Here is a 55,769-nt window from a genome sequence, read left to right as displayed (position 1 = left end):
GCTGAGCGGTCGCCGGCTTAGAACAAATGAATCTCTTCGGTGCGCAAAGCGCGGTATTCGCCCGGTTTTAGCGCGTGATCGAGGGTCAGTTCGCCGATGGATTCGCGGTGCAGGCGCAGGACTTTGTTGTTGAAGAAACCAAACATGCGCTTGACCTGATGGTAGCGGCCTTCAACGATGCTCAGTCGCGCCGAGCGTGGGCCGAGCAGCTCAAGCTGCGCCGGTTGCGTGGTCAGATCTTCGAAAGCGAAGTAGATGCCCTCGGCAAATTTCAGCGCGTAGCTCGGGTCGATGTGCTGTTCGGTTTCGACGTAATAGACCTTCGCCAGTTTGGTTTGCGGCTGCGTCAGGCGCCGCGACCAGGCGCCGTCATTGGTGATCAGCATCAGCCCGGTGGTATTGAAATCCAGACGTCCGGCGATGTGCAGATCGTCCTTGTGCGGTTCATCGAGCAGGTCGAGCACGGTCGCATGCTGCGGATCGCGGGTGGCACTGACGCAGCCCGGGGGTTTGTGCAGCATGAAATAGCGCGCCGGTTTGCCGCTCTGCAGCACCTCATCGTCGACTTCGACCCGACTGAATTCCAGCACCTCACTGTGCGGGTCGCTGACGACTTTTCCGTCAATCCGCACGCGCTTTTCCACCAGCAACAGGCGAACCTGCTGACGGTTGTAGCGGGGCAGATTGCTGAGGAAGCGGTCGACGCGCATGGTCAGGATTCAACGGACGAAGGGCCGCGCATCTTACGGGATCGGCCGCCGGCCTGCTTGCAGTTGCGCTTCGACCTGTGCGCAGCGCGGGCACAGGCAGGCTTGATTGCGCAGTTCGGCCGGCAGCGCTTCGAGCACCGCCGGGTCGATAGTCACGCCATAGCACCAGCATTCGCGGTCGGCGGTGCGCGGGTCGGCGAGGCTGCAATCGTTGCGCGCACCGCAGGCCGGGCAGTGGTCGGGTTTGACGTCGTTATCAGGCATAGGTCGAGTGCGGCATTTCCATGCAGGTGCGGTTGCGCCCGGTTTGCTTGGCGCGGTACATCGCATGATCGGCCCGGGACAGCAGAGTGTGCAAGGTGTCATCGCGTTGCACGGTGGTGGCGCCGATGCTCACGGTCAGATGCAGGCTGTGGCCATCGTAGGCATATTTGTGTTGTTCGACGTGCTGGCGGATCTTCTCGGCAATTTTCTGCCCGGTCTCACCGTCGGTGTCTTTCAACAGAACGATGAACTCTTCACCGCCCCAGCGGCAGACGATATCGGCGTGACGCAGGCAACTTTGCAGGTCGCGGGCGAAACCGATCAACACCTGATCGCCAGCCATGTGGCCGTAGGTGTCGTTCAAGGCTTTGAAGTGGTCGAGGTCGAGCAACAACGCGGTCAGCGGCTTGGTTTCCCGTTGGGCCTCGTGCAGCGCTTGCGCGGCGAGGATGTCGAAGCCGCGTCGGTTCGGCAGTTCGGTGAGACTGTCGAGGGTGGCGTGCGCCTGAATCTTCGCCTGGAAGCGCTTGATCACTCGATTGAGCAAGGCCAGCACGATCAACGTCACCAGCAGGCAAATCAGCAGATTGAGATACAGCGACTGGCGGATCTCGCTCAGCGCGCCGTCCTCGCGTTTATCGACGAACAGGTACCAGTTCAACTCGGGGATAAACCGCACGTTGAGAAAGTGCCCCTGGCCCTGAGTGGAATATTCGTAGCTGCCGCTGTGCGGCTTGGGCAACTGGCTGACCAGACTTTTCATGCTCTCCAGTTCGCCAAGACTCTGGCCGATGTGCGCGCCTTCCGGGCCACCCTCGGCACCGGTCAATACGAGGCGGCCGAAAGTATCGACGAAGTACACGCTGCGTTGATAGCGCTGTTGATACTTGTCGATCAGCTTGATCACCGCGTCCACGGTCAGGCCCACGCCCGCGGCACCGATGAAGCGGTTGTGGTAGTCGTAGACCTTGTAGTTGATGAAGAACGTCAGGTTGTCCTTGTTGGCCAGATCCGGGTCGACGTTAATCTCGTACGGGTCCTGCATGTCGCGCACGCGGAAGTACCAGGTGTCGCGCGGTTCATCGACTTTGACCTGCTTGAGCACGCCCTTGGCGTGGTAGTAGGTGAGCGTGGCATTGGAAACGAAGAACGCCGTGTAGGCGCCGTAATGGGTCATGACCTCATCGAGATAGCGGGTCATCTGCTCGGGATTCTGCTCGCCGTCGACCACCCAGTCGCGCATGAACGTGTCACGGGACATCATTGAGGAAATCAGGATCGGCCGGACCAGGTCTTTCTGGATTTCCGAATAGACCGTGTCGGAGGTCAGTGGCAGTTCAGTGTTGACGATGTTGTCGCGGATCGACTCGCGGGACGCGAAGTAGCTCAACAGCGAGGTGGCGAGAAAGCCGGCGCCGAGCAGGGCGACGAGGGTGAGCACCAGTGAGCGTTGCGAGTACAAGGGAGAACGAAGCGGCATGGCAGATCCGTTGGCAGTGGCCCGATGGGATGCATTCTAGTGGGATGGTCGGGAAAACACTGCGGGATTTGTGCCTGAAATGGCGGGGGATATGACGTAGCGGTGTGTCAGGAAAATCGCAGCCCCTCACCCCAGCCCTCTCCCAGGGGAGAGGGAGCTGGATTGTGGGTGATGGAAAATCTGTGATCGACTCGGTATCAGCCAATGGCAACCGATGGACAATCGCCTCACCCTGGCCCTCTCCTGGGGGAGAGGGCCAGGGTGAGGGCGAGCTTTCGGATCAGCCCCGGGATGCCAGATACGCCCGCCATCCCCCCAAATGACTGATATCCACCGCACCCTCCAACCCATACGGCTCACAGATAAACCCGCTCTCCCAGCGCCCATCCGCCAGTTGCACCTTGCCCAGTCCCAGCGGCGCCGGAATCCCGGTGAGAAACGAGCCCAATTCGCTGCCCGGCAATTCCCACACTTCCACGGCAATCGCCACGCCGGCGTCCTTGACCCGCACCATCCCCGGCCGCAATGGCGGGCCGCCGGCGAGGGCGTGCAGTCGATAGTCCGGCGAACTGAACGTGGTTTCCAGCAAGCGCCCGCCACGCTGGGTCAGTTGCCAGTTCAACGCCAGCCCTTGCAGATGCGCGCCACACACCACCAATCGAGCGCGGTCATTGCGCGCAGGGTTTGCCGGAACTGGCAGGGCGCTGTCCTGCTGGCGCTGCAAGGCATCGGCCACGCTCAACAGATACTGATCGGTAAATACCCGCCCGAACAACGTCACGCCCCACGGCAAACCGTTGCCCATGAACGCGGTCGGCACGGCGACGGCGGCGTAGTCGAGCAGGTTCATGAAGTTGGTGTAATAGCCGAGTTCGGAATTGCGCAGCACCGGCTCGGCCGCAAGCTCGGCCAGGGTCACCGGACGGCCGATAGTCGGTGTCAACACGCAGTCGAGATTTTCCAGGGCCTCGTCGCAGAGGGCCTTCAGCGCCTGCAATCGATATTGCGCGCGAAAGGTCTGCACGCCAGTCACTGCGGGAGCCTTGGCCAGCACCGCACGGATCACTGGCAGCACCGCTTCGGGATTCTGCTCCATCAGCTCACCGGCGACGCTGTAACGCTCGGCGACCCACGGCCCGTCGTAGAGCAGGCGCGCTGCTTCGAGAAACGGCGAAAGATCGAATTCGACTGCCTCGCCCCCCAAAACCTTGAGCCGTTCGATGGCCGCTGCGAACAACTGTGGCCCCTCGCTGCAACCGAAAAACTCCAGATCCTGGGCCCGTGGCACGCCGAAGCGAAACGGTCGTGGCGCGCCGAATGCCGAGCTGTCGTTCCATGCCGGGTTGGGCCGGCTGTACTCATCGCGGGGATCGTGTTTTGCCGTCAACGCCAGCAACTGACTGGCCTCGCGTGCGGTGGCGGTGAAAGTGGTCACGCAGTCCAGCGTGCGGCACGCGGGCAAGACACCGGCGGTGGAGATCAGGCCTTTGCTCGCCTTCAATCCCACCAGATTATTCAGCGCCGCCGGCACCCGCCCGGAACCGGCGGTGTCAGTGCCCAAGGCAAAACTCGCCACACCCAGCGCTACCGCCAGGGATGAACCCGCGCTGGAACCGCCGGACGGATACTCCGCCAGCACACTGTTCGGGCACGCGCCGTAGGGCGAGCGGCTGCCATTGAGGCCTGTGGCGAACTGATCGAGATTGGTCTTGCCCAGCGGGATCGCCCCCAGCGCCAACAGTTGCTCGACGATGGTCGCCGACTGCTGCGGCACATAGGCAAACGCCGGGCACGCGGCGGTGGTGGGAATGCCGGCCAGATCGATGTTGTCCTTGATCGCGAACGGCACGCCGTACAGCGGCAGGCTGTCGAGGTCACGACCGTCGAGGGCGGCCAGATACGGCTCCAGTTCATCGACGCTGAGCAGGTGGATGAACAGGTGATAGTCGGGGTTTAGCGCAGCGGCTTTTTCGCGCAATTGCAGCAGCAGTTGGCGCGGTGTGGTATCGCCATTGCGATAGGCCTGGCGCAGTGCATCGAGTTGCAGATTCATCGGTTGATCCTTATAAAAAATGGCTTCAGTCGAGTTCCAGCACCACCACCCGTTGTCCGGCGCGCACCGCCGAACCGGGTTGCACGCGGATCTCTCGCACCACGCCGGCCAGCGGCGCGAGCACAGGGATTTCCATCTTCATCGACTCGAGAATCACCAGCACATCGCCCGCCGCGACACGCTGACCAGCCTCGACCTGCACCTGCCAGAGATTGCCGGCGATGTGGCTGTCAACGCTGTGTTCACCGCTTTGCAGCGGTGCTTCTTCGCTGGCGTCAGGCACGGCTTCTTCACTGTCGAAATGCGCCTGGCCGCTGGCGATCCAGCGTTCGCGTTCAGCCTTGAACGCGCCCTGTTGCTGCGCACGGAAGGCGCTGATGCCCTCGGCTTCCTGGCTGAGAAATGCCTGATAGTCGGCGAGGTTGAGCTGGCTGTGTTCGATGTTCAGATCGAAGCGCCCAAGGGGGAAATCGCGGCGGATGCGCAGCAGTTCTTCGGCGCTGACCGGGTAGAAGCGGATCTGATCGAAGAAGCGCAGCAGCCACGGTTTGCCGTCGAACGCGGCGACTTCGCGATAGCGATTCCACATCTGCAGAGTGCGCCCGACAAACTGATAACCGCCCGGGCCTTCCATGCCGTACACGCACATATAGGCGCCGCCAATGCCCACCGAGTTCTCGGCGGTCCAGGTACGTGCCGGGTTGTACTTGGTGGTCACCAGACGATGGCGCGGATCGAGCGGCGTGGCCACCGGCGCGCCGAGGTAAACGTCGCCAAGGCCCATCACCAGATAACTCGCATCGAACACCGTGCGCTGCACTTCGTCGAGATTCGGCAGGTCGTTGATGCGCCGGATGAACTCCAGATTGCTCGGGCACCACGGCGCGTCCTTGCGCACGGTGGTCATGTATTTCTCGATCGCCAACTGACAGGCCGGGTCGTCCCACGACAGCGGCAAGTGCACGATGCGCGACGGCACTTGCAAGTCCTTGGCGGCGCACACCGCGTCCCATTCGCCGGCGATGATGCCGAGCAGATCGGCCAGCGGCAGTTGCTCGGGCTGGTAGTGCACTTGCAGCGAGCGAATGCCCGGGGTGAGGTCGATCACGCCATGCAGGGCTTGGCTTTCCAGCGCCTGCATCAGCGCGTGGGCGCGGAAGCGCAGGACCAGATCAAGCTCCGGCGCGCCGATTTCCAGCAGTAAATGAGTGTCGCCAGAAACCCGGGCAACCAGTCGCTGATCGCCTTGACCCAACTCCAACACCACAGGCGACATCAAACCCTGTGGGAGCGAGCCTGCTCGCGAAGAGGCCGTGTCAGTCAATATCGATTTGTCTTGGCCGACGCTTTCGCGAGCAGTCTCGCTCCCACAGGGAAGATCCCATTTCAGAGCAAGATCGCGGGCGTCAGCCAGAGAGACGGGAATGAACTGAATTTTATCGCCCGCCTTGAGCTGCCCCAGCTGCCACAGGTCCGCCTCGATCACCGTCACCGGGCAGACAAACCCACCCAGGCTCGGGCCATCCGGGCCGAGGATCACCGGCATGTCCCCGGTGAAATCCACCGCGCCAATCGCATACGGATTGTCATGGATGTTCGACGGGTGCAGACCCGCTTCACCGCCATCCTCACGCACCCACTCAGGCTTCGGTCCGATCAGGCGCACGCCGGTGCGGCTGGAGTTGAAATGCACTTCCCACTGGGTCACAAAGAACGTGGCGATGTAGTTTTCGCTGAAGTATTCCGGCGCGCCGTGCGGGCCGTAGATCACCCGGATCTGGCGCACGCTCGGCAGCGCAGTGATGTGCTGTTCGGCCAGTTGCTGGCCGGCGCTGCGCTCGGTCAATGCCGGTACATGCAAGACATCACCGGCCCTCAACGCGCGACCGCCATGCCCGCCAAACTGGCCGAGGGTGAAGGTACTTTTGCTGCCCAGATAATCCGGCACCTGCACGCCGCCGCGCAGGCACAGATAACTGCGCGCGCCGGCGCCGCTGATGCTGCCCAGCTGCAACGTCGCGCCGGCCGGGATCAGCAACGCGGTGTTCATTGGCACCGGTTCAGCGTCAAGGGTCAAGGCAATCGGCGCGCCGGTCACCGCGACCACCGCGTCACAATTGAAGCGCAGGATCGGCCCGCTCATGGTGATTTCCAGTGCGGCGGCGCCTTGTTCATTGCCGAGCAGACGATTGCCCAGGCGCAGCGCTCGGCTGTCCATCGGCCCCGAGGGTGGCACGCCGACGGCCCAATAGCCGAGGCGTCCGGGATAGTCCTGCACGCTGGTCTGCGTGCCGGCGCTGAGCACTTCGAAGGTGTTGGCGTGATACAGCAGATTTTCCAGACAACGGGTCCACGGCTGACCGCTGGCGAATGGAGCATCGAGCAGAATCTGGCGCAGGTAATCGCGGTTGGTTTCCACGCCATACAGCAGGCTATCGCCCAATGCCTGATGGAGTTCGGCGCGAGCCTGTTCGCGAGTCGGCGCCCACGCGATGAGCTTGGCAATCATCGGATCGAAATACGGCGGGATTTCCACGCCGGCCTCGACCCAGGTGTCGATACGCAACTCAACGCCGTTGGCGGGCGGAAATTGCACAGCGGTCAGCAGGCCCGGGCTCGGCTGGAAATCACGCCCCGGATCTTCCGCGTACAGACGTGCCTGAATCGCATGGCCCTGCGGTTCCAGGCCTTGATACAACTCGTTCAGCGGCGGCAGATCACCAGCGGCCAGCTCGATCATCCAGCGCACCAGGTCCACGTTCCACACCTGTTCGGTGACGCCGTGCTCGACCTGCAACCGCGTGTTCACTTCGAGAAAATAGAAGCGCTGGGCCTCGCTGTCGAAGACGAACTCGACGGTGCCGGCGCTGCGGTAATTCACCGCTCGCGCCAGTTTGATCGCCGCCGCGCACAGCTCATCGGCCATGTCTTCGGGCAGGTTCGGCGCCGGGGTTTCTTCGAGGACTTTCTGGTTGCGCCGCTGCACTGAACAGTCGCGCACGCCGAGAGCGATGACTTCACCGCAGCCGTCGCCGAACACCTGCACTTCCAGATGCCGCGCGCGTTCGATGTACTTCTCGATGAACACCCCGGCGTCGCTGAAGTTGTTCTGACCGAGGCGTTTCACCGCTTCGAATGATTCGCTTAATTCACTGGCGCTGCGGCACACGCGCATGCCGATGCCACCACCGCCAGCGGTGCTTTTCAGCATCACCGGGTAGCCGACCTGTTCGGCGGCGCTCAGCGCACAATCGAGGCTGTCGAGCAGGTCGGTGCCTTCGAGCATGGGTACGCCGTGCTGTTTGGCCAACGCGCGAGCAGTGTGCTTGAGGCCGAACACCCGCAATTGCTCCGGCGTCGGCCCGATGAAGGCGATGCCCTGCGCTTCGCAGGCTTCGGCGAACGCTGCGTTCTCGGAGAGAAATCCGTAGCCGGGATGAATCGCCGTGGCGCCGCTTTGTTTGGCGATCGTGAGGATTTTGTCGACCGCCAGATAGGTCGCGGACGCCGCGCCTTCGCCGAGGCTGTGCGCTTCAGCGGCCTGGGAAATATGCAGGCTGGCCGCGTCGGCTTCGGAGTACACCGCGATGCCTTTGGCCTTGAGCACATTGATCGTGCGCAGGATGCGACAGGCAATCGCGCCTCGGTTGGCGATCAGGATTTTTTCGAACATGGCATAACCCCTGAAGGGGGAGCGGGCCGTCCCGCTGTTTTTCGACAGACATCCGGGCCGTCCCGGATGGAAAAAACACACTTCACTCCAACCCACCACAACCCCCCTGTGGGAGCGAGCCTGCTCGCGAAGGCGGTGGATCAGCCACATCAATGCTGAATGACACGGCGCATTCGCGAGCAGGCTCGCTCCCACAGCGTTCAGGGTTGTCTGGTGGATTTCAGGCACTGCCCGGAACGCGCCTGGCACAGGGCAAAAAGCCAACGGCGTAAACGGCTGATGGTCAGTTCCATATCAGCAACTCCGCCGGGGTCGGGTTGTAGGCATTGCACGGGTTGTTCAACTGCGGGCAGTTGGAAATCAGCACGATGACGTCCATCTCCGCGCGCAAATCAACGTACTTGCCCGGCGCGGAAATACCGTCCTCGAAGGTCAGCCCGCCATCCGCCGTCACAGGCACGTTCATGAAGAAATTGATGTTCGGCCCGATGTCGCTCTTGCTCAATCGGCCGTCGTGGGCGCAGGCGCGCAGGTAGTTGTCACGGCAGCTGTGCATGTAGCGTTTTTCCAGGGCGTAGCGCACGGTGTTGCTCTCTTGCGCGCAGGCGCCGCCGAGGGTGTCGTGGCGCCCGCAGGTGTCGGCAACGATGGTCAGCATCGGCTGGCCGAGGTTGGAATACAGCACGCTGCCGGTGCTCAGGTAGACGCTGTTCTGCCGGCGCAAGGTGCGTTGCACGTCGTAGCGTTCCTTGGGGTTGGCGAGGCTGTAGAACAAAGTGTCGACGGCCTGATTGCCTTCCAGATCGAGGATGCGCAGGGTCTGCCCGGCCTTGACTTCCATCAGCCAGGGTTCACCGGCGGGAATGGTCGCGCGGTAGATCGCGCTGTCGGCTTGCTTGTGCGAAGTGGCGATTGCGAGTGACATGGCAGCGATCCTCAGGCGAACAAACGGTCGGTGTTGATAAAGCCGCGCTCGTTTTCCGGGCGCGAAGTGCGGCAGTGTTCGGCGACGCTGGCGTCGGCGTTCATCCAGCTCAGCTTCAAGGGTTTCGGGGCGTATTCGGGGGACGGGTCCATCGGATGTTGCAGGGCGGTGAGCACCACCAGGGTGTCCATCGGCGCGTATAGCTCGATGTAGTCGCCGGCCTTCGAATTGCCCTCGACGAAGTGGAAGCGCCCGGCCTCATCGACGTTCACGCGGCTGAACAGATTGAGGGTCATCAGCAGGTCGGACAGGCCCAGGCCCCATTTGCCGAGCTCCACCAGCAGGTTGTCGGTGCCATTGCGAAAGAAGCCGTTGCGCAGTTCCTGGTAGCGGCCCTGGCCGTATTTTTCGGCGACTTCTTGCGCGCAGAGCACGCCGCCGAGGCTGTCGCTCCAGCCGCAGGTGTCGGCGGTGATCGCGGCGAGCACGCGGCCCATGTCCGAGTACAGGCAGTGGCCGGCAGTGAGCTTGGCGGTGTGTTGGCATTTGAGGCTGTCGGGCAGGTTCAGCCGCTCGGTTTTTTCATGGGCATTGAGCAAGGTCAGGCTGACATTGGCGCCGCCGCGCAGGTCGGTCAGGCGCAGCAATTGGCCGCGCTTGAGCACGAAGGAACGGTGGCCGCCGCCCGGCAGCAGTTCTTCAGCGAAGGGTGGGAAAAGTTGGATTGAATCGGTCATGGGAGCAGTCCTCTCAAGCAGTGCGAAGGGTGCCCGCCAGCGGCAGCGGCAGGGCCTCGACGGCGGCGCGCTGGGCGCGGCGGTCGCTGTTCAACGGGATGTCGTAGGTGATGCGGGCGCCATAGGCGCCGGGGGCGTGCGGGTCGAGGCGCACCTTGTCGAACACCAGCAGGCGCGTGCCCAGGCTGAAGCCTTCCGACAGGTCGTGGGTGACCATGAACACCGTCAGTTGCGTCTCGCGCCACAGCTCCAGCAGCAGCGCGTGCATGTCTTTGCGAATGCCCGGATCGAGTGCGCCGAAGGGCTCGTCGAGCAGCAACACGCGCGGCTTCATGATCAGCGCCTGAGCGATGGCCAAGCGTTGCTGCATGCCGCCGGACAGCTGTGCCGGGTACTTGTCCAGCGCATGGCCGAGGCCGACTTTGCTCAGCAGTGCTGCCGCCTGTTCGCGCGCCTCGCGTTTGGGGTTGCCGAACAGCCGGCCAAGCAAGGGCGCGCGCGGCAATTCGAGACCGAGGGCGACGTTGTCGAGCACGCTCAGATGCGGGAACACCGAGTAGCGTTGAAAGACCACGCCACGGCTGGCATCCGGCTCGCTGGCCAAGGGCTGGCCGTCGAGCAGAATCTCCCCGCGACTGGCGGTTTCCTGGCCGAGCAACAGGCGCAGGAAGGTCGATTTGCCGCAACCGGAGGCGCCGACCAAGGTGCAGAACTCGCCTTCGTTGACGCTCAGGTTCAAGCCTTCCAGAACCACTTGATCGGCGTACTGCTGCCAGACGTTTTTTACTGTGATGAAGCTCATTTCGCCGCTCCCTCGTACCAAGGGAAAGCGCGCTGGGCCAGCTGTTTCAAGCCCCAGTCCATCAGCCAGGCGAGCAGGGTGATCCACACCACGTAGGGCAGGATCACATCCATCGCCAGGTAGCGCCGCACCAGAAAGATCCGGTAGCCGAGGCCATCGGTGGAGGCGATCGCTTCGGCGGCAATCAGGAACAGCCACGCTGAACCGAGCATCAAGCGCAGCGAGATCAGCAAGCGCGGCAACAACTGCGGCAAGACCACGCGCAGCATCAGCGTCCAGGTCGAGGCGCCGAGGGTCTGCGCCTTGATCAGCAGTTCGACCGGAATGTCACGGGCCCGCTGTTCCAGATCCCGAGCCAGCGCCGGGGTGATGCCAATCACGATCAGCATGACTTTCGATAACTCGCCCAGGCCGAAGACGATGAACAGAATCGGCAGGATCGCCAGCGGTGGCACCATCGACAGCACCGTCAGCAACGGCGACAACGGCGCGCCGAACAGCGGCAGGGTGCCCGCCGCTATACCGAGGCAAAGACCCGCCAGCGCCGCGATGCCGAGGCCGATGGCCAAACGGCGCAGACTCGACGCGGTGTCTTGCCACAACAGATATTCACCGGTGCGGCTGTCGGCGTTGAAGGCCAGGCGTTTTACCGCGTCGCTCATCTGCACGGCGCTGGGCAGCAGTTTGTCGTTGGGGTTGTCCGCCAGGCGCTCGGCCGAGCCTGTGAAGTAGGCGAACAGCACCAGCGCGAACGGCAGGATCACCAGCAACAGGCGGCTCCGGCGATCAGGGTGGCGATTGATCAGGCGCATGGCCAAATCCTCCGTGGCTTACAGCTTGGCGTCGGCGGCCATCTGCACGTAGGTCGGATCGAAACGCAGCTTGAGATTGGCGGTGTCGCCGCTGGTCACGCCGTTGGCGAAGGACATGCCCACCGCGCTCGGGTCCTTCGCGCCTTCGCCGAGCAGGCCGTGCTCGAAGGAGAATTCGGCGACCTTGCGCATGGTGTCCGGCAGTTGTTTGCTGGTGGCGAAACTCAGCGCTTCGCTCGGCGTGGCGAACAGTTTTGTGGTGTCCAGTTGCGCCTGGAAGCCGGCGAGATCAGTACCCGAGGCCTTGGCCATGTGTTCCAGCGCAGCTTTGCTCGCGGCGGTTTTCGCGTTCATCAAAGCGACCACTTCGAACCACGCGCCAGTCAGCGCTTTGCCCAGCGCCGGGTTGTCTTTGAGGGTGGCGCTGTTGACCACCATCATGTCCATGATCTCGCCGGGGATCTGGCTGGAATTGAACACTTCGGTGACGCCGGGTTTGGCCTTGATATCCGAGAGCATCGGGTTCCAGGTGGTCACGGCGTTGACGTCGGCGGTGTTGAACGCGGCGGCAATGTCGGCGTCGGAGGTGTTGACCACCTTCAGGTCTTTCTCGGTCAGGTCCACCGAGTCCAGCGCGCGGGCCAGCAGGTAATGCGAGACCGACAGCTCGACCAGATTGACGTCCATGCCTTTCAGATCGACGACTTTTTTACCTTCGCCTTTGAGCACGATGCCGTCGTTGCCATTGGAGAAATCGCTGACGATCAGCGCGGTGCTGTCAACGCCGCCGGCAGCGGGAATGGTCAGCGCATCCATGTTGGTCATGGTGCAGCCGTCGAACTGGCCGGCGGTGTACTGGTTGATCGATTCGACGTAGTCGTTGAGTTGCACGACGTCGATCTTGATCCCGTATTTCTTCGCCCATTTGTCGACGATGCCCTGGCTGCCGGCGTATTCCCATGGCATCCAGCCGGCGTAGATCGTCCAGCACACGCTGAAGTGGTCTTTCTGGGCGGCGGAAGATTGCGTGCTGATAAGCGCGGCGAAGGCGGCGGCGAGCAGGGCGGGGAAACGTAGTCGGATCATTGCGGATTCTCCAGTTGATCGAGGACGGACAGGAAGGCAACGCGGCACCGCGAACGGTGGCTTGTCTCCCGGGCTTTTGTCCCGCCGTGTAACCTCAACTGGAGGTCGCCAACTCTCGGACCAGCCACTCGCGCTTGCGAGCCGGAACCCTAGTCAGCCATTGCAAATTGTGGTGCCGCGAACCTGTGATGACTCCTGCACGGGTTTGCTAAAGCGAGAGGCGTGCCAAGTCGCGCCGAGGCCTCTGCGGCGGGGATCTGCTGGATTGCCGAGGTGAGCGGGGCGAGCGACGGCGCATCGTGGTGGTGCGTGGTTGCACCGTCATGCAGCGCGTTTACGCATAACTGGTCGCTGATTTTGCGGATAAACAAGATTTCATGATCACTTGTTTCAACTTGTTGCAGGAACGCACCAGATTCCGAAACCGCTGTCTGATTCTTCGACAGTCACTCAATTGCTGACGGTCGCCTGCCAGCGTCGCTGGTGTGGCCAACCCGCGGTCCAGGAGGCCGCCATGTATCGCCGAATCGTACTGCTTGCCGTGATGCTTTTTTCCCTTGGCGGATGCGTTCCTTATTCCTATGGAGACAGCTACTACAGGTCAGAGGTCTACACATCACCCGCACCGGCCTATTACAGCGGTGGCGGCTCCTATTACCGCAGCGGCGGCACTTATTACACTCAGCCGCGCTACTACCAGCCAGCGCCGCGTTACTACCAGCAACCGCGGTATTACCAGGCGCCGCGGCACTATCAACCGGCCCCGCGTCATTACGAAAGCCGTCGCTGGCACGGCAATGATCGCGGACGCTGGGACGGCCACCGTCGCGGCGGTTGGGACAATGACCACCGGGGTCGCGGCAACTATGATCGTCACAGCGGTCGCCGTGACTACAACGGCCGTGGTAACCGCTGGTAACTGACCGTAAATAAAAAAGCGGCGCATGATGCGCCGCTTTTTTTTGCCCGTCGAAAAGTCCTTCCGTTGGCCATCTCCTAGGACAATCCCGGAAGCGTCCTACAGTTTCATTTCGTGGTTTTTGTTAGCGTTCGTGGATGCCGAACGAGGCGAGCAATCCTCAGCTCGATAGCGGCGAAAAATGGACGTTCAGCGCTATGAAGCTACTGGTTATTCATCAAAATTTTCCCGGTCAGTTCCGTCATGTGGTGCTGGCAGCGCTGGAGCGCGGTGATGAGGTTGTGGCGATAGGCCGGGACACGGCACCGGGCGTCGCCGGTGTGCAAATTCATCGATATCGAGCGACCAGCCGAGCGCCCGGCAATACTCACCCCTATCTGATCCGCTATGAACAAGCGGTGATCGACGGTCAGAAGGTTTTTGAAATTCTGGGCAGGCTGAAGCGTTCGGGTTATCAGCCAGATGTCATCCTTGCTCATCCCGGATGGGGAGAGACGCTGTTTGCCAAGGATGTCTATGCCGATACGCCGCTGATTCACTATTGCGAGTATTACTATCGAGCGCAGGGCGCCGATTGCGGGTTCGACCCCGAATTCCGCCGAGCTACAAGAGAGTCGTCACGGCTGCGCGTGCTCAACTCGCTGCATCTGTTGAATCTTGAACAATGTGATATCGCAATCGCGCCTACCCAGTGGCAGCGCAGCCTGTTTCCAGCCGCTTACCGGTCGGCTATTCGGGTCATTCACGAGGGTGTGATTCAACGTTCTGACCTGGCGAAAGTCGGGGCAGTCAGATTGCCCAATGGAATCGAGTTCAAAGCCGGACAGCCAATCGTTACCTATGTCGCCAGAAACCTTGAGCCTTATCGCGGCTTTCACAGTTTCATGCGAGCGATCCCGCTTATTCAGGCCGAGTGCCCCGATGCGCAGATCATCGTGGTTGGCGGTGATGGTGTCAGTTATGGGAGTAAGCCGGTCGGGTACCCAGATTGGCGCAGCAGGATGGAGGCGGAGCTCAGTTTCGATCACTCCAGAGTGCATTTCACAGGGAAACTTCCTTACCAGACTTACCGCGCGGTTCTGACATGTTCCAAAGTCCATGTTTATTTGACGTATCCGTTTGTCTTGTCGTGGTCGTTACTGGAGGCGATGGCGTCCGGTTGTGTGGTTGTTGCGTCGGATACGGCTCCGGTAAGGGAAGTCATTGTCGATGGGGCTAATGGCGTGTTGGTGGATTTTTTTGACCATCAAGGAATTGCCAGAAGTGTCAGCAAGGTTTTGAAGTCGGCAGGTGAGTACGATGGACTTGCCAGCGCCGCGAAGTTGACGGCAGGTCGGTTCAGTGTGGAATCGGGCGTGAACCAATATTTTGAGGTTTTCGCAAGCGCGATATCCGGGCATAACGACATACCAACCGTTCCGCCGTTCGATCGGGAGGTTTGAAATGTCCAGGAGGTCGCGTAAGCAGGCGATTAAGTGGTTTAAAAGGTTATTGAAGTATGGATTGTTCTTTTATGTCTGTTATTGCGTAGCGGAATTTTATATTCGCAAAGAACAATCTGCCGAGTCGGCGGCTATTCACCAGGCAAACGAGAAAGCTTGCCAGAACAAGCTGGCGAGCATGCAGCAAGTGCCGATATTAGGCGGCGCCTATATAGATAAGACGCTAGTCCCTGAGTTTTACGTTGGCATGCCTGAGATGGTGAACAAGAAAGCGTGTCTGGCGATTGCTCTGAAGGGGCTTTTCTGGTGGACCGGGACGGGGCTGCGCCGGCACCAGAATCAGCGCCTGGAACCGATCCCCGAAAGCTGGCGGCTCTATAAATTGAATGCCGGGCTTTTTACCAGAAAGGAAACTACCGAGCCCCATGAGCGGGGTTATCGACACGTCAACTGGCCGGATGAGTTGATTGTGAAACTAAAGAATTATCCGGGGCTGGAGATTTGGCTGAATGCTCCGCCACCGCATTTCAAGAATGTGTCATCCGTACGAAATTTTGTCATTGCAGGTTGGCCGCGGCGAGACGGAACCCCTCGGCTGATCAAGTGTGACGGCTTGATTCGCCCGGCTTCCGAAGAGCAACTGACTGACAAAAAGCTGGCAGGTTTTGGTAGGGCTGAATTGGAGAATCTGGATTTCGGCAAGCTGAATTTCTTCTGCACGGTCAATCTGGATAACTTCGACTTCGCTGGAGGGCACGGTAGTGTAGGTCTTGGTCTGTCGTCATTACGCGAAGCACCTGAGATGCTCAAGTATCTCAGTGATTATCTTTCACGCTCTGTTATTACAAGGAAGTAACAATGAGTTATGTTTTTAACGATATGGAAAAATCCGAAATTTTCAATGCGGCAAATAGTTGCAAAGGCATGACATTAAATTCTGAGGGTGTGGAGTACATTGCATTGGAATTAGCAGGGGCAAGCTGCGCCCCCCTGTACCAAAAGCTGTTGGACATTATTGGTGAAAAAGTTTCTGACGTTGCAGCCGCCGATAAAGAGGCTCGAGACGTACTGAAAAGCGCCAGACTCTGGCTCGCCGTGGCCATTGATGCCAACGGTGGAAACGGTGCCTACTCTGCCCTGATTCGTGGTTACACCTCCCGCCAGGGTGAACTGAGACTGAATACAATTTTCAGTGAAGACCTGATGCAGCTTTCATCCAACCAGGTTGCCGTCAACTTCATCAATACCCTGATCAACGGATCCCTTGCCGGTCAACTGGCGCCGTGGACGGTTCCGTCAATCAGCCAGATCGCTGAAATCGACGCCAGCGCGATTGGCGAGGCGCTGTTCAAGGAGGTTTGCGGGGAGGACGATACCGCCGTGAAACGCAATGCCGGGTGGTCTGGAACAGTCGGATTCAGCCTGTTGGGCGGTAAACCTCCCTATGAAACGTGGAGACTGATCTCTGCGGGCGACCCGGATGCGGAAGATGGCGGCCCACCCATCCAGGCAAAGCCCAACCGGCTCGACGACTATAAAAACATTCTCTTCGCCATCGACGCCTACAGCGTCGGCCTGCGAGCGGCGATCAGCAATTTCGGCATCAATCCACTGCAAAGTCTGCTCTCGGTCGTACCCGAGCAAATCAACATCGCGCTGGCCAGTGGCAGTGTGAATCCGCTGATTCAGCATGTAGTCAAAGGCACGCCTGTTGCCGCCGTGGTCGAGCTGATGTTGCGCTACGGCCAGAACGAATTTCTCGACATGTGCAAGCGCACTTACGACGGCGATTCTGCTGCCACACCCACCACCAACGACACCTTCGCCAGCAACGCTTACGCCTTCTTCTCGGCATTCTCCCCAGAGCAGTCGCAAAGCATCGTCACCCGGACAATAAGCGAGTTCGGCAATGCCGATGCATGGGCAAAACTGGCAGGCGAGGCGACGCCGCTCGGTGTGGCGTTGCGCAACTCTTTGCAGCAACTCAGTGAAGTCGTCATAGAACGAGCCGACGGTTATCCCGATCGCAACCTCGAGCTTTACGATCCGCACACTGGCGAAGGCTTTATCACCGCGCAGTGGCTGGCGGATCGAGCGCAAATGCTGGCGCGGTTGATTGCCCGAACCCAAGGCTCGTTTGGAGAACACTCGCTGCAGCAGTTTTCCTACTCCGATCTCGCCTCAGGCAAACAGGCGCCGATGACCACCGGAGTGCTGAACCCGCTGGCCATGTTCGGTGATGACGGTGGGCGATCTTTCGCCGGCGGCGCTAATGCCGATCATCTGTATGGCGGCGTGGGCAATGACTCCATCGATGGGATGGCCGGTCACGATGTTATTGAAGGTGGTCGCGGTAACGACTCGCTTACCGGAGGTGACGGCAATGATGTGTTGTACGGGATGGCCGGTGATGATGTTCTGATCGGAGGAAAGGGTAACGACTCCTTGATCGGGGGCGAAGGCAGCGACCGTTATGAATTCGCCAGCGGCGATGGCCTCGACGAGATTCTTGATGCCAATGCCAATGGGCAACTGTGGATCAACGGCGGGCCGATTCCCCATCTCGAACGCCGCGCGCCTCTGAGCAATATCTGGTCTACCAAGGATCGGTCCATCACCCTGACGCTTGTTGAAAACACCCTCAACATCAAATACGGCGAGGGCGATCTGGTGGTGATCAAAAACTTCCAGCCCGGGATGCTTGGCATCCGCCTCCCTGAATATGAGGGGCAGCCGCTCACTGCTGCGGCTTTGACGCTTCAGGGCGACTGGAAAGCCAAAGACACAGATCCGAGTGTCCCCGGCGATCAGCCCTCCTTTGATGAACTGGGCAACGTGGTGCTGCTGCCCCAGGTAAAACAGCGCAACAAGGCCGACGTACTTTACGGTTCCGCCGCAGACGACGTCATTCTCGGCTTGGGTGGTTCTGATCGATTGTTCGGCAAGGCTGGAGACGATCGGTTATTCGGCGACAAGCAGACGACGCTCGAAAAAGCTATGGCCGACGGTGACGCCAAGGGCAAGGCAAGTCGCGGAGACTGGCTCGACGGCGGGCAAGGTGACGATTTGCTTATCGGTACGGCATCCCGAGATGTTCTGCTCGGTGGTAATGACCGGGATACCTTGATCGGCGGTGCTGGCGACGATGTGTTATCCGGAGACGAAACCACCGGTGCACTGGAACAAGGTTGGGCGGTCAAACGCGCTGACGTCCCCATAGCTCGCGGTGTAACCAGTCACCGAGCGGTCTATTCAAAGGCCTCGATAAACAGTGCGCCCGAGGGCGGTGACGACGTGCTGTACGGGCAGGGCGGCAAGGACATTATCAACGGCGGCTGGGGTGAGGACCTGCTTGACGGCGGAGCTGACGACGATTTTCTCAAAGGCGATCAAGGTGACGACACCCTGACCGGTGGCAGCGGCAACGACGTAATGCTCGGCGACAACCTCGATTGGGGCGGTGGGCTACCCAGCAAACACCATGGCAACGATGTGCTGGACGGCGGTAGCGGTGATGACCGGCTCGCCGGTAACGGTGGCAGCGACGCGCTGTATGGCGGCCCTGGCAACGACATTTTGCAGGGTGATGACGGCGTACTGGACGGCGTCGAAGGCGATGCCGCGCATTTTTTTGGCGATGATCTGCTGGACGGTGGCTCCGGCGATGACACGCTCTGGGGCGGCGGTGGCGATGATTTGCTCTTCGGCGGCGAAGGTAATGACGATCTGATCGGCGATAGCCCTGAGCATCCGGTTCGCTATCACGGCAACGACTTTCTCGATGGCGGCGCGGGGGATGACACCCTGCGCGGCATGGGCGGCGCGGATACGCTGGCGGGTGGCGCAGGGGCTGATTTTCTCGATGGCGATGTGTCTGACCTGCAGCCGGGCGGAAGCAACAATGACGTGGTTCAGGGCGGCGAAGGAAACGATACGTTACAGGGTGGTTTCGGTGCCGACACGCTGGACGGCGGTGCGGGTGACGACATTCTTGCCGGCGATTACGAAAACAGCGCTGAGGCCGAGCACAATGCCGATTATCTGCACGGTGGCTCAGGTAACGACACGCTGCTCGGAGGCGGTGGCAACGACACCTTGCTGGGCGGGGAAGGGACGGACTACCTTCGCGGCGATTCTGGCGACAACGTGTTTGATGGCGGTCCCGGTGCTGACGTGCTGGATGGCATGGATGGCGCCGACATCTACTATTTCGGCGCTGGCGACGGCCTGGATATCGTCACCGATGCCGGCGGCCGCAACATCATCAGGTTCGGTGCAGGGTTTTGCGCGCAAAGTCTGAAGGCCGACGTTATCGAAGTTTCCGTCGGTACGGTGTTGCGACTGGCCAATGGCACAGGCGACGCGATACTCATCAAGAATCACGAGAAGTGGAAGGATTCCACATTTAGTTTCAGCGACGGCGGGGTACTGGATTACGCAGATGTCCTGCGCAAAACATTGCCACCGATAGAGACGGCCGAGCCACCCGTACCGGAACCTGTCACCGTCCCGGCAACCCCTGGAAGCAAAGTTGAGGATCCGGTTAAGCCAGAGGATGTCACCGCTGCGGCGCAAGGCCCGGTGGCATCTGTTCAAACGGTCAACTGGACCGATGAGTTCCTCGCGCAAATCAAGTCAAAACGCTCCGCCCGCAGACACGCCACAGGTTTTACCTTGAATGAGCAAGGCGTCTGGGTGCGCAGTCATGTCACCACCAGCGACACCGGTTACACCACTCACACCGAGCTGATCCATGGCAGCGTCGAAGCGGGGACACTGTCTGAAACGCCGCCATGGATGAAGGCGGATGCAGGGCAAGCCGTAGTCAGTGAAAGGCAGTCGACAACCACAACCCGTGTCGAACATAAACCGGTGAAAGCCGAGGGAGCAATCGCCTCCTCAAATCAGGCGCCTCGCTATTATCGATCCGGCTCGGCCAACGGGTTTTCCTTCAATACGGGCGACGTATTGGTTGAAGACCGAAAGCAATCCGGCGCGCTTGAAGGCTGGTACGTCTACCCGGCGGCAAGCTTCAGTTCGGGCGTAACAGTGCCCAAGGCGTTTCGCTGGGATGTCACAACTGAAACGATCAAACGCAAAATCGTCCATGGCAACGATGCCGGCGGGCGAGTCAACGTTGAAGTGGAAAACGTTTTTCACGGCGGCGCGGGAGACGATCTGATCGTCGCTTATGCAGGCTCCCCACTTGACTACGGCACTGTCGGCGACAGAACACCGGGCGCGTTTTTATCCGCAGGTGCAGGTGACGATACCTTGCTCGGCTCCGAGGGCGCCGACTATCTGCTCAGCGGATCGGGTGATGACTGGCTCTACGGCGAAGACGGCGCCGACACTTACATCGTGCAAGCGCATGCCGGGGCGACAACCACGATTGCGGACGTGCTCAACCCTGTTTTCCATCGTGCAGAAGTCGGCGTAGCGGGGTGGAAAGACGAGTACGGATTGATCGATCAGGACACGGTCGTTCTTCCAGCAGGCGCGCAGCGCGATGCACTGCAATTGAGCTGGGGTGCTGCGCTGATAGAGGCCACCCATGTCGAGCTGGAGCCCAACCCGGATCGCGCGGCTTACCGCAACCCGCCGAGAGCGAAAATGCTCCATCCGACGCTCGATATCCAATGGGGTGGGACGCAAAAAGTCCGCATCGTCTTGCCCCACAACGGTGAACTTGAGGGCGCCGGTATTGAGCTCGTCAAGTTCGCCGATGGGTCGGTCGCAAGTTTGAAGCAGCTCCTGGAATCAAGTCAGCTCGGCCCTGCGCCCGAGACTTTTCGTACGGGTGTCATCGTCAACCATCCCACCCTTTCAACCTCCCTGCGAGACGGACGAGCGCTGCCACTCGTGGGCGGTCGCGGCAACGACACGATAAGCGGCGCGGGGGAGATCCGAGGCATGCACGGGGATGACGTGCTCACCGGCAGCCTCGGTGAGGATCTGCTGGTGGGTGGGCCGGGCAATGACACGCTGGCGGGCGGCGCTGGAAATGATCTCTACCGATACGATGGCCTCGGCAGAGACGTGATCATCAACAACGGAGGCGGTCTGGACGGAATCGATTTTTCCGAACGCAGGCTGACGATCGACAACTTGAAGTTTCACCGTGAGCGCGATGATCTGGTGATCGTGGTGGATTACGGCATGGCGCCGAAAATCCGGGTTTCCAGTCATTTTGCCGCTGGTGAAAGCGCTATTGGCTTCATAAGAGTCAGCGAAGGAACAGCGACTCAAGACTACAGCGCAAGGCAAATCGCTGAACGTCTGCACCCGCTTCCGCCACTGAGGGATGTCGAGGATATCTTGCAAAAAGGCGACGATGCAGCGCAGCGGGCAATCAAGGAAATCATTGAGTTCTACGAACTGAATGTCTGACAAGATGACCGATTGAGCCGGCCCGCGATGGCAATCCAGTCGCCATCGCGGGCCTCGCGTCACCTCAATACTGGGTCAGATCGGCCAACGGATGCCGCCCCTCCCAGACTTTATGAAAGTGCGCCTCGACCACCGCATCCGGCACGTTATTGATGTCCGGCCAGTGCCAGTGCGGCTTCTGATCCTTGTCGATCAAACGCGCGCGCACGCCTTCGCTGAATTCCGGATGACGGCAGCAATTGAGGCTCAGGGTGTATTCCATCTGGAATACTTCGGCCAGCGACATGTGCCGCGCGCGGCTGATCTGTTCCCAGACCAGATGCGCGGTCAGCGGCGAGCCCTCGGTCATGGTTTTCGCCGCGCGGGCAATCAACGGATCGCTGCTGTCGCGGTGCAGGCTGATGGCTTTCCACGCACAGGCAACGTCGCTGACATCGAGCAGTTCGTCGATCTGCTGACGACGCGGCAGCCACTGCGCTTCGGGCATTTGCTCAAGTGCTTCCTGCTGCAGAGCCTTGAGCAGGCTGTTGAGCTGCATGGCGGTCTGTTCCTGCCAGTTCAATTGCAGCAAGCCTTCGATCAATTGCGGTTGCTGTTCGTCGAGCAGGAAGCGGTCGGCCAGATCCAGATCCAGCGCATCACGGCCGTTGATGTGCGCGCCGGTCAAACCGAGAAACAAGCCGAGCTTGCCCGGTAACCGGGCAAGAAACCAGCTGGCGCCAACGTCCGGATACAGTCCAATGGTGATTTCCGGCATCGCCAGACGGCTGCTCGGCGTGACGATCCGCGTGCTCGCGCCCTGCAGCAGACCCATGCCGCCACCGAGCACATAACCGTGACCCCAGCAGATCAGCGGCTTCGGATAGGTATGCAGGCTGTAATCAAGGCGATATTCCGCGCTGAAAAACTGCGCGGCCAACGGAGGGACTTCGCCGGGGTGAGCGCGGCAGGCTTCGACCAGGCTGCGCACTTCGCCACCGGCGCAGAATGCTTTGCTGCCGTTGCCGCGCAGCAGCACGCAGACGATTTGCGGGTCAGTGGCCCAGGCGTTCAATTTGTCGCTGAGCGCGTTGATCATCGGCAGGGACAGTGCGTTCAGCGATTTTTCGGCATCCAGGCTGGCGATGCCGATGCGGGCGCCGTCAGTGCCGGTAAGTTCTTCGAAGTGCAGATTCATCGTGACCTCGATCGGGAATTTGAGCGATCAGTATGATCGCTATGGGGGAAAGTGCCGGATCTGCGTCAGATCAATTGACAAGCGTGGTCGGCTTTCCTAGGGTTCGCCCCATTGTTTTTGCCGGAAATGACCATGACTGCTGACGACCGTATCAAACTCGAACCGAGCTGGAAGGAGGCACTGCGTGCTGAGTTCGACCAGCCTTACATGGCAGAGTTGCGCAGCTTTCTGCAGCAGGAGCGGGCATCCGGCAAGGAGATCTATCCGCCGGGACCGATGATTTTCAATGCCCTGAACTCAACGCCGCTGGACAAGGTGAAAGTGGTGATTCTCGGCCAGGACCCTTACCACGGCCCGGGCCAGGCCCACGGTCTGTGCTTCTCGGTGCAACCGGGCGTGCCGGCGCCGCCGTCGCTGGTCAACATCTATAAAGAGCTGAAACGCGACCTCAACATCGACATTCCCAACCACGGCTACCTGCAGAGCTGGGCCGAACAGGGCGTGCTGCTGCTCAACACCACCATGACGGTTGAGCGCGCCAACGCCAACGCGCACAAGGACAAGGGCTGGCAACACTTCACCGACCGCATCATTGAAGTGGTCAGCGAACGGCAGACGCATCTGGTGTTCATGCTCTGGGGCGCCCATGCGCAGAGCAAGCAGAAGCTGATCGACGCGACCAAGCACCTGGTGCTGACCTCGGTGCATCCGTCGCCGTTGTCGGCCTATCGCGGGTTTTTGGGCTGTGGGCATTTCAGCCGGACCAACAAGTTTCTCGAACAGAATGGCGAAACGCCGATCGACTGGCGCTTGCCACCTCTCGCCTGAGATCGTTCCCACGCTCCTCGTGGGAATGCAGCCCGGGACGCTCTGCGTCCCAAAGCGGACGCGGGCCGTCCATTGAGGCATTCCCACGCAGAGCGTGGGAACGATCAGTCAGTCAGGACTCTGGAATACGATTCCAATACCTGAACAACGGCTCCGCCAGAAACAGCACAAACAACAGCCGCATCACCTGCATCGCCGTCACCAGCGGCACCGACAGTTGCAGGGTCTCCGCCGTCAGACTCATTTCGGCAATCCCGCCCGGCATCATGCCCAGAGTCAGTGAACGCAGATCCAGATGGGTCAATGCACTCAAGCCCAGCGCCGCCAGCGACGCGATCAACATGGTCAGCGCGGTGCCGATCAACGTCCGGCCCATGAACGACGGCGCGCGGCGGAAGAACTGCCGATTGAAGTGACAGCCCAGACCGCTGCCGATCAGCCATTGACCGATCTGACTGCCGCCATTGGGCAAACCGATGTGCAGATCCCACGTAATGCTCACCGCCGCACTGACCAGCAACGGCCCGAACAGCCATGGATTGGGTTGGCGCAGACGCTGCCAGAGCCAGGCGAGCAGGGCGCCCGCCGGAAACAGAATCGCCAGCCAGCGCCAATCGACACTGCCGGCGTGAGAAATCGGCGTGCCGTCACCGAGCAGATACTTGAACGCCGCCGGCACGCACAACACCACCACCAATACCCGCAGACTCTGCCCGGCCGCCACATGGCTGAGCAGAGCACCGTTGCGCGCGCCGAGGTTGACCATCTCCCCGGAACCACCGGGCATGCTTGAGAAAAAAGCCGTGGCGCGATCCTCGCCGGTGCGGCGCATCAGCCACACGCCGACCACCGCCGAAAGGCTGGTGACCAATGCACCGAAGAAAATCAAACCGAAATGACTGAGCACCTGTTCCATCACCAACGGGGTGAAGTGCAGGCCGATACCGATGCCGACGATCCACTGGCCGCACTTGCGCCCGCCAGGGATTTCCGCCAGTTGCCACGGCGTCAGGCAGCGCACCAGGATGATCGCCAGCAACGAGCCGACCATCCACGGTAGCGGCCAGCCGATCTGGCTGGCGATGAAACCGCCAAGCAGACCGACCAGCGGGGTGCCCCACCAGGCTTTCAGGGACAAGCGATCAGACATCGGCAATGACGCGCCGTGCCGCCGAACGCTTGCGCCAGATGCGGATCAGCGGCATCAGCAGCATGATCGCGGTGAGGATCCAGCAACCGAAGGTGATCGGACTCGACCAGAGAATCTCCAGCGCGCCATTGGAGATCGACAGGGCGCGACGCAGGTTCTGCTCCATCAGGCCACCGAGGATGAAGCCCAGCAGCAGCGGCGACAGCGGGAAATCCAGCTTGCGCAGGATGTAACCGAAGATGCCGATACCGATCATCAGGAACAGATCGAAGGTGGTCGCGTGCACAGCGTAAACGCCGATCCCGGTGATGATCGCGATGATCGGCACCAGCGCCCAGTTCGGCACGGCGAGGATGCGGGTGAATACGCGGATCATCGGGATGTTGAGGATCACCAGCATCACGTTGGCGATGAACAACGACGCGATCAGGCCCCAGACGATGTCCGGTTGCTGTTGGAACAGCAGTGGACCCGGGGTAATGTTGTACAGCGACAGCGCGCCGATCATCACCGCCGTGGTGCCCGAACCCGGAACGCCGAGGGTCAGCATCGGAACGAGAGCGCCGCACGCCGCGCCGCCGATAGCGGTTTCCGGCGCGGCCAGACCACGGGGGTCGCCTTCACCGAATTTGCCGCTGGAGCCAGCGATGCGCTTCTCGGTCATGTAGGCCACGGCACTGGCGAGCGTTGCGCCGGCACCGGGCAGCACACCCATGATGAAACCGAGCACGCCGCAGCGGACGTTGACGACGAAAACCGACGCCGCTTCCTTGAAGTTGAACATCATCCTGCCGGTGGCTTTCACCGCTTCCTGGCCGTGGTGGGTCTTTTCCAGCAGCAGAAGGATTTCGCTGATCGAGAACAGACCCAGCACCAGCACAACGAACTGAATGCCGTCGGTCAGGTGAATGTTGTCGCCGGTGAAACGGTACACGCCACTGTTGGCGTCGATGCCGACGGTGGAAAGGAACAGACCGATCAGCGCCGCAATAAAGGTCTTCAACGGTCGATCACCGGCCATGCCGCCGAGACAGACAATCGCGAACACCATCAGCACGAAGTATTCCGCCGGTCCGAAGGCAATCGCCCATTTCGCCAGCAGCGGCGCAAACAGGACCATGCCGCAGGTGGCGATGAACGCGCCGATGAACGAACTCCACGCCGACAGCGACAGCGCGACACCGGCCATACCTTTGCGGGCCATCGGGTAGCCATCGAGGGTGGTCATTACAGTCGAGGCTTCACCCGGAATGTTCAGCAGGATCGAGCTGATCCGGCCGCCGTATTCGCAGCCCAGATAGACCGCCGCGAGCAGGATCAGCGCCGACTCCGGCGGCAGGCCGAGTGCGAACGCGATCGGAATCAGCAACGCCACGCCGTTGATCGGACCAAGGCCCGGCAGCAGACCGACGACGGTGCCGATCAGGGTGCCGCACAGTGCGGTCACCAGGTTGTACGGGCTCAGCGCGACGCCGAAGCCCTGACCCAAATAGCCAAGGGTATCCATATCAGTTCTCCAGGACGCTGAGCAGGCCGAGGGGCAGCGGAACATCCATCAAGCGATCGAACAGCAGATAGAGACCAACCGCCATCAGGCTGATGATCACCACGCTCGGCAGCCAGCGGCCGCCATAGAGACGGGCCATCGGTACGCCGGTAATGATGCTGGCCATGATGAAGCCAAGGGGTTCGAAGGTGCCGGCAAACACCAGCAGCAACACCACGCACAGACCGATCTTGGTCAGGGTTTCGCGATCCAGCGGCGGCTCATCCGGGTTGTGTTTGATCGGCGCCGGGCGAAACACCATGTACAGCAGCGCCAGCCCCATCAGGCCGAGCATCAGCAGCGGAAAGGCGCGCGGGCCGACCGGTTCATAGGAAAAAGCCGCTTGGTACGGCCACGCCATCAGTGCCAGGCCGGCACACACCAGCAGCAACACCGAGGCGAAAATGCGTTGAATAAGCATGGGAGCTCCTGTGCTGCGTCCCCGCGTAGGAGACGCAGCCACTAGACAGAGACGATCACTGGATCAGGCCGAACTCTTTGGCCAGCACTTTGTAGTCGGCGACCTGCTTCTTCACATAGGTGTCCAGTTCCGGGCCGGTCATGGCGAACGGGAACAGCTCGCGCTGATCGCGCAGCTTGGCGAACTCGTCGGAAGCCAGCAGTTTGTCGAACGCGTCTTTCCACCAGGCGTAGTCTTCGTCGCTGACTTTTGGCCCGAGGTAGAAGCCGCGCACCACCGGCCAGACGATGTCGTAGCCTTGCTCACGAGCGGTCGGGATGTCCTTCATTTCCGGCTCGTCGAGACGCTTTTCGGCGAACACTGCGAGCAGACGCATGTCACCGCTCTGGATGTGCGGCATGGAGTCGGAGATGTCGGTACTGCCGACCTGGATGTGGCCGCCGAGCAGGGCCGTGGCGATTTCACCGCCGCCTTCGAGTGCCACGTAACGCAGTTCGCGCGGGTTGATCCCGGCAGCCTTGGCGATCAGTGCGGTCTGCATCCAGTCCTGGCTGCCGACGGTGCCGCCGGAGCCGATAACCACCGAGCCTGGATCTTTCTTCAACGCCTGAACGAGATCGTCGAGGGTCTTGTAGGGCGAATCGCTTTTCACTGCGATGGCGCCGTAGCTGGTGCCGACGGCCGCGAGCCAGCGTACGTTGGTTTCATCGAAGCGGCCGAACTTGCCCTGGGCCAGGTTCAACAGCGAACCGCTCGACCACGCCACCAGCGTTCCGGCATCCGCCGGACGTTGCGCCACTACTGCGTTGTATGCCACCGCGCCGACACCGCCGGGCATGTAGGTCACGCGCATCGGTTTGCTCAACAGCTTCTGGTTGACCAGTGCGCTCTGCACCAGTTTGCAGGTCAGGTCGAAACCACCGCCGGGGGAGGCGGGGGCGATGCATTCGGGACGTTTCGGCTCGGCCATGAGTTGGCCGGCAAACAGCATCGCGCCAGCGGCGAGAGCAACTTTACGCAGTGATACGTTCATTTGAGTCTCCAGAGGAGTTGTTGTTATGGATGGACCGAATGACCAAAGGGCAACGCGAAAACCTAGCGGCAGGCGCAGTTCTCTCGCGGCGCGAGCGCAACGACTGAAACAACGGAGGGGAAACAGGACTGCGGCGAGAAGCCGACGGTGCAACGGTGGAATCGAGCAAGGCGAGCAGGCATTACAGCCTTGGTGCGCATGGAGGGCATGCTGGGGTACTCCGTTATTGTTCTTATGAGTCGAAAACGCTTCATGGCGTTTTTCGTTGCGCTGTGTGGCGGCAGCGGCGACAGTCGAAACTGTCCGTGGGCCGACTCTAACCGGCTAACCTTTCAACAACCTTTCAGTTGTCTTTCACGGTTTTCGGGCTTCACAGCGGCGGTTGCGGCTGTAAACTCCGCGGCAAAGCGCGGCGTCGGCCAACCCTGAACGAGGTACAAATCCATGCGTGTCCTGCTCGTCGAAGACCATTTGCAACTGGCCGAAAGCGTGGCTCAGGCGCTCAAGAGCACCGGTCTGACGGTGGATGTGTTGCACGATGGCGTAGCTGCCGACCTGGCGCTGGGCAGTGAGGAATACGCCGTGGCGATCCTCGATGTCGGCCTGCCGCGCATGGACGGTTTCGAGGTGCTGGCGCGGCTGCGTGCTCGCGGCAAGAACCTGCCGGTGTTAATGCTGACCGCGCGCAGTGACGTCAAGGATCGCGTGCATGGCCTCAATCTCGGTGCTGACGACTACCTGGCCAAGCCGTTCGAACTGACGGAACTGGAAGCGCGGGTCAAAGCCTTGCTGCGCCGCAGTGTGCTGGGCGGCGAGCGTCAGCAGCGCTGTGGCGTGCTGGCTTACGACCTCGATACGCGGCGCTTCACCCTCGGCGACGAACTGCTGACCCTCACCTCCCGCGAGCAGGCCGTCCTGGAAGCGTTGATCGCGCGGCCGGGGCGAGTGATGAGCAAGGAACAACTGGCCGCGCAGGTGTTCGGCCTCGACGAAGAAGCCAGCCCCGACGCCATCGAAATCTACGTGCACCGCTTGCGCAAGAAGCTCGATGGCCAGCCCGTGGCCATTGTCACCTTCCGTGGCCTCGGCTATCTGCTGGAAAGCCGCGATGCATAAGCCCAGCAGCCTGCGCTGGCGGTTGCTGTGGAACCTTGGATGGTTGCTGGTGGTGCTGATGCTCGCCAGTGGTTTGAGCGCTTACTGGAACGGTCGCGAAGCCGCCGACACCGCGTATGACCGCACGCTGCTGGCCTCGGCACGCACCATCGCTGCCGGGTTGTCGCAGCGCGATGGCAGCCTCAGCGCCGACGTGCCTTACGTGGCGCTGGATACCTTCGCCTACGACAGCGCCGGGCGCATTTACTACCAGGTCAACGACATTCACCAGAAGCTGATTTCCGGCTACGAAAATCTTCCCGGGCCACCGCCCGGCACGCCGCGTACCGACAGCTATCCGGCGCTCGCGCGCTTTTACAACGCGAAGTACAACGGCCAGAACGTGCGTGTGGTCAGTCTGCTCAAGGCCGTAAGCGAGCCGAACATGAACGGCATGGCGGAAATCCGCGTGGCTGAAACCGACGAAGCGCGGGTCAGCATGGCGCGCAGTCTGGCGGCTGACACCTTGTTGCGCTTGGGCATGCTGGCTGTCGGTGCATTGCTGCTGGTGTGGTTCGCGGTGAGTGCGGCGCTGCGCCCGCTGGAGCGGTTAAGAACCGCTGTTGAGGAACGCCAGCCCGACGATTTGCGGCCGCTGCCGCTGGTGGAAGTGCAGCATGAATTGGGACCCTTGGTCCGCGCGCTCAATCATTTCACCGAGCGTCTGCGCGGCCAGTTCGAGCGGCAGGCGCAGTTCATCGCCGATGCCGCTCACGAGTTGCGTACGCCGCTGGCCGCACTCAAGGCACGCCTGGAACTGGGCCTGCGCTCGAACGAGCCGGAGACTTGGCGCACCACCCTTGAATCGTCCGCGCAAAGCACCGATCGCTTGACCCATCTGGCCAATCAGCTGCTATCGCTGGCCCGCGTCGAAAACGGTGCGCGGGCGATTGCCGAGGGCGGCGCGCAGTTGCTCGATCTGAGTCAGTTGGCCCGAGAGCTGGGCATGGCCATGGCGCCTTTGGCGCACAAGCGCGGCGTGGCGCTGGCGCTTGAAGCGGATGAACCGGTGTGGCTGCGCGGTGAGCCGACGCTGCTCAATGAGCTGCTGAGCAATCTCGTCGACAACGCGCTGGCGCATACGCCATCGGGCGGCAATGTGATTCTGCGGGTCACGGCCCCGGCGGTGCTTGAGGTCGAGGACGACGGGCCGGGCATCCCGCTGCACGAGCGTGATCGGGTGTTCGAACGGTTTTATCGGCGCAATCAGCAGGTTGCCGGTTCAGGTCTGGGCTTGGCGATTGTCGGCGAGATCTGTCGCGCGCATCTGGCGCAGATCACCTTGCATGATGGCGAGCAGGCAGGGTTGAAGGTGCGGGTCAGTTTTATTGCCGGGTAATACTTTTGTGGCAAGGTTTTTTTGTGGCGAGGGGATTTATCCCCGCTCGGCTGCGCAGCAGTCGCGGTTCGGATCGCAGAGTCTAGGGTCGCTTCGCAACCCAACGGGGATAAATCCCCTCACCACAGGTCAGTAGAACATCGACCGCGATTCTTCCAGATCCGCGCAGAACTGCTTGTTCTCCGGGTCAATCCCCAGCTTTCTGAACGCCGGCACGCTAAACGGGTCAATCCGCGCAAACGGATGGTCGGTGTCCTTGCGGCAATACAGATTGGCTACCTGCACGACATCGACGTAATCGATGCGCGTCGAGTCGCGGCTGAAGTCTTGATACAGCAACGGCAAATGCACCAGGCGCTCGGGAAACTCCCACACCCGCAGCAATTTCTCGCCGAGCAATGGGTGAATCTGCTCGATCACATGGGTCAGGCTGACCGCATCCGAGAGCAGTTCATTGTGGTCTTCGGCGTAAGTCAGGATCGGCAACACACCAATCTGATGCACCAGCCCGCCGAGTGCCGCCTGATCGGGTTTGAGCTGAGTGTGACGACGACACAGCGCATAGCTGACGCCAGCGATTTCCAGACTGCTGCGCCAGACTTCGCGCATCTTCTGTTCGACCACCTCGGAGCGGGCATTGAAGATCTGCTCCATCACCAGACCGATCGCCAGGTTGCTGCTGTAGTTGATGCCCAAACGGGTGATGGCGGTGTGCAGGTCGGTGACTTCCTGCGCCGCGCGCAGCAGCGGACTGTTGACCACTTTGATCAGGCGCGCCGACAGCGCAGTGTCGCGGCCGATGACTTTGCTCAGATCGCTGACGCTGATTTCCGGATCCTCGGCGGCCTTGCGAATCTGCAGGGCCACTTCCGGCAAAGTTGGCAGAACCAGGTCATCGTTATCGATGGCCGCAACCAAATCCTGTTGGACCTTTTCCGCCAGTTCGCTCATTTGGACTCTCTAGGGTGTTGCAACAATGCTGCGATCAACGCTGGATTTCGCGGTCGCGATCCAGTTCGTAAGGCAGGTCGAGCACGTGCAACGCGGGGCCTTCGAGGGCGCCCAGACGCAAATCACCGGCTTCGGCAGCTTCGGCCTGCAACACGGCCAGGAGTTCAATGTTTCCCTCGGCATTGGCCGCCAGCACCACTTCGCCGATCGAGCTGTTGTGGCTGGGCGCGAACAACTGAGTGCCGGGCTCCGGCAACTCGGCTGCGTCGAGGTGCAGGCGGTACAGGCGCCGCTTGAGCTTGCCCAGGTACTGCATGCGCGCAACGATTTCCTGGCCGGTGTAGCAACCTTTCTTGAAGCTCACCCCGCCGACCGCCTGCAGATTGAGCATCTGCGGGATGAACAGTTCGCGAGTGGAAGGCATGACCTGACCGATACCGGCGCGGATCTGGCCCAGCAGCCATTGATTCAGTTCGCCCTCAGCCAGCGTGGCGGACAGTTGGCTTTGAATGTTTGGCGCCTGAGCGGCAGGCACCCAGAGTTCGGCGCGCTCGGGCGAAACGCGAATTGCGATCAGGCCTTCATGGCGCACAACGCTGTCGGTTTCGGCGCGCAATGCCAGACCGAGGCTGGTCAGGGCTGCATCGCCATGTGCCAGACCGAAGCGCACCCAGGCGGCGCTTTCATCGGTCAGTTTCGATTTGGAGAACACTGCGTACTTTTTCAGGTCGGCCAGTTGCGGCTCGAGCAGCTCGCTGGCCATCGCCATCACCACGCCGTCGCCCTCAAGCAGGATGCGGAAGCTCGACTGCATCCGGCCTTTCTGCGTGCAGCGGGCGCCGAGGCTGGCGCGGGTGTCGCTCAGGTAATTGATATTGCAGGTCAACTGGCCTTGCAGGAATTTTCCGGCGTCCGCACCGCGAACCGCGAGTACGCCTTCATGAGACAGGGTGCAGAAAAAAGCAGAATCGGCCATGGGTCATCGCAGGGTAAATAGACTGGGGCACATCATAAGGGGGCAGGGTTGAAATGGGTAGTTGATAAAGGATCACGGGTGCCCGACCAAAGCCGACTGTGCGGCCCGCGCCGGGGCTGTATACTGCCCGGCAAATTCGAGGAGGGCTCCATGGTCGAACAAGTTGAACTGAATCGCCTCTTTTGGCACAGCCGTCGCGGCATGCTTGAGCTTGACGTGCTGCTGGTGCCGTTCGTGCAGGAGGTTTACGCGACGTTGAATCAAGTGGATCGCGATCTGTACGTGCGTTTGCTGACCTGTGAGGATCAGGACATGTTCGGCTGGTTCATGGAGCGCAGCGAGTCGGAAGATCCCGAGCTGCAACGCATGGTCCGGATGATTCTGGATCGTGTCCAGCCCAAGTAATACGTTCGAATGCCGCTGGCATGCCTCACGGCAGTTGCTGGCGGCGTATCGGTTGGCCCAGGCGTTCGCCATGGGTTCGCTGTGTCTGCTGTCGATTCCGCTCTGGGCCAGTCTGCTCGGCGCTTGCGCCTGTGCGCTGCACGGTTTTTGGATGCTGCCACGGCAGATTCTGCTGAGTCATCCGAAAGCATTTTGCGGGTTGCGGCGCGACGGCGATGGCTGGCAGGTGTGGAATCAGGCTGATGGCTGGCAGGCTGCGCAGTTACGACCGGACAGTCTGGCGCTGCCATTGATCGTAGTGCTGCGCTTTCGCCTGCGCGGAGAGTGGCGGGTCAGGTCAATCTGCGTGCCACGTGACTCGCAAGCGGCGGATCTGCACCGACGCCTGCGAGTGCGGCTCAAGTTCAGCCGGCGTAGGTGGGCGGCACCAGAATAGTGTCGAGCGCTTCGGGCAGCATATCCGGATAGTCGAGGGTGTAATGCAGCCCGCGACTTTCCTTGCGTTCCATGGCTGAGCTGATCATCAATTCGGCAACCTGTGCCAGGTTGCGCAACTCGATCAGGTCACGGCTGACTTTATAGTTGCTGTAAAACTCATCGATCTCATCCAGCAGCAGACGCACCCGGTGCTGCGCCCGTTGCAGGCGTTTGTTGGTGCGCACGATGCCGACGTAGTCCCACATGAATCGGCGCAATTCGTCCCAGTTGTGCGCGATGATCACGTCTTCATCCGAGTCGGTCACCTGACTGGCGTCCCAGACGGGCAGGGCGCTTGGTGCCGCGACGTCATCGAGTTGCGCAAGAATGTCCGCCGCTGCCGAACGGGCATAAACGAAGCATTCCAGAAGTGAGTTGCTGGCCATGCGATTGGCGCCGTGCAGGCCGGTGAAGCTGGTTTCGCCGATGGCGTAGAGGCCGGGTACATCGGTGCGACCGTGCTGATCGACCATCACCCCGCCACAGGTGTAGTGCGCGGCGGGGACCACCGGGATCGGTTGTTTGGTGATGTCGATGCCGAAGCCCAGGCAGCGCTCATAAACAGTCGGGAAGTGGCTTTTGACGAACGATTCAGGCTTGTGGCTGATGTCGAGATATACGCAGTCGACACCCAGACGCTTCATTTCATGGTCGATGGCCCGCGCGACAATGTCACGAGGCGCCAGCTCGGCACGTTTATCGAAGCGATACATGAAGCGCTCGCCGTTGGGCAGCTTCAAATGCGCGCCTTCGCCACGCAACGCTTCAGTGATCAGGAAACTCTTGGCTTGCGGGTGATACAGGCAGGTCGGGTGGAACTGGTTGAATTCCAGATTGGCTACGCGGCAGCCGGAGCGCCAAGCCATGGCGATGCCGTCACCGCAGGCGCCGTCGGGGTTGCTGGTATAAAGGTAGACCTTGGCTGCGCCGCCTGAAGCCAGAATCACGAAGCGTGCGCCGTAGGTGTCGACTTCGCCGGTGGCGCGGTTCAGCACGTAAGCGCCCAGGCAACGATCGCCTTCCATGCCCAAGCGGCGTTCGGTGATCAAATCGACGGCGACGCGCTGTTCCAGCAATTCGATGTTATCGCGCTCTTTGGCCTGGGCCAGCAAGGTCTTGAAGATCGCAGCGCCGGTGGCGTCGGCAGCATGGATAATCCGTCGATGGCTGTGGCCACCTTCGCGGGTCAGGTGAAATTCGAAACCACCGTCTTCAGTGCCGGACTGTTCGTCGCGGGTGAACGGCACGCCCTGGTCAATCAGCCATTGAATGGCTTCGCGGCTGTGCTCGACGGTGAAGCGTACGGCGTCTTCATGGCACAAGCCGCCGCCCGCATTTAGGGTGTCGTCGACATGGGATTCGACAGTGTCGGTATCGTCGAGCACCGCAGCGACGCCGCCTTGGGCCCAGAAGGTCGAACCGTTGGCGAGATCGCCTTTGCTCAATACGGCAATGCGCAGATGACCGGGCAAGGTCAAAGCGAGAGTTAAACCGGCAGCACCGCTGCCAATCACCAGAACATCGTGTTGGAACTGTTGGCTCATTTCAGGATTCCGCTCAAAGCGACCCGGGTCGGGGTTGGCGCAAGACAGCTGGATCGGCGAGTCAAGACAGCCACACAGCCCACTAGTATATAGAGGGGTTGGGCGGCACAATAGCCGGGCCCAGATGGCATTGTGAGACTACTGCGCAGTAAAAAGCGCTGTGCTTCGTCGGAAGTTTTTTTCATCGGTTTTGAAAAATGACACCTGTATCGGCGCTGAAACAGTCTTTTCCGAGCAGGGTTGCGCAATGTCAGGTGGGTACGGCTATAAATAATTGGAACTTTTGCCAAAGGCCCAAGATCAATAGACGGTGCCAGAAACCAGGGACAGTGTCGGCTTCAGTGCGGAATCTGCGTTTGGATTCCTGCCGGCGAAACCGATAACAAGATTATTCGCGCAGCCGGTTTATCCCGCGCTGCGTTTTTCGTGCGTGCCAAATCAGAGCCCGCAGGAAACTTGCTTGGAGGGGGAGAACTTTTGCGAAAAGCCCGAGTCTATGTTTGCAAGTCTGGTCGTTTAGTAATGCAAGTCTCCTCCGGGCTTATCGAGGAGTGTTCATGCTAACCCAGGAAGAGGATCAGCAGCTGGTCGAACGCGTACAGCGTGGCGACAAGCGAGCTTTCGATCTGCTGGTGCTGAAATATCAGCACAAAATTCTCGGGTTGATCGTGCGTTTTGTGCACGACACCCATGAAGCCCAGGACGTTGCTCAGGAAGCCTTTATCAAGGCGTATCGGGCACTTGGAAATTTCCGCGGTGACAGTGCGTTTTATACGTGGCTGTACCGTATTGCCATTAACACGGCAAAGAACTACCTGGTTTCCCGCGGCCGTCGGCCGCCGGATAGCGATGTAAGTTCGGAGGATGCAGAGTTCTACGATGGCGATCACGGCCTCAAGGATCTCGAATCACCAGAACGTGCATTGCTGCGGGATGAGATCGAAGGCACTGTCCATCGGACCATCCAGCAACTGCCAGAGGATTTGCGTACGGCTTTAACTTTACGTGAATTCGATGGTCTGAGTTACGAGGACATTGCGAGCGTCATGCAGTGTCCGGTGGGTACCGTGCGCTCCCGGATTTTCCGCGCTCGGGAGGCCATCGACAAAGCCCTGCAACCGTTGTTGCAGGAAAACTGAGACAGCGGCGACAGCCAAGAGAGGAACGCCATGAGTCGTGAAGCCCTGCAGGAATCGCTGTCCGCAGTGATGGATAACGAAGCGGACGAACTGGAATTGCGTCGAGTGCTCAGCGCACTGGATGATGTTGATACCCGTGAGACCTGGGCTCGTTACCAGATCGCTCGGGCAGCCATGCACAAGGATCTGCTGCTTCCGCGTCTGGATATCGCTGCGGCAGTGTCCGCTGCGCTGGAAGACGAAACGGCTCCGGCCAAAGTATCCCGCAGCCCATGGCGTAACCTGGGTCGCCTCGCTGTTGCCGCTTCGGTAACCGTGGCCGTTCTGGCCGGTGTTCGCCTGTACAACCAGGACGAAATCGCCGGTGTTGAACTGGCCCAGCAGTCGAACCAGCCTACTCTGGCCACTCCACAGGTCAAAGGTCCGGCAGTTCTGGCTGGTTACAGCGAGAGCTCGGAAGCGACTGGTCCTATGGCTAACGGCGTTCTGCAAGGCCAGCCAGGCTGGCATGATCAGCGTCTGCCAGGCTACCTGCGTCAGCACGCTCAGCAGGCTGCACTCAAAGGAACTGAAAGCGCGCTGCCATACGCACGTGCCGCAAGCCTGGAAAACCGTTAAGGAGGATCATGCGCGCCATCCCTCTACTTTCGCTTCTGCTCAGTGGCTGGTTCATCGTTCCAGCCCACGCTGACGAGGCCCAGGACTGGTTGACCCGTCTGGGCCAGGCCGAGCAGCAGCAGAGCTTCCACGGCACTTTCGTTTACGAGCGCAACGGCAGTTTTTCCACGCACAACATCTGGCATCGTGTCCAGAATGGCCAGGTCCGCGAGCGGTTATTACAGCTCGACGGTTCGGCTCAGGAAGTCGTGCGCATTGATGGACGTACTCAATGCGTCAGCGGCACCCTGATTGCGGGATTGGGTGATTCACCCAACGCTGCCGCCCGTGCGCTGGATCCCAAAAAGCTGAAGAATTGGTATGACCTTGCCGTCATTGGCAAGTCGCGCGTGGCCGGTCGTGATGCAGTGATCGTGTCGCTGACCCCTCGTGATCAGCACCGTTACGGCTTCGAGCTGCATCTGGACAAGAAAACCGGGCTGCCGCTCAAGTCGTTACTGTTGAACGACAAAGGGCAGTTGCTCGAGCGTTTCCAGTTCACCAGCCTCGACACGGATGAAATCCCGTCGGACAAGGACTTGTTGGCGGACCCGGATTGTAAGCCGATCAATATCGCAAGCGACAAGGCTTCTGCAGCTAAAACCGTGCAAAACTGGCGTTCGGACTGGCTCCCGCCAGGCTTTGAGCTGACCAGCAGCAGTTCGCATAAGGATGCGCAAACCAAGACCCAAGTCAGCAGCTTGATGTATGACGATGGTCTGGCGCGTTTCTCGGTGTTCCTTGAACCGTTGAATGGCGCAACGGCCACTGACACCCGCACTCAGTTGGGCCCGACCGTCGCGGTATCCCGGCGCCTGACCACGCCGCAAGGCGAAATGATGGTCACGGTGGTCGGCGAAATCCCGATTGGCACCGCCGAACGAATCGCTCTATCGATGCGTAACAACGATGGCGCTGCGACCAGCAAGCAGTGAGCTGATTTCAGTCATTTCCACTTCGTCGTCGAGACGTCGAAATGTTTGCTGAGCATTTTCATTTGCAAAACCCCTGAAAATTTTTTATAGGTCAGAGCCTCACGGCTCTGGCCTTGTTTGTTGTTCCCGGAACAAAAATGCCGGTCTGTGGTTTCCGGTGTTCCTTTGCTCCATATCGCTTAACCCTGCTCGTCGTAACGGGAGCTGTATGTCGATACCAAGTTTGAAGTCTTATCTTTCCATCCTCGCCACCGTGCTGTTGCTCGGTCAGGCGGTGCCTGCTGCGCAAGCGGCCGATCTGCCTGATTTCACCCAGTTGGTCGAACAAGCGTCGCCAGCGGTGGTGAACATCAGTACCACGCAGAAACTGCCGGACCGTCGGGTCAACCAGCAGATGCCGGATCTGGAAGGCCTGCCACCGATGCTGCGCGAATTCTTCGAGCGCGGCATGCCGCCTCAGCAGCGCTCGCCACGTGGCGATGGCCGCCAGCGTGAAGCGCAATCGCTGGGTTCGGGTTTCATCATTTCGCCGGATGGCTACATCCTCACCAACAACCACGTGATCGCCGATGCTGACGAAATCCTCGTCCGTCTGGCTGACCGCAGTGAGATGAAAGCCAAGCTGGTCGGCACCGATCCACGCTCTGACGTGGCGTTGCTGAAAATCGAAGGCAAGGATCTGCCGGTGCTCAAGCTCGGCAAGTCCCAGGACCTGAAGGCCGGCCAGTGGGTCGTCGCGATCGGTTCGCCATTCGGCTTTGACCACACCGTGACCCAAGGCATCGTCAGCGCCGTCGGTCGTAGCCTGCCAAACGAAAACTATGTGCCGTTCATTCAGACCGACGTGCCGATCAACCCGGGCAACTCCGGTGGCCCGCTGTTCAACCTGAACGGTGAAGTGGTCGGCATCAACTCGCAGATCTACACCCGCTCCGGTGGCTTCATGGGCGTGTCTTTCGCCATTCCGATCGACGTGGCGATGGATGTTTCCAATCAGCTCAAAAGCGGTGGCAAAGTCAGCCGCGGCTGGCTGGGCGTGGTCATTCAGGAAGTGAACAAGGATCTGGCCGAGTCGTTCGGTCTGGACAAGCCAGCTGGCGCGCTGGTAGCGCAGATCCAGGATGACGGCCCTGCGGCCAAGGGCGGCCTGCAGGTTGGCGACGTGATCCTGAGCATGAACGGTCAGCCGATCGTCATGTCCGCCGATCTGCCGCATCTGGTCGGCGCGCTGAAGGCTGGCGCCAAAGCCAATCTGGAAGTGATTCGTGAAGGCAAGCGCAAGAACGTCGAGCTGACCGTCGGCGCAATCCCGGACGAGGACAAGGAGCTGGCAGGTCTGCCGAAATCCGGCGCTGAAAGCAGCAGCAACCGCCTCGGTGTTGCGGTCGGTGAATTGACCGACGAGCAGAAGAAAACCTACGACCTCAAAGGTGGTGTGGTGATCAAGGAAGTGCAGGACGGTCCTGCGGCCCTGATCGGTCTGCAACCGGGTGACGTGATCACCCACCTGAACAATCAAGCCATCGGCTCGGCCAAGGAGTTCACCGACATCGCCAAGGCGTTGCCGAAGAACCGTTCGGTGTCGATGCGCGTGCTGCGTCAGGGCCGTGCCAGCTTCATCACCTTCAAACTGGCTGAATAAGCCAGCAGGCAGGTAAAAAGAAACCGCCTCGGAAAGAGGCGGTTTTTTTGTGTCTGCAGCTTTTGTCTTTGTCGGGAAAGACTCAGCCCATCATGTCCTTGACCATGCGCTCCTGCTCCATCAACTCGCGCTGGCGGGCATCGATGCGCGAGGACAGCGGGAAGTTGTTGCCCGCCTTGCGCTTGGCGAAGTCCAGCTGCTGAATGGCCTGGCGGTAATCGCCGACCAGTGCAAAATACTCGGCGCGCGCCTGATGCAGGCCGATGATGTTGCCCGACAAGCCGCGGGTTTCAGCAACCTGATACCAGACGTCCGGATCATCCGAGCGTGACTTGAGCAGGCTGTCGAGTGCCTTCTCGGCATCGGCAGCGCGATTCTGTTTCAACAGCAGATCGACGCGCACCTGATTCAGCGGGTAGTTGCCCGGGAACTGCGTAAGCATGCGGTCGACCCGTGACTGCGCATCAGGCAGACGATTGTTGGTGATGTCCAGATCGACCTGCGCGAGGTTGTAGATGATCTCGTTCGGCGACTTGGCCAACAATTGCTTGAGGTTCTCTCGCGCTTCGTTGAGCTGGCCACCCTTGATTTGCGCGATGGCGAGGCCGTATCGCGCGACATCATTTTTCGGGTTTTCATCGAGCAGGGCGCGGAAACGCTTGGCGCCCAGCCCCGGGGTTTCTTCGTAGATCAACTGCACCCGCGCGCGGATCAACTGGTAGCGCATGCTGTCTTCGATGCCGCCCGGTTTCGCCTGCTCGGCGCGGTTGCGAGTGTCGGCGATACGCGATTCGGTGACCGGGTGAGTCAGGAGGAATTCCGGCGGTTTGGCGTCAAAACGGTACTGGCGCATCAGGCGCTCGAACATGGTTGGCATCGAACGCGGGTCGTAACCGGCCTTTTCCAGGTTGAGGATGCCGATGCGGTCCGCTTCCTGTTCGTTCTGCCGCGAGAAGCGCCGTTGTTCCTGTAACGCCGCAGCCTGGGTGCCGGCGATGGTGGCGATGCCGGCGTCACCGCCGCCTGCCGCCGCGATGACGATACCTGCCAGCAACGCGGCCATCATCGGCACCTGCATTCTTTGTGAGGCTTCGACGCCGCGAGCGAAGTGACGTTGCGACAAGTGCGCCAGTTCGTGAGCGAGCACCGAGGCGTATTCACCTTCGGTCTGGGCGTTGAGGAACAGGCCGCCGTTGACCCCGACCACGCCGCCCGGCGCTGCGAAGGCGTTGAGTTGCGGGCTGTTGATCAGGATGAATTCCAGGCGGCGGTCGGAGACCTGGCTGGTCTCCACCAGCTTGTACACGCTGGATTCGACGTAATCCTTGAGCTGCGGATCGTTGAGCTGGGAAACCTGACTGCGCAGCATGGCCAGCCAGGCACGGCCGAGCTGGTATTCCTGTTGCGGCGAGACAATGGCAGAGCTGGCGTCGCCGAGTGACGGCAGATCGTCGGCAAAGCCTGGTGAGGCGAGCAGGCAAGCGAGCGTCAGCAGGGTAGGGCGCAGGAAAGTCATGCACAAAGCCTTGGAGGACAAAGACCTTACTGTAGCCGGACACCGAAGCCGCGACCAGATATTCTAGGCAGCTCGACAACCCGAACCGGAGTGACGCAATGACTGACGCTGTAGCCCATGACGTGGAACTGGACGCCAGTGGCCTGAACTGTCCGTTGCCGTTGCTCAAGGCAAAAATGGAACTCAACAAACTGCAAAGTGGCGCTGTGCTCAAGGTGATCGCTACCGATGCCGGCTCGCAACGCGACTTCCGTACCTTTGCCAAACTCGCCGGTCATGCGCTGTTGCGCGAAGAAGACGAGGCTGGCGTCTACCGTTACTGGTTGAAAAAAGCCTGAAGCGCCGCGCCTAAAATCGAAGGGATTATTGATGTTCAAAGTGTTACGCGACTGGATTCAGCGCTACTTCTCCGATGAAGAAGCGGTGGTGCTGGCAGTGCTGCTGTTTCTCGCCTTCACCGCCGTGCTTACCCTCGGCGGCATGCTTGCGCCGGTTCTGGCCGGGATGGTGCTGGCGTATCTGATGCAGGGCCTGGTAGTGACGCTCGAGCGGCTGCGTGTGCCCGGCGGGGTGGCCGTGGGGCTGGTGTTTGCGCTGTTCATGGGCGCGCTGATGCTGTTTATCGTCGTGGTGCTGCCATTGCTGTGGCATCAGTTGATCACCCTGTTCAACGAGTTGCCGGGCATGCTCGCCAAGTGGCAATCGCTGCTGCTTCTATTGCCCGAGCGCTATCCGCATCTGGTGTCTGACGAGCAAGTCCTGCAAGCGATCGAAGCGGCGCGGGGCGAGATTGGCAAGTTCGGTCAGTGGGCTCTGACTTTCTCATTGTCGAGTTTGCCACTGCTGGTGAACATCATGATCTACCTGGTGCTGGTGCCGATTCTGGTGTTCTTCTTCCTCAAGGATCGGGCGATGATCGGCGAGTGGGTGCGCGGCTATCTGCCTCGCGAGCGCGCGCTGATCACCCGCGTCGCCCAGGAAATGAACCGGCAGATCGCCAATTACATACGTGGCAAAGGCATCGAGATCGTGATTTGCGGCGGCGTGACCTACATCGCCTTCATCGCGCTGGGCCTGAACTACGCGGCGCTGCTGGCGTTGCTGGTCGGTTTGTCGGTGGTGGTGCCGTATGTCGGTGCGGTAGTGGTGACCGTACCGGTGCTGCTGATTGCGCTGTTCCAGTGGGGCTGGAGCGATCAGTTCATCTACCTGATGGCGGTCTACGGAATCATTCAGACGCTGGACGGCAACGTGCTGGTGCCGTTGCTGTTTTCGGAAGCAGTGAATCTGCATCCGGTGGCAATCATCTGCGCGGTGCTGTTGTTTGGTGGGTTGTGGGGATTCTGGGGTGTGTTCTTCGCGATCCCGCTGGCGACGCTGTTCAAGGCTGTGCTGGATGCGTGGCCTCGCAAGGAGCCGGTGGTGGCGCCGTTGCTTTAGCGGTTGATCCGGATTTTACAGAGAGGCTATTCGCAAGCAGGCTCGCTCCCACGGTGATTAGATTTCAATTGTGGGAGCGAGCCTGCTCGCGAAGGCGTCTTTACAGACGCAGCAAAAACATCAGGCTTTATTCAGAGCCTCAGCCGCCGCCAGCACGGCATCAACATGCCCCGGCACTTTCACGCCACGCCATTCCTGACGCAGCACACCGTCCTTATCAATCAGGAAAGTACTGCGATCAACGCCTAGGTATTCCTTGCCATACAGTTTTTTCAGCTTGATCACGTCGAACAACTGGCAAACCGCTTCGTCCTTGTCACTGATCAGTTCGAAGGGGAACTCCTGTTTGCCTTTGAAGTTTTCGTGCGACTTCAAACTGTCGCGGGAAATGCCGAAGACTTCGGTGTTGGCAGCCTTGAACGCCGCATATTGATCGCGAAAGCCCTGGCCCTGAGTGGTGCAGCCCGGGGTGCTGTCCTTCGGGTAGAAGTAGATCACCACTTGCTTGCCCTTGAGTTCGGACAGGCTGACGGTCTGCCCGCTGGTCGCAGGTGCGGTGAAATCCGCAACCGGTTGGTCGATGACAACGGCCATGAAAGCTTCCTTACATTGGGTTTTGTGGGCGCCAAGGCTCGATCAGGGCATCCAGGTTCATCGCGTCGGCGAAATCGAGGAACTGATCGCGCAGCCAGCTGATCTGGGTGTTGGCCGGCAGGGTCACGGTGAACGTGGCGTTGAGCATGGTGCCGCCGGTCTGTGGCGCCTGATAGGTGTCGCAGGTGAGGTTTTCCAGCTCGACGTTGTGGTCCATGAAGAACTGGCACAGCTCATTGATGATGTCCGGGCGATACGCCGAGCTGACGTAAGCCACGTAAGGCAGCGCTTGCGGGCGATTTTCCAGAGCGGCGCTGCGCACCACGTTGACGGTGAATGCGTGACGCTTGGCCAGCAATGGCAGGCTGCCTTCGAGGCGCGCGAGGGCGTCCCAGCTGCCGGAAATTTCCAGCACCAGGGCGCTGCACTCGCCGTGGCGGGTCAGGCGAGAGGTGACGACGGCGCAGCGGTTTTCATGGCTGGCGCGGCACAGGACGTTGGTCAGCTCCATGGGGTTGGCGCCGAGGGCACTGATGACAAGGAATTGTTCGCGAACTGTGGGGGTGGACATGCAGCATTCCTAAAGCGATGAGCGGTCGGTAGGTTGACGGGCATTGGCGGCCGGGAGTGCCTGTTCTGGCGGTCCGTATAAAGAGCCCCGGCCAGCGTTCGCGGCTCGCTCCGCTGTGCGGGAGCGCGTCGATGCGACGCAGGAACGGGGCCTGGGAGGCCGAAAGGGGAGGCTGAAACCCGGCGTACAAGCTGATCTGTACCGATCAAAGTCTGAAGGGTAGCGAAAAGCGGCGCCAAGGGGAATGGCGGCGGCGCAGTACTTCGCTTGTGCAAGCATCTTGGCGCCAGTACCATTACCGCTCTCTTTTTCCGGCAGGAGCGGTTTCATGATTGCGGGCAGTATGGTGGCACTGGTCACTCCCATGGATGCACAAGGGCGTCTTGACTGGGACAGCCTCAGCAAACTCGTGGACTTCCACCTCAAGAACGGCACCCATGCCATCGTCGCCGTCGGTACAACCGGCGAGTCGGCCACCCTTGATGTAGAAGAGCACATCGCCGTCATCAAAGCCGTGGTCAAACAGGTTGCCGGGCGCATTCCGGTCATCGCCGGCACCGGCGCCAATTCGACCCGCGAAGCCGTCGAGCTGACTCGCAACGCCAAGGCCGCCGGCGCCGATGCCTGCCTGCTGGTGGTTCCTTATTACAACAAGCCGACCCAGGAAGGCCTGTACCAGCACTTCAAGCACATCGCTGAAGCGGTCGACATTCCGCAGATTCTCTACAACGTTCCCGGCCGCACCTCCTGCGACATGCAGGCCGAGACGGTGATTCGCCTTTCCACCGTGCCGAACATCATCGGCATCAAGGAAGCCACCGGCGACCTCAAGCGCGCCAAAGCGATCATCGATGGCGTGAGCAAGGATTTCATCGTCCTGTCCGGCGATGATCCGACCGCTGTCGAGCTGATCCTGCTGGGCGGCAAAGGCAACATCTCGGTCACCGCCAACGTCGCCCCGCGCGAAATGGCTGACCTGTGCGAGGCCGCGCTCAAGGGCGACGCCGATACCGCACGCGCAATCAACGAAAAACTGATGCCGCTGCACAAGGACCTGTTCATCGAAGCCAACCCGATTCCGGTGAAGTGGGCTTTGGTCGAAATGGGCCTGATGCACGAAGGCATCCGCCTGCCACTGACCTGGCTGAGCACCCCTTGTCATGAAACGCTGCGCTCGGCCCTGCGCCAGTGCAACGTCCTGGTTTAATTGAGGAAGTACAACGCATGAAGCGAATGGCCGGACTTTCCGCACTTGCCTTGATTATCTCCAGCACCAGTGGCTGCGGATGGGTCTGGGGGCCGGAAGGTTATTTCCGCGACCGTGGAAGCGATTACCTGCAAGCGCAACAGACTGCACCGATGCAATTGCCACCGGATGTGAGCACTGCCAAACGTCTCGATCCGCTGTTGCCGATCCCGCGCAACGTGGCCGATGACACCGCGACGGGCGAATACGTCGTGCCGCGTCCTCAGCCGCTTTCGGCGGTTGCCGATGCCACGGATTACTCGCTGCAGAAGAGCGGTGATTCGCGTTGGGTCGTGGCCCAGCACCCGCCGGCCGAAGTCTGGCCAGTGGCGCTGCAGTTCTTCCAGGACAACGGTTTCCGTCTGGATGAACAGCGTCCGCAGACCGGTGAGTTCACCACCACCTGGCAGCACTCCGACGAGTTGTCCGCGTCGATGGCCAAGCGCCTGAGTGCGGCCGGTATCGCCAGCGACAGCGAAACCCGCGTGCGTGTGCGCATCGAGCCGGGCGTGCAGCGCAACACCAGTGAAATCTACGTGGTCAGCGCCGAGCGTCCTGCCGGCAGTACGGCCGACGTGGCCTTCACCAACCGTTCGGTCAACACTGGCCTGGACGCTGCGCTGGTCGACGACATGCTCGCGAGCATGAGCCGCACCTCCGAGAAGGGCGGTTCGGTGTCGATGCTGGCCTCGCGTGATTTCGATGCGCCGAGCCGTGTCAGCCTGAACGAAGACGGCAGCGGCAACCCGGTGTTGAACGTCGGTACCGATCTGGACCGCGCCTGGTCGAGCGTCGGCCGTGCGCTGGAACAGGGCGAATGGCGCGTTGAAGACATCAACCGCAGCCTGGGCCTGTACTACATCAACCTGGCCGAAAAAGCCGAGAAGAAAGACGACAAGCCTGGCTTCTTCAGCAGCCTGTTCGGCAGTGCGCCGAGCAAGGAAGAAGTCGAAGCCCGCGCCGAGCGTTATCAGGTTCGCCTGAGCAAGGTGGGCGAGAACATCCAGGTTACCGTCGAAAAGAACATCAACACCGTCGCGCCGGCCGATGTCGCGCGTAAAGTGTTGAGCGTGATTCAGGACAACCTGGGCTGATCCGATATGCGTTTTGCCGTTCTCGGCAGCGGTAGCCAAGGGAACGGCACGCTGATCGCCAGTGCTGATACGTACGTGCTGGTGGATTGTGGTTTTTCCCTGCGGGAAACCGAAAGACGTCTGTTGCGCCTGGGTGTGCACCCGGCGCAACTGAGCGCGATACTCGTGACCCACGAACATGCCGACCACGTGCATGGCGTGGGTTTACTGTCTCGGCGCTACAATCTGCCGGTCTACCTCAGTCGTGGCACGTTGCGCGGGATGCGCAAACCGCTTGAACCGGCAGGCTTTCTGGCCGGCGGCGAGCAACTGCAGATCGGCGCACTGAACGTTGGGGTCATTGCCGTGGCCCATGACGCGCAGGAGCCGACCCAGTACGTTTTCAGCGATCAGGAACAGCGGCGCTTCGGCCTGTTGACCGACCTGGGATCGTTCTGCGAGCGGGTGCTGGATGGCTATCGGGACCTCGATGCATTGATGATCGAGTCGAACCATTGCCGCGACATGCTGGCCCGTGGTCACTACCCGTACTTTCTCAAGCAACGGGTGGGCGGCGAACGCGGACATCTGAACAACCATCAGGCGGCATTCCTGGTGGCCGAGTTGGGCTGGCAGGGTTTGCAACACCTGGTGCTGGCCCATCTGAGCAGCAAGAACAACCTGCCGCAGCTGGCCCGGCAATGTTTTGTCGACACCCTCGGGTGCGACCCGGACTGGCTGCAACTGGCCGATCAAGATTCAGGGCTCGACTGGCGCCACATCGCCTAGCCCACCTACTTAGCAAGCGGAGCCCATCATGGAAAAACGTGAAGAACTCTACCGCGGCAAAGCCAAATCGGTTTACAAGACCGACGACGCTGACCGCTTGATCCTGCTGTTTCGCAACGACACTTCGGCGTTCGACGGCAAGCGCATCGAACAGCTTGATCGCAAGGGTATGGTGAACAACAAGTTCAACGCCTTCATCATGCAGAAACTCGAAGCGGCCGGCGTGCCTACCCAGTTCGACAAACTGCTGGGCGACAATGAATGCCTGGTGAAGAAGCTCGACATGATCCCGGTGGAATGCGTCGTGCGTAACTATGCCGCCGGCAGCCTGGTCAAGCGTCTGGGCGTCGAGGAGGGCATGAAGCTCAACCCGTACACCTTCGAACTGTTCTTGAAGGACGACGCCAAGGGCGACCCGTTCATCAACGAATCCCACGTCGTGGCATTCGGTTGGGGCACCGCCGAGCAACTGGCGCGCATGAAAGAACTGTCGCTCAAGGTCAACGAAGTCCTGAGCAAACTGTTCGACGACGCCGGCCTGCTGCTGGTCGATTTCAAGCTTGAATTCGGCGTGTTCAGCGACGGCTCCATCGTCCTCGGCGACGAGTTCAGCCCGGACGGCTGCCGTCTGTGGGACAAGGACACCAAGAAGAAGATGGACAAGGACCGCTTCCGCCAAGGCCTCGGTGACGTCATCGAAGCCTACGAAGAAGTCGCCGCTCGTCTGGGTGTACCGCTTTAATCGACGCAAGCATCTGATAGCACGGAAAAAATTTCGTTTGGGGGGTTCGCAACCAACGAAAGTGTTGTTATGATGCGCGCCGTTGGAGAGATGCCAGAGTGGCCGAATGGGACGGATTCGAAATCCGTTGTACCTTCACCGGTACCTAGGGTTCGAATCCCTATCTCTCCGCCATTATTGAACAAGACGAAGCCCCCGTAATCATTGCTGATTACGGGGGCTTTTTCGTTTCTGTCGATTCATTTAGGGCATTTCTAGGGCATAAACCTTGTCCGACATGCCGCTCTAGTCCGTTCTAAACCCCAGCATTTTTGACACAACACCCGCCATGCTCTTGGTGTCTTTGGGTATCCACCTCCCATAATGTTTTCTCACCATCGTTGTGTCAGCGTGTCCAAGCTGCCTCGCCACCCATTCAACCGGAACGTAGCTAGACAACATCTGGCTGGCGAAAGTGTGACGACATTGATTGGCGCCCCGGTGCCGGACTTCTGCCATTTTCAGATGTGCAGTAAACCAGTTGCTGAGGGTTTTGCCGCTCCATAACAAGCCGCTGGTGGAGCTACGGAAAAGAAATCTGACTTTCATCTTTTTGGATGTAATGTTGTCGCGCTGAATTACGGTGATTTCCTCTGCGGGCGCGTCTTTAGCTGCAGCAATAATCTCTCGCATCAGCTGCAAAGCCGGATCGATTAGCTCGATCACTCTCACTCTAGAGCGTTCCTTCGGTACCTTGAATTCACCGACAACCAATGCGCGCCGAACTTGCACTAGGCCTGCTTCAAGATCGATATCTTCGACAGCGAGTGCGATAAGCTCGGACAGCGAGAGACCAGCCCAACAGTTGAACTCAATCATCCTGCTATCGGGTCTGCGGGCGGGATCTGTTTTACCAATTAGATCAATCTCGGTGCGAGTAAATGGGTCAGCGTGCTCAAGATCGACGTCCGACCCTACATTGCTAACCCTGTCTAGCGGATTGGATTTAAGAATGCCGTCGCCGAAAGCGTCACCCCAGACGCCCCGGACTACAGTGAAAATGTCGTTTACGGTTTTTGGGGAAAGACCTTGTTTGAGTAGATGTGCTTGAAAAAGCTCTATATCGCTTTTGCTGATATCGACGATTCGGCGCCTGCCAAATTTGGTCTCCACGTGTTTTGATTTGCTTACGTAATTGACGACGGTGCTAGATGCTTTAAGCGCCCTTTGAACCTCCAGCCAGCGGTCGATACCTTCTTTGACAGTACGCTTTAGGGATGGGCCGCCGGTGCCCGTGAACATGGCGGCCCTTGGTGAGTTAGGGAAGTGAGCCGCATAATCGAAGCGGCCCTCTTTAATCTCCGCCAGGATCGTGCGCCGTTTGTTGTCGGCATATGCAATTGCGGCTTTGTTTACTTTCGAGATTCCTTCGAGAGGTTCTCGGCAACGTTGGCCGTTGAAGATGAACCAGATGCGTAATTGCTTGCCATTCATCTCGACGCCTGTAGGCATCTTGTCAGTCATGGTTGGCCTGCCATCCACTTTTCAATCGCCTCCTTGTTATAAACAAGCACGTTCGCTGGGTCCGTTCGATAGTGCTTCCCTTCTAGCCAAATCCCACGGGATCGGTATTTACGAACTGCTTCCGTGCTTAGCCCAAAAACTGGATACAGCAGGTCCTGCCGAAACCAAGCGCCTGGAGTGATGTGGAAATCAATTTTTTCTGCGGCGCTCATGCTTTCACTCCTTTTGGCTGAATGCCTTTCGTGTCATCGGGTTCTTTTTCAGTCGCTAGGCGTTGTGCCATATGAACCGCTTGCTTTTGTAGAGATCTGGCGTCGCGCTCGAGCTTCTTGCCGGTACGAAAGGCGCTGAAGGTCTCGGCCGCGACCCGCAACAGCTCGCCGATGGCGACCAGCGTCCGGCACTCGGCCCGGCCGAAGGGGGGACGTGCTTCAAGTCGTTTGCAGGTTTGTGCCAGGCGCGTGTGATCGGCTCGGATGAACTGCAGAGAGGCCTGAAGCTCGCGGATAGTTCTGGCACTCGCGGCGCGCTGAATGTCTTCACCCTCGCGCAGGCCGGTCTCTAGTCCATCGCTGCGGCCCATGATGTAACCGCCCCAGACAAGCAGGGCGGCTAGAACTATCAGGATGACGAGTGCGCCGATTTGTATTGGGGTCATCATGTGGTCTGCTCCTGAGATTGTCGTTGGCTGGTAGTGACAGCCGTCAGTGGTGTGGGGACGACAGTGCGTTGGCCGTCCTGCTGTCGCTGCATGTTTTCATCGGCTTTGTAGGCGCGGATGTCGATCAGCGAGGCAACGTGGCGGATGTGCGCGTACTTCAGCGCCTTGCGGCTGGTGTCCAGCGTGGTGATTGGCAGCTGGATTCTGCCGCTCTGGATTTCCGCCACGAAGGACTGTTCGTTGAGGTTACGAAAGTATTGCTCGCGCACTTTTTCCAGCGGGATCAGGACGTCCCCGAAGATGCGGTAGAGCAGTTCGACGGTGGCTGACTCCGGTGCTGGGTGCAGGCGGAGCGGGTTCTGGCTAGCAGCTGTCATTAGCCTACCCATGTCTTGATTGTTGTTCTGAGGTTGAGTACCGCCTCTTCGGCGGTGCCTCCATGCCTCGATATGTACTTATTGCCTGCCTGGGCTCCTGAGTTGGTGAGCAGCATGGTGAGCGAGGCGCGCCATCCAAGGCGCGTCTTGCGAATGTTGAATGCAAAATCACCGTAATCGAACGTCGGCGTCGCATTGAGTAACTCGGATATGGTTACAAACTCCATTACCTCCCGCTGGTACTCCACCAGTTGGAGTTGCGTCCAGTCGGCTTTAATTTCCATTTGCTCCTCCAATTGAGCAATCGCGGCAATTTGAGTGAGCACCTCGTGAACCTTGGTCCGGTTACGCTGCTCAACGGGCATGCGTAAGAGGTCGACAAGGTGCTGATCCATCAGATGGTTATTCATGTGTTCTTTTCCCTTTGGCGTGAGCCCAGGCATTCAGACAGTGGCGTTTGGTCAGCTCGCGCAGATGTTCAGGCACTTCGAGGAGCGCGGCATTGCGCTCCTCGCGTGTGCGCATGGCAACGATCTGGCGGGCGTACTCCCTAGGCCACGTCACGGCGGTCTGCCGGGATTGGGGGGAGGTCGATGTCGAGTTGCTCAGCCAGCCAGCGAATCCCGGCTTGCTTGACCCTGGTCGACTGGCTGTACTGCATGCCGTATTTCTCGTCGTACCAGGGGCTGTCTTTGACCCGCAGATACTGACCGTCGCGCTTGAGATCTGCCGGCAGGTTTCCCGTGAGCAGACCCTTTTCACGCATGAGAGCGATGAGCTTGGGACGGGTCAGGCCGAGATAAACGGCCGCTTGTGCGAGGGTGCGTTCCATGGCGTCCTCCTCAAGCCGCATGCGCGGCAGGAGTGGCCGCTGCAGCGAGGTGGTTGATGGACTCGCTGACCTTGCCGTAGATCTCGACATCGCTACCGCACGCGGTGAAACACCGGGTACGGGGGATCTTTGTGCCAATGCTGAGGATGGCGGTGACGCAGGAGAGGGTGTGCGGACGATGTACAGCGACATGCAACGGCACATCGAAGCCCATGTCGAGGCTGAGCACGCCGCCGGTGCGGATCAGTTCGAATACCCGCTGTTTGTCCTGGACTTCAAAGCGGACGTATTGGCGATCAGCGTGCGGGCGATGCGCCAGGTCGCTGGTGGTGCTCGGATCAAGCGGACCGTTGGCAATCTCTCCAATGAAGTCGGCCAGTTTGAGGTGCATATTTTTGTCGTTTGGCAGGGTCAGTGTGTGGCGTTCGCTGCCCAGCTCGACGACAAAAGTGCTTTCCTCTGTGCCGCGCTCAGCCTTTAAACGGAATGCCAGGCATTCACGCTTCGGTACTGTGCGCAGAACGTGATTGAAGGTCTCGGTCAGGTTGACCTGGGCGTTGAGCAACTGCAGCGTGCGGTTGTCGATCTTGTACTTGCTCATGCCGCGTGCCCTCCACCGCTTGGATCGACAGGAGAGGGCTGGCAGGACTTGGCGACAAGCTTGGGTTTGCTGTTATGGATGACGACCAGGCAGCCTGTAGCGAGCTGCAGCTGTTCGATCAGTTTGCGGTTGCTGACACAAGCCGGATGGACATGCAGGGATGCGGTGGTACGCATGGTGAAGCCTCACTGTGGTTGGAGAGTGAGGCAAAAATAACTTAGGTTTTATTTTTCGGCAATAACCTAGCGATTATTTATCGAAGCAGCGACATATTTGTTGGGTTGAGCGTCGACCACCAAAAGACTCGGCCAATAATTTGTATGTGTTGCTCCATCACCTGTTCGAATGTGTAGTCCTCATCGGCATATTCCTCCCGATTGAAGCTTCGCAGCCGGATTCCACCTGGGATTCGATAAAGAAATTTGATTCTCAAAAGGCCGTCATGTTCCAGTGCATACACCTGTCCATCAATAATGCTCCTCATGCCTTTATCGATCCCGAGGGTTGCCCTGTCGAGAATCAACGGATGATTAGAGTTGCCCATATTGGTGGCGCATGCAGCGTTTGACGGGTCTATACCAGCCTTCCTAAGGGTGTACTTGGAGAAACGGACTTTACGACCGTCGTCGATTTGAACAGAAGACCTGCCCATCCCTGAAGAAATTTCGACTTCCTTGTAAAGCGGCAAAGCAACCTCGTCATCATCCAGCGGGGTGTCGTCATCCCATGGAGACAGTTCACCCAAAACGTAGGGAGTTCCATCTTTAGGGCGCAGCTTGGGAGGTAAATGATTAGCGCGTTGTTCTTGTGGTGGCGTGCCAAGCTCTAACCAATCAATGTCGATTTGAAGAGCGCGCGCAATCGAGGCGAGGAATCGACTCTTCTGGGATTTTCCGGAGCTGAGCTTCTGAATGCTCGCTTGGGTGCACCCCGCCGCGACAGCAAGCTGTTCCTGCTTGAGGCCACGTTCTGCCATCGCGTAATTAAGGCGATCAGAGAGGGTTGGTAGTTGATTTTTGTCTGGATAGTTCATGGGTGGAGGTTATGACTCCAGTTATAGAATGTCCAACAGCTAAGGTTGTTGACAAAATAATCTCAAAGTTATAATTTGCGTTCAGTTACTCGTTGAGACCTGAACATGACTATAAATCAGAAGAAATGCAGCGCTTCCGTTGATGATCACGGCGCCGCTTGCGAAGCGTTACAGCGTGCGCTTGAAGCGTGTGGCGGAAACCAGTCAGAACTCGCACGGCGCTGCAATGTTAAGCAGCCGCACGTATGGAAATGGATTAAAGCTGGCCGCGTACCTACCGAACGCGTCCACGCTGTTGCTAAAGCGTCAGAGGGCAAAGTCTTACCCCACGAATTGCGTCCAGATTTGCCTGATCTTTTCCCTGCGCCAGCTACTCCAGCAGTTGCTGCTTAATACCCAGAAAAAAGGCGACCCAAGGGTCGCCCAGTTTCTCCCGACAGCATCACCACAATGCTATCGGGTCGCGATGTCAGTAGGCGAGCACACCACATGTCGCCGACTTTCATCGCGTTTCCAAGGCTCGGAAGCCTTGGTGTTGCTGCCGTTCTTACCACAGAGCTGGCAGCTATTGCGCCAGGGGTGAACAACGGATTGTTCGCCCCGGCACGGTGCCGGTTTGGTCTTACGAACCTAGCCGGCTTTGGGCCTCTCCAGACCACGCGGCAAATGTATCACCAACTTCTGTCGCGCGGCACTGGCAACTTTTAGGATTAATGCCATGAGCCGTATCGCTCTGAGTTCTCTGGAACGGGCGCAGCGGGAAATCCTGCCGCTCGATTTAGCGCTGTACCACGCCGCTCGCGAATACCCCGGCGGTGCTGCTGCCATTGCCGCTACGACGGGCCGCAACCCGACCACGCTGCAGCACAAACTGTCGCCGACCCACCCGAGCCACTCCATCAATATTCAGGAGTTCGGCGAGATCCTCGAACTGACCAAGGATCGCCGCATTCTCGATGCGGTGCATGCGCTGGTCGGCGACACGGTCTGGCAGGAACTGGCCGATACCTACACCAACGACATGCCTGAGACCCTGACCACGGGTATCGCCGAATACTTCCGCCAGGTTGCTGATCTGGCCGAGACCTGGGCCAAGAGCATCGGCGACGGCGTGGTGACTGATCGGGAACTGGCGGCGATTCGCCTGCAGGTGTTCCGGGGCATTCAAGGCCTGCTCGGGTTGTTCAACCGCGCCACCTACGTCAACCAGACGACGCGAGGTGCTGACCGTGGCTGACATCGCCGATTTCGCCAATGATCTGGTGCAGGAACGCATCGATCAGGCCATGGCTGCGCGCAGCGCTGCCAAGGCCGAAAGCGCTGCCCATTCCTTGCTGTTCTGTGAGGCCTGTGACGATCCGATTCCGGAAGCCCGTCGCCTGGCCTCACCGGGTTGCTCGCAGTGCATCAGCTGCCAATCCCTTTCTGAGCGGGGGATTCAGCATGCTCGATGAGGTATTGGTCCAATTCGCCGATTACGGTCTGGAGCCAGCGCAACCGCTGGTGTTCGGCAAGCTGACCCGCTGCAAGACATCGCAGGACAAGGGCAAGGAAAAGAACGGCTGGTACGTGGTCCACGAGCAGCGCACGGAGAAGGGCGACACCCTGATCTTCGGCGCCTTCGGTGACTGGCGTTCGGGCGAGACCCAGAAAATCAAGGTCAAGGCTGGTCGCATGTCGCTGGAAGAACGCGAAGTGATGCGTGCCCGCCAGGAAGAAGCCAAGCGCCGCGCCGCCGAAATCGCGAGTAACGCTGCGCGGCGGGCCGCGAAAAGGGCGCAGGTTTTGTTCGAACGCATGCCGACCACCGGCCGCAGCGAATACCTGGACCGCAAACAGATCGTTGGCATCAACGTGCGATACGCGCCACGAACCGGTGCGGTACTGGTCCCAATGAAGAACGCTCGTGATCAGATCATGGGCCTGCAGGTGATCTTCCCGAACAAGCAGGAAGACACCGATCGCGACAAATCCTACTGGCCTTACGGCATGGCGAAGGAGGGCACCTTTCACTTGCTCGGTCCGCACCCAGAGCCGGGTGAGCCGGTGCTGGTTTGTGAGGGTTACGCCACCGGCGCCAGCCTGCACATGGCGACCTCGCTCGCTGTGGCCGTGGCATTCGATGCGGGCAACCTGCTCGCCGTGTGTAAGGCCATGCGCGAGCGCTTCGCCGGCTGCCCGCTGATCATCTGCCGCGATGACGACTGGAAGACTGCTAAGCCTAATGGCGATGCCTGGAATCCGGGTGAGGAGAAAGCGAGTAATGCGGCCTTGATCGTCGGCGCCCAGGTGGTCGCGCCGATCTTCTCTGTCGAGCGTCACGACAAATGGACCGACTTCAACGACCTGCACGTCGCCGAAGGCCTCGACGCGGTGCGTCGACAAGTCCTCGCGGTGGTCCGTCCGCCCGCTGCCGGTGGCTGGAAAGATCAACTCGCCCGCAGTGAAAGCGGCGCCTTGATCGCGCACATGCAGAACGTGGAACTGATCCTCGCTCACGACGAGCGCTGGGCTGGCGTGATCAGCTACTGCGCCTTCAGTTCGAAGATCGTCAAGCTGCGTGCGGCGCCCTATGGCGGTGGTACCGGTGAATGGGCCGACATCGATGATGTGCGCGTGATGAAGTGGCTCGCGCAGCAGTACAACCTGCGCGTGAAGTCATCGCACGTGATCGAAGCCGTCAGCGTCGTGGCCCACGACCACGCGTTTCACCCGGTGCGTGAGTACCTGAAAAAGCTGGAATGGGATCGTGTGCCGCGCCTGGAGCGGTGGCTGACCGATGTCATGGGCGTGAAGACAACGGACTACACGTCCAAGGTCGGCAAGCGCTGGATGATCTCGGCCGTGGCGCGGGTGATGAAGCCCGGCTGCAAGGCGGACTCGGTGATGATCCTCGAAGGCGTACAAGGCGCCGGTAAGTCGACCGCCATGAGCGTGCTTGGCGGCGAGTGGTTCATGGATACGCCGTTTGCCCTCGGCGACAAGGACGGCTTTCAGGCAATCCGTGGCAAGTGGATTGTTGAGCTGGGCGAGCTGGACAGCTTCAACAAGGCGGAGAGCACCAAGGCCAAGCAGTTCTTCTCGGCATCGACTGACACCTACCGCGAAAGCTATGGCCGCAGAACGCTGGACGTGCCACGCCAGTGTGTTTTCGTCGGTACCACCAACCAGGACGAGTACCTCAAGGACGCCACCGGCAACCGTCGTTATTGGCCGGTGGCCTGTACCAAGGTCGACGTTGCGTTGCTGCGCGAGATCCGCGACCAACTCTGGGCTGAAGCGATGTTCTGCTTTGAGGCCGGCGACCTCTGGTGGGTAACGCGAGAGGAGGCGCCGATGTTCAGCGAGGAGCAGGACGAACGCTTTGTGGTGGACGAATGGGAAACGCCCATCCTGACCTGGCTCGAAGAATCGCAGATCGGCGAGACCACCACCGGTAGCGAGGTTATGAGTCAGGCGCTCAAGCTCGATCCCGGTCATTGGGGCAAACCGGAGCAGATGCGTGTGGGAGCGATCCTCCATCGACTGGGCTGGCGACGGTTCCGTTTGGGCGCCTTGAGCAAGAGCGGCCAGCGGCCATGGGCGTACAAGAAACCTGAGGGTTGGGGCAGGGCGCCTGCGCTGGAACAACCTGCATTTGAGGAGCCGTGCTTCGATGATTAAAGCGATCGATATGGCTCTCAAACAATGGGCGCAGGAGCTGCACAGCGACGAGGTCGCCGCCGGTTACTCGGGCGGCAACATGGTCGCGATGATGATGGAAAGCGGTGGTCAGCTTGTGCGCGGCAGGCGCGGGAGCAGGGTGCCGCTGGAAGCCTCCCTGGACATTGAGCGCATCGTCAAGAAACGCCTTGATCCCGAGCTGATCACGGTCGTCAAGGTGCATTACTTCCAGCCCGACGCACCTCTCGCTGCACGTCTGGCACGCAGTGGCTGCACACGCAACCTCTACTACCAGCGCCTGCATGACGCTCACATCGTGGTCGAGCACTTCCTCCTGGGGGAAGCGGCTTGATCGTGAGCATTACTCTGGCTCACGCCGTCCCACCGGCCTGCCTCCGTCCCACCGCTTTTTGCGGTGGTGGGACGGGCGCAGGCCCCGTCGTTGTTGGGCTGTCCCACC

54 protein-coding genes, 1 tRNA gene and 1 riboswitch are annotated in these 55,769 nt (G+C 60.0%); of the genes, 25 read left to right on the top strand and 30 right to left on the bottom strand.

All coding sequences use genetic code 11. From position 1 onward, the window contains the following. Positions 1-17: 17 nt before the first annotated feature. The 10 genes from D8U82_RS25275 to D8U82_RS25225 form a co-directional block, all read right to left on the bottom strand. Entirely contained in the window at positions 18-710 is a 693-nt protein-coding gene (locus tag D8U82_RS25275; RefSeq protein ID WP_123442935.1) for a pseudouridine synthase, read from the bottom strand. Positions 711-743: 33 nt separating this feature from the next. Next, the gene (locus tag D8U82_RS25270; protein WP_016771293.1) at positions 744-974 is read right to left on the bottom strand and encodes a cysteine-rich CWC family protein; all 231 of its coding nucleotides are present in this window, start codon (positions 972-974) and stop codon (positions 744-746) included. Continuing rightward, positions 967-2,454: a sensor domain-containing diguanylate cyclase gene (locus tag D8U82_RS25265; protein ID WP_130903207.1), complete on the bottom strand. Its 1,488-nt coding sequence runs from the start codon at positions 2,452-2,454 to the stop codon at positions 967-969. Before D8U82_RS25265 ends, D8U82_RS25270 begins: the two co-directional genes overlap by 8 nt. A 280-nt stretch (positions 2,455-2,734) precedes the next feature. Next, positions 2,735-4,507, bottom strand: a complete 1,773-nt coding sequence (gene atzF, locus D8U82_RS25260) for an allophanate hydrolase (protein ID WP_130903206.1) — start codon at positions 4,505-4,507, stop codon at positions 2,735-2,737. 25 nt (positions 4,508-4,532) lie between these two features. Then, a complete protein-coding gene (gene uca / locus D8U82_RS25255) occupies positions 4,533-8,180 on the bottom strand; it encodes an urea carboxylase (protein WP_130903205.1) in 3,648 nt (1,215 codons plus the stop codon). A 283-nt stretch (positions 8,181-8,463) separates the two neighbouring features. Continuing rightward, on the bottom strand, positions 8,464-9,105 hold the full coding sequence (locus tag D8U82_RS25245; protein ID WP_130903204.1) for an urea amidolyase associated protein UAAP2: 642 nt from the start codon (positions 9,103-9,105) through the stop codon (positions 8,464-8,466). An 11-nt stretch (positions 9,106-9,116) separates the two neighbouring features. Beyond that, complete coding sequence (locus tag D8U82_RS25240; protein WP_056783496.1) at positions 9,117-9,842, bottom strand: urea amidolyase associated protein UAAP1; 726 nt, start codon at positions 9,840-9,842, stop codon at positions 9,117-9,119. A gap of 13 nt (positions 9,843-9,855) precedes the next feature. Beyond that, positions 9,856-10,644, bottom strand: a complete 789-nt coding sequence (locus tag D8U82_RS25235) for an ABC transporter ATP-binding protein (protein WP_130903203.1) — start codon at positions 10,642-10,644, stop codon at positions 9,856-9,858. Continuing rightward, positions 10,641-11,456: an ABC transporter permease gene (locus D8U82_RS25230; protein WP_130903202.1), complete on the bottom strand. Its 816-nt coding sequence runs from the start codon at positions 11,454-11,456 to the stop codon at positions 10,641-10,643. The genes D8U82_RS25235 and D8U82_RS25230 overlap by 4 nt, the downstream gene beginning before the upstream one ends. An 18-nt stretch (positions 11,457-11,474) precedes the next feature. Beyond that, positions 11,475-12,542 (bottom strand): putative urea ABC transporter substrate-binding protein, encoded by a 1,068-nt coding sequence (locus D8U82_RS25225; protein ID WP_130887230.1) that lies wholly within the window; start codon positions 12,540-12,542, stop codon positions 11,475-11,477. 63 nt (positions 12,543-12,605) lie between these two features. Further along, a riboswitch (guanidine-I (ykkC/yxkD leader) is annotated at positions 12,606-12,706 on the bottom strand. A 350-nt stretch (positions 12,707-13,056) separates the two neighbouring features. On the opposite strand from D8U82_RS25225, the gene D8U82_RS25215 reads away from it, so the two are divergent. The 4 genes from D8U82_RS25215 (at position 13,057) to D8U82_RS25200 (ending at position 21,293) form a co-directional block, all read left to right on the top strand. Next, entirely contained in the window at positions 13,057-13,461 is a 405-nt protein-coding gene (locus D8U82_RS25215; RefSeq protein WP_016771286.1) for a hypothetical protein, read from the top strand. 197 nt (positions 13,462-13,658) lie between these two features. Beyond that, complete coding sequence (locus D8U82_RS25210) at positions 13,659-14,903, top strand: glycosyltransferase family 4 protein (RefSeq protein ID WP_130903201.1); 1,245 nt, start codon at positions 13,659-13,661, stop codon at positions 14,901-14,903. A 1-nt stretch (position 14,904) separates the two neighbouring features. After that, complete coding sequence (locus tag D8U82_RS25205) at positions 14,905-15,759, top strand: hypothetical protein (RefSeq protein WP_130903200.1); 855 nt, start codon at positions 14,905-14,907, stop codon at positions 15,757-15,759. Between the two features lie 2 nt (positions 15,760-15,761). Beyond that, positions 15,762-21,293, top strand: coding sequence for a calcium-binding protein (locus D8U82_RS25200; RefSeq protein WP_130903199.1), 5,532 nt, complete (start codon positions 15,762-15,764; stop codon positions 21,291-21,293). Positions 21,294-21,357: 64 nt separating this feature from the next. Here D8U82_RS25200 and D8U82_RS25195 read toward each other — a convergent pair whose 3' ends face one another. Continuing rightward, positions 21,358-22,470, bottom strand: a complete 1,113-nt coding sequence (locus D8U82_RS25195; protein ID WP_122611727.1) for an enoyl-CoA hydratase/isomerase family protein — start codon at positions 22,468-22,470, stop codon at positions 21,358-21,360. 132 nt (positions 22,471-22,602) lie between these two features. Here D8U82_RS25195 and ung point away from each other — a divergent pair, with 132 nt between their 5' ends. Further along, complete coding sequence (gene ung, locus D8U82_RS25190; protein ID WP_130903198.1) at positions 22,603-23,298, top strand: uracil-DNA glycosylase; 696 nt, start codon at positions 22,603-22,605, stop codon at positions 23,296-23,298. Positions 23,299-23,410: 112 nt separating this feature from the next. On the opposite strand, the gene D8U82_RS25185 is transcribed toward ung, so the two are convergent. The 4 genes from D8U82_RS25185 to D8U82_RS25170 are packed head-to-tail and all read right to left on the bottom strand — an operon-like array spanning position 23,411 to position 27,448. Then, complete coding sequence (locus D8U82_RS25185; protein WP_122704835.1) at positions 23,411-24,448, bottom strand: AbrB family transcriptional regulator; 1,038 nt, start codon at positions 24,446-24,448, stop codon at positions 23,411-23,413. Continuing rightward, the gene (locus D8U82_RS25180; protein WP_056783519.1) at positions 24,441-25,955 is read right to left on the bottom strand and encodes a tripartite tricarboxylate transporter permease; all 1,515 of its coding nucleotides are present in this window, start codon (positions 25,953-25,955) and stop codon (positions 24,441-24,443) included. The genes D8U82_RS25185 and D8U82_RS25180 overlap by 8 nt, the downstream gene beginning before the upstream one ends. 1 nt (position 25,956) lies before the next feature. Then, positions 25,957-26,415, bottom strand: a complete 459-nt coding sequence (locus tag D8U82_RS25175) for a tripartite tricarboxylate transporter TctB family protein (RefSeq protein ID WP_130903197.1) — start codon at positions 26,413-26,415, stop codon at positions 25,957-25,959. A 55-nt stretch (positions 26,416-26,470) separates the two neighbouring features. After that, complete coding sequence (locus D8U82_RS25170; protein WP_130903196.1) at positions 26,471-27,448, bottom strand: tripartite tricarboxylate transporter substrate binding protein; 978 nt, start codon at positions 27,446-27,448, stop codon at positions 26,471-26,473. A gap of 444 nt (positions 27,449-27,892) precedes the next feature. Here D8U82_RS25170 and D8U82_RS25165 point away from each other — a divergent pair, with 444 nt between their 5' ends. Then, positions 27,893-28,564, top strand: a complete 672-nt coding sequence (locus tag D8U82_RS25165) for a response regulator (protein WP_024011992.1) — start codon at positions 27,893-27,895, stop codon at positions 28,562-28,564. Continuing rightward, the gene (locus D8U82_RS25160; RefSeq protein WP_024011993.1) at positions 28,557-29,942 is read left to right on the top strand and encodes a sensor histidine kinase; all 1,386 of its coding nucleotides are present in this window, start codon (positions 28,557-28,559) and stop codon (positions 29,940-29,942) included. The genes D8U82_RS25165 and D8U82_RS25160 overlap by 8 nt, the downstream gene beginning before the upstream one ends. 129 nt (positions 29,943-30,071) lie before the next feature. Here the strand turns inward: D8U82_RS25160 and D8U82_RS25155 are convergent, their stop codons facing one another. Both D8U82_RS25155 and D8U82_RS25150 read right to left on the bottom strand, forming a co-directional pair. Further along, on the bottom strand, positions 30,072-30,893 hold the full coding sequence (locus D8U82_RS25155) for an HDOD domain-containing protein (RefSeq protein WP_016770675.1): 822 nt from the start codon (positions 30,891-30,893) through the stop codon (positions 30,072-30,074). A gap of 34 nt (positions 30,894-30,927) precedes the next feature. Next, positions 30,928-31,869, bottom strand: coding sequence for a folate-binding protein YgfZ (locus D8U82_RS25150; RefSeq protein ID WP_125925293.1), 942 nt, complete (start codon positions 31,867-31,869; stop codon positions 30,928-30,930). A 150-nt stretch (positions 31,870-32,019) separates the two neighbouring features. Here D8U82_RS25150 and D8U82_RS25145 point away from each other — a divergent pair, with 150 nt between their 5' ends. Together D8U82_RS25145 and D8U82_RS25140 are read left to right on the top strand one after the other, a co-directional pair. Beyond that, the gene (locus D8U82_RS25145; RefSeq protein ID WP_007911418.1) at positions 32,020-32,274 is read left to right on the top strand and encodes a succinate dehydrogenase assembly factor 2; all 255 of its coding nucleotides are present in this window, start codon (positions 32,020-32,022) and stop codon (positions 32,272-32,274) included. After that, positions 32,258-32,710 carry a protein YgfX gene (locus D8U82_RS25140; protein ID WP_130903195.1) on the top strand — a complete coding sequence of 151 codons (453 nt, stop codon included), beginning with the start codon at positions 32,258-32,260 and terminating at the stop codon, positions 32,708-32,710. Before D8U82_RS25145 ends, D8U82_RS25140 begins: the two co-directional genes overlap by 17 nt. On the opposite strand, the gene nadB is transcribed toward D8U82_RS25140, so the two are convergent. Continuing rightward, positions 32,679-34,295: an L-aspartate oxidase gene (nadB, locus tag D8U82_RS25135; RefSeq protein ID WP_125925295.1), complete on the bottom strand. Its 1,617-nt coding sequence runs from the start codon at positions 34,293-34,295 to the stop codon at positions 32,679-32,681. The genes D8U82_RS25140 and nadB overlap by 32 nt on opposite strands. Positions 34,296-34,852: 557 nt before the next feature. Here nadB and rpoE point away from each other — a divergent pair. The 4 genes from rpoE (at position 34,853) to D8U82_RS25115 (ending at position 38,668) form a co-directional block, all read left to right on the top strand. After that, positions 34,853-35,434 (top strand): RNA polymerase sigma factor RpoE, encoded by a 582-nt coding sequence (gene rpoE / locus D8U82_RS25130; RefSeq protein ID WP_003172477.1) that lies wholly within the window; start codon positions 34,853-34,855, stop codon positions 35,432-35,434. Between the two features lie 30 nt (positions 35,435-35,464). Beyond that, entirely contained in the window at positions 35,465-36,052 is a 588-nt protein-coding gene (locus D8U82_RS25125; protein ID WP_008077804.1) for an RseA family anti-sigma factor, read from the top strand. A gap of 8 nt (positions 36,053-36,060) precedes the next feature. Then, positions 36,061-37,026, top strand: coding sequence for a MucB/RseB C-terminal domain-containing protein (locus tag D8U82_RS25120; RefSeq protein ID WP_130903194.1), 966 nt, complete (start codon positions 36,061-36,063; stop codon positions 37,024-37,026). A gap of 208 nt (positions 37,027-37,234) precedes the next feature. After that, the gene (locus tag D8U82_RS25115; RefSeq protein ID WP_125925297.1) at positions 37,235-38,668 is read left to right on the top strand and encodes a DegQ family serine endoprotease; all 1,434 of its coding nucleotides are present in this window, start codon (positions 37,235-37,237) and stop codon (positions 38,666-38,668) included. Positions 38,669-38,750: 82 nt separating this feature from the next. Here the strand turns inward: D8U82_RS25115 and D8U82_RS25110 are convergent, their stop codons facing one another. Beyond that, positions 38,751-40,184: a M48 family metalloprotease gene (locus tag D8U82_RS25110; RefSeq protein WP_130903193.1), complete on the bottom strand. Its 1,434-nt coding sequence runs from the start codon at positions 40,182-40,184 to the stop codon at positions 38,751-38,753. Positions 40,185-40,282: 98 nt separating this feature from the next. On the opposite strand from D8U82_RS25110, the gene D8U82_RS25105 reads away from it, so the two are divergent. Further along, a complete protein-coding gene (locus D8U82_RS25105) occupies positions 40,283-40,522 on the top strand; it encodes a sulfurtransferase TusA family protein (RefSeq protein ID WP_016771269.1) in 240 nt (79 codons plus the stop codon). A 31-nt stretch (positions 40,523-40,553) separates the two neighbouring features. Further along, a complete protein-coding gene (locus D8U82_RS25100) occupies positions 40,554-41,624 on the top strand; it encodes an AI-2E family transporter (protein WP_016771268.1) in 1,071 nt (356 codons plus the stop codon). A gap of 120 nt (positions 41,625-41,744) precedes the next feature. Here D8U82_RS25100 and D8U82_RS25095 read toward each other — a convergent pair whose 3' ends face one another. Then, complete coding sequence (locus D8U82_RS25095) at positions 41,745-42,218, bottom strand: peroxiredoxin (RefSeq protein WP_041478861.1); 474 nt, start codon at positions 42,216-42,218, stop codon at positions 41,745-41,747. A 10-nt stretch (positions 42,219-42,228) separates the two neighbouring features. Further along, positions 42,229-42,789: a glycine cleavage system protein R gene (locus D8U82_RS25090; RefSeq protein WP_071174673.1), complete on the bottom strand. Its 561-nt coding sequence runs from the start codon at positions 42,787-42,789 to the stop codon at positions 42,229-42,231. Between the two features lie 328 nt (positions 42,790-43,117). Here D8U82_RS25090 and dapA point away from each other — a divergent pair, with 328 nt between their 5' ends. The 5 genes from dapA (at position 43,118) to D8U82_RS25060 (ending at position 46,813) form a co-directional block, all read left to right on the top strand. Further along, positions 43,118-43,996 (top strand): 4-hydroxy-tetrahydrodipicolinate synthase, encoded by an 879-nt coding sequence (gene dapA / locus D8U82_RS25080; protein WP_016771265.1) that lies wholly within the window; start codon positions 43,118-43,120, stop codon positions 43,994-43,996. Between the two features lie 17 nt (positions 43,997-44,013). Next, on the top strand, positions 44,014-45,129 hold the full coding sequence (bamC, locus tag D8U82_RS25075) for an outer membrane protein assembly factor BamC (protein ID WP_016771264.1): 1,116 nt from the start codon (positions 44,014-44,016) through the stop codon (positions 45,127-45,129). A gap of 6 nt (positions 45,130-45,135) precedes the next feature. Then, a complete protein-coding gene (locus D8U82_RS25070) occupies positions 45,136-45,897 on the top strand; it encodes an MBL fold metallo-hydrolase (RefSeq protein ID WP_024012002.1) in 762 nt (253 codons plus the stop codon). A 28-nt stretch (positions 45,898-45,925) separates the two neighbouring features. Then, positions 45,926-46,639 (top strand): phosphoribosylaminoimidazolesuccinocarboxamide synthase, encoded by a 714-nt coding sequence (purC, locus tag D8U82_RS25065; RefSeq protein ID WP_016771262.1) that lies wholly within the window; start codon positions 45,926-45,928, stop codon positions 46,637-46,639. Between the two features lie 84 nt (positions 46,640-46,723). Next, positions 46,724-46,813 (top strand) — tRNA-Ser (locus tag D8U82_RS25060). Between the two features lie 111 nt (positions 46,814-46,924). Here D8U82_RS25060 and D8U82_RS25055 read toward each other — a convergent pair. The 9 genes from D8U82_RS25055 to D8U82_RS25015 all read right to left on the bottom strand — a co-directional run bounded on the left by D8U82_RS25055 (position 46,925) and on the right by D8U82_RS25015 (position 51,646). Then, a complete protein-coding gene (locus tag D8U82_RS25055) occupies positions 46,925-48,142 on the bottom strand; it encodes a DUF3596 domain-containing protein (protein WP_130903192.1) in 1,218 nt (405 codons plus the stop codon). Then, positions 48,139-48,354, bottom strand: coding sequence for an excisionase family protein (gene xisR / locus D8U82_RS25050; RefSeq protein ID WP_027614470.1), 216 nt, complete (start codon positions 48,352-48,354; stop codon positions 48,139-48,141). The genes D8U82_RS25055 and xisR overlap by 4 nt, the downstream gene beginning before the upstream one ends. Next, positions 48,351-48,803, bottom strand: a complete 453-nt coding sequence (locus tag D8U82_RS25045; RefSeq protein ID WP_130903191.1) for a hypothetical protein — start codon at positions 48,801-48,803, stop codon at positions 48,351-48,353. The genes xisR and D8U82_RS25045 overlap by 4 nt, the downstream gene beginning before the upstream one ends. Further along, positions 48,800-49,180 (bottom strand): pyocin activator PrtN family protein, encoded by a 381-nt coding sequence (locus D8U82_RS25040; RefSeq protein WP_130903190.1) that lies wholly within the window; start codon positions 49,178-49,180, stop codon positions 48,800-48,802. The genes D8U82_RS25045 and D8U82_RS25040 overlap by 4 nt, the downstream gene beginning before the upstream one ends. Continuing rightward, a complete protein-coding gene (locus D8U82_RS25035) occupies positions 49,180-49,590 on the bottom strand; it encodes a hypothetical protein (RefSeq protein WP_130903189.1) in 411 nt (136 codons plus the stop codon). Before D8U82_RS25035 ends, D8U82_RS25040 begins: the two co-directional genes overlap by 1 nt. A gap of 140 nt (positions 49,591-49,730) precedes the next feature. Beyond that, the gene (locus tag D8U82_RS25030; RefSeq protein ID WP_130903188.1) at positions 49,731-50,012 is read right to left on the bottom strand and encodes a phage antirepressor KilAC domain-containing protein; all 282 of its coding nucleotides are present in this window, start codon (positions 50,010-50,012) and stop codon (positions 49,731-49,733) included. 10 nt (positions 50,013-50,022) lie between these two features. Beyond that, positions 50,023-50,613 (bottom strand): hypothetical protein, encoded by a 591-nt coding sequence (locus tag D8U82_RS25025; protein ID WP_130903187.1) that lies wholly within the window; start codon positions 50,611-50,613, stop codon positions 50,023-50,025. Next, positions 50,610-50,789 carry a hypothetical protein gene (locus D8U82_RS25020; RefSeq protein WP_130903186.1) on the bottom strand — a complete coding sequence of 60 codons (180 nt, stop codon included), beginning with the start codon at positions 50,787-50,789 and terminating at the stop codon, positions 50,610-50,612. The genes D8U82_RS25025 and D8U82_RS25020 overlap by 4 nt, the downstream gene beginning before the upstream one ends. A gap of 77 nt (positions 50,790-50,866) precedes the next feature. Next, positions 50,867-51,646 (bottom strand): helix-turn-helix transcriptional regulator, encoded by a 780-nt coding sequence (locus tag D8U82_RS25015; protein WP_130903185.1) that lies wholly within the window; start codon positions 51,644-51,646, stop codon positions 50,867-50,869. A gap of 105 nt (positions 51,647-51,751) precedes the next feature. Between D8U82_RS25015 and D8U82_RS25010 the strand changes: the two genes are divergently transcribed. From D8U82_RS25010 to D8U82_RS24990, 5 genes are all read left to right on the top strand, one after another. Further along, the gene (locus D8U82_RS25010; RefSeq protein WP_130903184.1) at positions 51,752-52,039 is read left to right on the top strand and encodes a YdaS family helix-turn-helix protein; all 288 of its coding nucleotides are present in this window, start codon (positions 51,752-51,754) and stop codon (positions 52,037-52,039) included. 325 nt (positions 52,040-52,364) lie between these two features. Then, on the top strand, positions 52,365-52,883 hold the full coding sequence (locus tag D8U82_RS25005; RefSeq protein WP_130903183.1) for a phage regulatory CII family protein: 519 nt from the start codon (positions 52,365-52,367) through the stop codon (positions 52,881-52,883). Further along, positions 52,876-53,100, top strand: a complete 225-nt coding sequence (locus D8U82_RS25000; RefSeq protein WP_116254822.1) for a TraR/DksA family transcriptional regulator — start codon at positions 52,876-52,878, stop codon at positions 53,098-53,100. Before D8U82_RS25005 ends, D8U82_RS25000 begins: the two co-directional genes overlap by 8 nt. Beyond that, a complete protein-coding gene (locus D8U82_RS24995) occupies positions 53,090-55,309 on the top strand; it encodes a VapE domain-containing protein (protein WP_130903182.1) in 2,220 nt (739 codons plus the stop codon). Before D8U82_RS25000 ends, D8U82_RS24995 begins: the two co-directional genes overlap by 11 nt. Next, a complete protein-coding gene (locus D8U82_RS24990) occupies positions 55,302-55,661 on the top strand; it encodes a hypothetical protein (RefSeq protein WP_130903181.1) in 360 nt (119 codons plus the stop codon). Before D8U82_RS24995 ends, D8U82_RS24990 begins: the two co-directional genes overlap by 8 nt. Positions 55,662-55,769: the final 108 nt, after the last annotated feature.

Source organism: Pseudomonas sp. Sample_23, from assembly GCF_004307595.1.
Lineage (GTDB): Bacteria > Pseudomonadota > Gammaproteobacteria > Pseudomonadales > Pseudomonadaceae > Aquipseudomonas > Aquipseudomonas atacamensis.
This window is presented reverse-complemented; position numbering and strand designations above follow the sequence as displayed.

What these genes read in the sequence shown, in the direction of transcription:
- D8U82_RS25275 (WP_123442935.1), bottom strand. Translation starts at nt 710, where the DNA reads ATGCGCGTCGACCGCTTCCTCAGCAATCTGCCCCGCTACAACCGTCAG.
- D8U82_RS25270 (WP_016771293.1), bottom strand. Translation starts at nt 974, where the DNA reads ATGCCTGATAACGACGTCAAACCCGACCACTGCCCGGCCTGCGGTGCG.
- D8U82_RS25265 (WP_130903207.1), bottom strand. Translation starts at nt 2,454, where the DNA reads ATGCCGCTTCGTTCTCCCTTGTACTCGCAACGCTCACTGGTGCTCACC.
- atzF (WP_130903206.1), bottom strand. Translation starts at nt 4,507, where the DNA reads ATGAATCTGCAACTCGATGCACTGCGCCAGGCCTATCGCAATGGCGAT.
- uca (WP_130903205.1), bottom strand. Translation starts at nt 8,180, where the DNA reads ATGTTCGAAAAAATCCTGATCGCCAACCGAGGCGCGATTGCCTGTCGC.
- D8U82_RS25245 (WP_130903204.1), bottom strand. Translation starts at nt 9,105, where the DNA reads ATGTCACTCGCAATCGCCACTTCGCACAAGCAAGCCGACAGCGCGATC.
- D8U82_RS25240 (WP_056783496.1), bottom strand. Translation starts at nt 9,842, where the DNA reads ATGACCGATTCAATCCAACTTTTCCCACCCTTCGCTGAAGAACTGCTG.
- D8U82_RS25235 (WP_130903203.1), bottom strand. Translation starts at nt 10,644, where the DNA reads ATGAGCTTCATCACAGTAAAAAACGTCTGGCAGCAGTACGCCGATCAA.
- D8U82_RS25230 (WP_130903202.1), bottom strand. Translation starts at nt 11,456, where the DNA reads ATGCGCCTGATCAATCGCCACCCTGATCGCCGGAGCCGCCTGTTGCTG.
- D8U82_RS25225 (WP_130887230.1), bottom strand. Translation starts at nt 12,542, where the DNA reads ATGATCCGACTACGTTTCCCCGCCCTGCTCGCCGCCGCCTTCGCCGCG.
- D8U82_RS25215 (WP_016771286.1), top strand. Translation starts at nt 13,057, where the DNA reads ATGTATCGCCGAATCGTACTGCTTGCCGTGATGCTTTTTTCCCTTGGC.
- D8U82_RS25210 (WP_130903201.1), top strand. Translation starts at nt 13,659, where the DNA reads ATGAAGCTACTGGTTATTCATCAAAATTTTCCCGGTCAGTTCCGTCAT.
- D8U82_RS25205 (WP_130903200.1), top strand. Translation starts at nt 14,905, where the DNA reads ATGTCCAGGAGGTCGCGTAAGCAGGCGATTAAGTGGTTTAAAAGGTTA.
- D8U82_RS25200 (WP_130903199.1), top strand. Translation starts at nt 15,762, where the DNA reads ATGAGTTATGTTTTTAACGATATGGAAAAATCCGAAATTTTCAATGCG.
- D8U82_RS25195 (WP_122611727.1), bottom strand. Translation starts at nt 22,470, where the DNA reads ATGAATCTGCACTTCGAAGAACTTACCGGCACTGACGGCGCCCGCATC.
- ung (WP_130903198.1), top strand. Translation starts at nt 22,603, where the DNA reads ATGACTGCTGACGACCGTATCAAACTCGAACCGAGCTGGAAGGAGGCA.
- D8U82_RS25185 (WP_122704835.1), bottom strand. Translation starts at nt 24,448, where the DNA reads ATGTCTGATCGCTTGTCCCTGAAAGCCTGGTGGGGCACCCCGCTGGTC.
- D8U82_RS25180 (WP_056783519.1), bottom strand. Translation starts at nt 25,955, where the DNA reads ATGGATACCCTTGGCTATTTGGGTCAGGGCTTCGGCGTCGCGCTGAGC.
- D8U82_RS25175 (WP_130903197.1), bottom strand. Translation starts at nt 26,415, where the DNA reads ATGCTTATTCAACGCATTTTCGCCTCGGTGTTGCTGCTGGTGTGTGCC.
- D8U82_RS25170 (WP_130903196.1), bottom strand. Translation starts at nt 27,448, where the DNA reads ATGAACGTATCACTGCGTAAAGTTGCTCTCGCCGCTGGCGCGATGCTG.
- D8U82_RS25165 (WP_024011992.1), top strand. Translation starts at nt 27,893, where the DNA reads ATGCGTGTCCTGCTCGTCGAAGACCATTTGCAACTGGCCGAAAGCGTG.
- D8U82_RS25160 (WP_024011993.1), top strand. Translation starts at nt 28,557, where the DNA reads ATGCATAAGCCCAGCAGCCTGCGCTGGCGGTTGCTGTGGAACCTTGGA.
- D8U82_RS25155 (WP_016770675.1), bottom strand. Translation starts at nt 30,893, where the DNA reads ATGAGCGAACTGGCGGAAAAGGTCCAACAGGATTTGGTTGCGGCCATC.
- D8U82_RS25150 (WP_125925293.1), bottom strand. Translation starts at nt 31,869, where the DNA reads ATGGCCGATTCTGCTTTTTTCTGCACCCTGTCTCATGAAGGCGTACTC.
- D8U82_RS25145 (WP_007911418.1), top strand. Translation starts at nt 32,020, where the DNA reads ATGGTCGAACAAGTTGAACTGAATCGCCTCTTTTGGCACAGCCGTCGC.
- nadB (WP_125925295.1), bottom strand. Translation starts at nt 34,295, where the DNA reads ATGAGCCAACAGTTCCAACACGATGTTCTGGTGATTGGCAGCGGTGCT.
- rpoE (WP_003172477.1), top strand. Translation starts at nt 34,853, where the DNA reads ATGCTAACCCAGGAAGAGGATCAGCAGCTGGTCGAACGCGTACAGCGT.
- D8U82_RS25125 (WP_008077804.1), top strand. Translation starts at nt 35,465, where the DNA reads ATGAGTCGTGAAGCCCTGCAGGAATCGCTGTCCGCAGTGATGGATAAC.
- D8U82_RS25120 (WP_130903194.1), top strand. Translation starts at nt 36,061, where the DNA reads ATGCGCGCCATCCCTCTACTTTCGCTTCTGCTCAGTGGCTGGTTCATC.
- D8U82_RS25115 (WP_125925297.1), top strand. Translation starts at nt 37,235, where the DNA reads ATGTCGATACCAAGTTTGAAGTCTTATCTTTCCATCCTCGCCACCGTG.
- D8U82_RS25110 (WP_130903193.1), bottom strand. Translation starts at nt 40,184, where the DNA reads ATGACTTTCCTGCGCCCTACCCTGCTGACGCTCGCTTGCCTGCTCGCC.
- D8U82_RS25105 (WP_016771269.1), top strand. Translation starts at nt 40,283, where the DNA reads ATGACTGACGCTGTAGCCCATGACGTGGAACTGGACGCCAGTGGCCTG.
- D8U82_RS25100 (WP_016771268.1), top strand. Translation starts at nt 40,554, where the DNA reads ATGTTCAAAGTGTTACGCGACTGGATTCAGCGCTACTTCTCCGATGAA.
- D8U82_RS25095 (WP_041478861.1), bottom strand. Translation starts at nt 42,218, where the DNA reads ATGGCCGTTGTCATCGACCAACCGGTTGCGGATTTCACCGCACCTGCG.
- D8U82_RS25090 (WP_071174673.1), bottom strand. Translation starts at nt 42,789, where the DNA reads ATGTCCACCCCCACAGTTCGCGAACAATTCCTTGTCATCAGTGCCCTC.
- dapA (WP_016771265.1), top strand. Translation starts at nt 43,118, where the DNA reads ATGATTGCGGGCAGTATGGTGGCACTGGTCACTCCCATGGATGCACAA.
- bamC (WP_016771264.1), top strand. Translation starts at nt 44,014, where the DNA reads ATGAAGCGAATGGCCGGACTTTCCGCACTTGCCTTGATTATCTCCAGC.
- D8U82_RS25070 (WP_024012002.1), top strand. Translation starts at nt 45,136, where the DNA reads ATGCGTTTTGCCGTTCTCGGCAGCGGTAGCCAAGGGAACGGCACGCTG.
- purC (WP_016771262.1), top strand. Translation starts at nt 45,926, where the DNA reads ATGGAAAAACGTGAAGAACTCTACCGCGGCAAAGCCAAATCGGTTTAC.
- D8U82_RS25055 (WP_130903192.1), bottom strand. Translation starts at nt 48,142, where the DNA reads ATGACTGACAAGATGCCTACAGGCGTCGAGATGAATGGCAAGCAATTA.
- xisR (WP_027614470.1), bottom strand. Translation starts at nt 48,354, where the DNA reads ATGAGCGCCGCAGAAAAAATTGATTTCCACATCACTCCAGGCGCTTGG.
- D8U82_RS25045 (WP_130903191.1), bottom strand. Translation starts at nt 48,803, where the DNA reads ATGATGACCCCAATACAAATCGGCGCACTCGTCATCCTGATAGTTCTA.
- D8U82_RS25040 (WP_130903190.1), bottom strand. Translation starts at nt 49,180, where the DNA reads ATGACAGCTGCTAGCCAGAACCCGCTCCGCCTGCACCCAGCACCGGAG.
- D8U82_RS25035 (WP_130903189.1), bottom strand. Translation starts at nt 49,590, where the DNA reads ATGAATAACCATCTGATGGATCAGCACCTTGTCGACCTCTTACGCATG.
- D8U82_RS25030 (WP_130903188.1), bottom strand. Translation starts at nt 50,012, where the DNA reads ATGGAACGCACCCTCGCACAAGCGGCCGTTTATCTCGGCCTGACCCGT.
- D8U82_RS25025 (WP_130903187.1), bottom strand. Translation starts at nt 50,613, where the DNA reads ATGAGCAAGTACAAGATCGACAACCGCACGCTGCAGTTGCTCAACGCC.
- D8U82_RS25020 (WP_130903186.1), bottom strand. Translation starts at nt 50,789, where the DNA reads ATGCGTACCACCGCATCCCTGCATGTCCATCCGGCTTGTGTCAGCAAC.
- D8U82_RS25015 (WP_130903185.1), bottom strand. Translation starts at nt 51,646, where the DNA reads ATGAACTATCCAGACAAAAATCAACTACCAACCCTCTCTGATCGCCTT.
- D8U82_RS25010 (WP_130903184.1), top strand. Translation starts at nt 51,752, where the DNA reads ATGACTATAAATCAGAAGAAATGCAGCGCTTCCGTTGATGATCACGGC.
- D8U82_RS25005 (WP_130903183.1), top strand. Translation starts at nt 52,365, where the DNA reads ATGAGCCGTATCGCTCTGAGTTCTCTGGAACGGGCGCAGCGGGAAATC.
- D8U82_RS24995 (WP_130903182.1), top strand. Translation starts at nt 53,090, where the DNA reads ATGCTCGATGAGGTATTGGTCCAATTCGCCGATTACGGTCTGGAGCCA.
- D8U82_RS24990 (WP_130903181.1), top strand. Translation starts at nt 55,302, where the DNA reads ATGATTAAAGCGATCGATATGGCTCTCAAACAATGGGCGCAGGAGCTG.